The organism is Dyadobacter sp. HNCC25DJ186 (assembly GCF_056895235.1).
This window is the reverse complement of the sequence record NZ_JBXHAS010000001.1, coordinates 403,700-461,370: the sequence shown is the minus strand read 5'-3', so window position 1 is coordinate 461,370 and position 57,671 is coordinate 403,700. Positions and strand designations below refer to the sequence as shown.

The following is a 57,671-nucleotide window of genomic DNA, read 5'->3' as shown; positions in this document are numbered from 1 at the left end:
AAAGGACTTTCTGTTTTTAATCATAATCAAAACTACTACATTCGTAATTAAGAATGGCTTTAGGGGTGTCCCAATTTGGACTGAGAAATACCCTTTGAACCTGAAACAGTTCATACTGTCGTAGGAAAAAGCGTTTATACAGAATTTTATTTTCTGTTATCTCTTTTCGGGAATCCGCTGCCTGGCGCCAATTCGATTTGTTTATTATCAAATCCCGATAAGATGAATTCCAAAATAGCATCAAATTTGACAGAACTCAGAGCGATATCGCCTCTCGTTCATAACATCACCAATTTTGTCGTGATGAATTTTACTGCCAACGCACTTCTCGCCGTCGGTGCTTCGCCGGTTATGGCGCATGCGGTTGAAGAAGTTGAAGATATGGTTGGGATTGCAGGAGCTTTGGTCGTGAATATTGGAACACTTTCCCCGCTATGGGTGGAAGGAATGAAGAAGGCCATGATCGCTGCCAAAAAATCAGGAAAACCAATAATTCTGGATCCGGTTGGGGCAGGGGCGACACCTTACCGGAATTCCGTTTTATCTGAATTATTGAACCTGGCGTCACCTACGCTGATCCGTGGAAACGGATCGGAAATTCTCGCGCTGGCGGGCGCCAATGGTCAGACAAAAGGCGTTGACAGTACTTCAAGTTCAACGGACGGTCTGGAGGCTGCAAAGTCACTAAGTAAGAAATTCGGGTGTGTGGTAAGTGTATCCGGTGCCACGGATATTATCGTCAGCGGAGAAAAAGTTGTCTATGTAGAAAATGGTGTTCCTTTAATGACCAGGGTTACGGGCATGGGTTGTTCAGCCTCAGCTGTTGCCGGTGCTTTTTGTGCCATTCAGCCAGATGTTTTTGAAGCGGCAATTTCGGCGGCGGTGACCATGGGTGTTTGTGGTGAAAAAGCATTTGAGAAATCGCAGCTTCCAGGTTCGTTTCAGATTGCATTTTTGGATGCGCTGTCAGCTGTCACGGCTGAGGAATTGGATCGTTTGGCGGTTGTTAAGTGATTAATGAAATTTTTTCGCAAATGTTCTGTCACCCCTTCGGGGTTTTGGTTTTCATCAAAGGGACCTTTGCTATAATAATGTCATCCCTTCGGGATTTTTATCAGGTCGAAAATTTTGGAAGTCAGCGCATTAAATCAAAAACGGGAAATTCAAAATACATCGCATAAGTGCGGCCAAAGAAATTACTTAAAAATCCCGAAGGGATGAAATTATTATAGAAAACAGGATGACGGTTCTAGGCGAAACCCCGAAGGGGTGACAAAATTCATCCATATCAATCAAATTATTCTGACATTTTTAACAATCCCGAAGTTTGATATTATGAAAAAAAGATCAGGATGACGGTTAAAAATCGCAGATCCCAAGTTTGTTTTAAGTTCGCTTTCTTGATGGCTGGCAGCTATTACGATGCAGGAATTAAATCGTTTGGCGGTTGTTTAGTGATTAATGAAATTTTTTCGCAAAAGTTCTGTCACCCCTTCGGGGTTTTGGTTTTCATCAAATGGGCCTTTGCTATAATATTTTCATCCCTTCGGGATTTTTATCATGTCGAAAATTTTGGAAGTCAGCGAATTAAATCAAAAACGGGAAATTCAAAATACATCGCATAAGTGCGACCCAATAAATTACTTAAAAATCCCGAAGGGATGAAATTATTATAGAAAACAGGATGACGGTTCTAGGCGAAACCCCGAAGGGGTGACAAAATTCATCCATATCAATCGAATTATTCTGACATGTTTAACAATCCCGAAAGGAAGAAATTATTAAAGAAAGATCAGGATGACGGTTAAAAATCGCAGATCCCAAGTTTGTTTTAAGTTCGCTTTCTTGATAGCTGGCAGCTATTACGATGCAGGAATTAAATCGTTTGGCGGTTGTTTAGTGATTAATGAAATTTTTTCGCAAATGTTCTGTCACCCCTTCGGGGTTATGGTTTTCATCAAATGGGCCTTTGCTATAATATTTTCATCCCTTCGGGATTTTTATCAGGTCGAAAAATTTCGAATGTCATTGGGCTAGATGAAAAACGCGAATTTTTAAACGTAACCTTGATATGTGTCCAAACATATTTTTTAACAATCCCGAAGGGATGAAATTATTATAGCAAACCAGGACGACGATTCTTGACCAAACCCCGAAGGGGTGACATAACTTGATCCATATCGATGGAATATCTACCAACAAATATTCAAAAAGTTAAAAACAAAAAATGCAACTATACCTTGTAACGGATGAATCTGCCTGTCTGGGAAGAGATATTTTCTGGGTCGTTGAAGAAGCTGTAAAGGGTGGCGTCACGATTGTCCAGCTTCGTGAAAAATCTTTGGGAACAAGAGCATTTATCGACAGAGCCATGCGAATGAAGGAATTACTTGCGCCTTTCAACGTTCCTTTGATTATTAATGATCGTGTTGATGTAGCACTTGCCTCCGATGCCGATGGCGTTCATGTCGGGCAAAGTGACATGCCTTATACTAGACTTAAAAACCTGATGCCACCCGGAAAAATCATCGGACTTTCTGCGGAAAAAAGGGAAGATGTTTTCGAAGCGGAAAATATGGATCTGACCTATCTCGCAGTAAGTCCATTGTATGCAACAAATTCAAAATCAGATCATGCTGAGCCATGGGGTATGGAAGGTTTGAAATGGGTGAAAGCAAATAGCAAACATCCGCTCGTCGTGATTGGCGGGTTGAATGCAACAAATACGACCGAAGTTATAAAAAACGGTGCCGAAGGTATATCAGTGATTTCAGCTATTTGCAGTGCAGAATCACCCTTTCAGGCAGCGAAATATTTAAAGTCTTTAATCATCAGGTAAATGAAAAGATATCCAACCGTGTTAACCATCGCCGGATCCGATAGCGGTGGAGGTGCCGGAATTCAGGCAGATTTAAAAACAATTGCTGCTTTGGGCGCTTATGGTGCTTCAGCGATCACCGCGCTTACGGCGCAAAATACTTTGGGCGTGCGCGGGATTCATGCTGTTCCTCCTGCTTTCCTGAAAAGCCAGTTGGAAGCAGTTTTTGAAGATATAAAAGTGGACGCAGTGAAAATTGGCATGATCAATACCATCGAAGTTGCGCAGATCATCGCGGAAGTACTCGATCGTTTTCAACCAGAATTTGTCGTTTTTGATCCTGTAATGGTTTCCACTAGTGGAGCAAAATTGATTCAGGATGAGACGATAGCGGTGCTTTGGAAGGAATTATTTCCACGGGCTACGGTCATTACGCCAAATCTGGATGAAGCGCAGATTCTTGCAGGTCATAAAATCACAAACGTTGATGAAATGATTGAGGCATGTAAGGAAATGGTCAGCCGCGGTTGCCAGGGCGTACTGTTGAAAGGCGGACATTTGATTGCTCCCAAACTTTTCGATGTATTCCTGCAAAAAAATGGTGATTCACGGATTTTTGAAAGTGAATACATCGAAAGTAAAAATGTCCATGGAACAGGTTGTACACTTTCTTCCGCGATCGCTACCTATGCTGCGCTTGGCAATACGCTGTCTGATTCAATCCTGCTGGCAAAGCAATATGTCGCTGGTGCAATTGAAGCTGGGAAAAATATTACAACAGGTTCTGGTTCCGGGCCACTAAATCATTCTTTTTCGCCACAGGTTATGAAAGTCATTTCGATGTGATCGAATATCCTAATTACTGAATATATGAAATTTACAGACCATCTTTGGAACAGTGCTTTACCGGTATTTGATAAAATAATAACGCATCCTTTCAATCAGGAAATGATGTCGGGGACATTACCAGTTGAAAAATTCAAATTTTATATTTATCAGGATTCATTGTATCTGGCCGATTTTGCGAAGGCGTTGGCAACTGCGGGAACGAAGGCCAATACCAGTGATCAATTACTCCAGTTCTTGTTATTTGCCCAAAATGCGATAATCGTTGAGCGCGTACTCCACGAAAGTTATTTTCATGAATATGCTATTTCGTTTGATAGCGGAAAAGCGCCCGGATGTTTTGCCTACACGAATTATTTATTGGCTGCCAGTGCTTATGAATCATTCGAAGTGGCGGTGGCTGCTTTGCTGCCTTGCTTCTGGATTTATAAAAAAGTGGGTGACCATATTTTTGCAAATCAATCGACACCAAATCCGTATCAAAACTGGATTGATGCTTACGCGGGTGAAGAATTTGCAGTTTCTGTGGACAAAGCGCTGGATATTTGTAATATGCTTGCCGAGCAGGCTTCTGAAACAACCAGGCAAAAAATGACCGATGCATATATCACGGCATCCCGCCTGGAATTTATATTTTGGGACAGTGCATACCGGTTTGAATCGTGGGAAGTTTAAATGAGTAATTCGGGGAAATCATCCACGCAGTCAATTTCTAAATAAAACTGATAACAGTTTTGGAACGGTTGTTTTAATCAGGTCATTGAAAACTATTCATAACAGACTAAAATTGAAATAATCATGGAAAAGGATCTTGGCAATAATGAAGCTATAAAAAAACTGAAATCACTGGTTGAAGATATTCGTTTTTGTATGTACACAACTTATGAAAACGGGAAAATCGAGTCAAGGCCAATGACAACACTGGATGTTGACAGCGAAGGCAATGCCTGGTTTTTTACGAGTCGTCAAACTGAAATAGGAAGTGAAACAGACAATGGGGAATCGGTTACGCTGATTTATTCTCATCCTGGCGATAATACTTATTTGAGTGTTTCAGGCACCGCGTCCATTGTTCACGATGAAGCAAAAAAAGAAGAATTATGGAGCCCGCTTTCCAAAGCATGGTTTCCCGAAGGAAAAAATGATCCGAACTTGGTTGTATTGAAAGTGACCACAGATGAGGCGGCATATTGGGACAGCCCGTCGTCAAAAATGGTTGTTTTCTTTTCAATGGTAAAAGCAGCTGTTACGGGCCATCAAAGTGATCCGGGAGATCATGGGAAATTGAATCTTGCATAAGTCTTAAATTAGATACCAATTGTAAAATAATAAACGACCATCAATAGTCTCTCAAATACTATTGATGGTCGTTTACTTTTAAATATTTCCAAGACATAAAAAACGCTAATCGTAAATTTTACGATCAGCGTTTTTTATGTCTTGGATTCAGAATTATTCCTGACTAGCTTCCTCGTTTACGTAGGCCTCAGCCAAATCTGTCAGTTTATGATCTGTGGCTCCCTCTTCGTCCAATGTCGTTTGAAGAATTTTTGCAACTTCTTCATGGCCAAGTGTTCTCGCAATATTACGAAGTGTTCCGTATGATGCAATTTCATAATGCTCCACTTTCTGAGCAGCCATGATCAAGCCACAGTCGCGAACCATCGTTCCTTTTTCTGTACTTTCGATAATTTCTTCTCCTTCTTCAAGCAGACCTTCCATCGCAGCACATTTTTTAGCCTGCGCTTTTTCGCCAATCAACCCGAAAATTTCTTCCAGACGTGCAGTATGCTCCTCAGTTTCGGTTGTATGCATTTCAAAGGCAGCTTTCAATTCATCAGAAGTCGCCGCTTTCGCCATTTTAGGTAAAGCCTTCGCCAAATGTTTTTCAGCCCAATAAATATCCTTTAATCCGTCAACAAAAAGTTCAGTCAGTTTTTCCTGATCAGCTTCGTTAATCTTTTTTGTGGATTTGCTTTTCGCAGTTTTCATAATTGTAAGGATTTAATTACTAGTTAATTGTAAGTAGTTGAAGTGTTCAATAATACTGGGGATGTTTAAATATCTGTACCAGGAGCAGGATATTTCTGTGCGCTGAATTCGACGAATTTAATGAAGAGATATATCCCCAATTTTTCAAATATTTTACAAAAAGCGCAACAATGTGCTCACCATCTGACAGCAATTCGGAGGTCAAATAAAAAGGTTCTAATTCTTTTATATCCAAAAGGATTACTGCAAAAAAATGTGAAATGGCTACGATGAAAAGACAGTGGGATATAGGAATGAGTATCGATAAACAAAGGAATGCCACAGATTAACAAATCTCTGTGGCCTTCCAAATCTCAATTATACTATCATTCACTCATTCAAAATTCCATCATTTATTCTCAAACCAAATGGTCATTTCATTGGCGCCACGGTTTGCCCAGGCGTAGTAAGGAATGAGAGTAGCAGATTTATTTCCGCTGGATTTTAAAACGGTCAACCCGCCTAGAAAATCTTTCTGATATTCTGCGTTAAAATTCTGGTCGTCGCTTATTGCTATCGAAAGCGCTTTTCCATCGTTGTCTTTGCCTTCCGCACAGTATAAAACCGGACCGCGTTCGATTGCTACTTTACCATTATTATTCTTAATTTTTTCATTCGCAAGCACCTTCCTGACTGGCATATCCAACGCAACTGTGATTACATCGCCCGATTTCCACGTACGAGATAATTTTAAATATCCGTTTTCTACAGTTGCAGGTGTATTTTTTCCGTTTATAGTGACCTGAACCCCCTTGGTTTCCTTATTTTGATAAGTATACAAGTCACCAGGAATCGCCTGTGCAGATGCCCAGCCAGGAATCCTGATCGATAATGGAAACGCGGAAGTTTTGGAAGGCGTGACAGTAATTTTCACATTTCCATCCCATGGATAATTGGTCTTCTGGTTGATTTTGACAGAAGCATTGTCAAGTTTCAGCTCCGATTCGCTGTCCATAAATAAATTGACGAACAACTCGTTTGATTTTGTTGCATAAACATAACCAGGAAGGGAAGGCAAAAAGCGGGTAACGTTTGTAGGGCAACATGCGCAGCCAAACCACTCATGGCGCGTAGCACCTGTTCCTCTCCCAAAGTCATTTATTCCGTTGGAAGCCATTGGATTTACATAGAAAAACTGATTTCCTGAAACGGACATTCCACCTAAAAATCCGTTATAAAGAACGCGTTCAAAAACATCCATGTACTTGGATTCTCCGGTATAAAGGAACATTTTGTGGTTCCAGATCAGGTTAGCCACGGCAGCACAGGTTTCTGCATAGGCGTTATCATTAGGTAAAACATACGCAGCATCAAAAGCCTCGCCGTCCTCTCTGGCACCAACACCTCCCGTAACATATTGTTTTTTTGTAGTCGCGTCATCCCAGATTTTATGAACTGCATTACTATATGCCGGATTGTCTTCAATCGTCAACATATCCGTGATCGCAGCGTATAAATACTGGGCACGCACCGCATGACCTACCGCTTCACTCTGTTTTACTACAGGTTTCTGATCCTGGAAATAGGAGGGGCCGAGACGATGTTCGTCCAAAAATAAAGGTCGCTTGTCTGAACGCCCACGCATATCAACAAAGAAATGAGCGAGATCTAGATACTCTTTTTTGTTTGTTGTCCGGTATAATTTAAGTAAGGCTATTTCGATTTCTTCATGCCCCGGTACCACAATCATTTGTCCGGGTTTTGGACCAATCGTGCGTACCAAATGATCTGCATTTTTAGTCGCAACATCCAGTAATGACTTTTTTCCAGTCGCCTGGTAATGTGCAACGGCGGCTTCATAAAGATGCCCCACATTGTAGAGCTCATGACTGCCGTTTTCAAAAGAATATCGGGTTGGTCCGGCGATCCAGTCATACGAACCGGTTGTATCTTTGTTGATTGTCCGGATCGTGTACATGTATCCATCCGGCTCCTGCGCAGCTGCAAAAAGTGTGATCAGACTATCAAGGTATTTGTCCAGTTTTGGATCGTAATGGTTTTGTAAAGAATAGGCGGCACCCTCGACAACCTTAAAAACATCAGAATCGTCAAATCGTGTCCCTTGGAAAACACCTTTTTGTAATCCTCCTGCAACGGCAAAATTATCGATACGACCAGTTTCTTCGCATTGATGAAACACATGAGGCAGCATTACATTACGTCCCGTTTCCAGTCTTTCATGCCAGAAACCCTGGCTGAGTTTAACGTTTTTTAATGGTACCGATTGGATTGATTTAATTTGGGCAATACTAATTTGCGTTATAATCAGAAGAAAAATCAGCTGGCAATACTTTATCATTATTTATGGATTGAAATGAGAAGTTATTTCTAATAACGATAACAGGGCGTAAAAAATATGCCAGAGGGGCTTTCGGCAGTCGGCTTTCAGATCTGGATAATTCGCATCTTAACTTCTTACAGAAATTCTTATATTCAGTTCCGGATGGTCAACATTCTTAATGATCACAACCCATATTTTTCCATACGTCGATATAGGGCAGCGCGGCTCAGTCCCAATTCCCTGGCAGCATCGGTAATATTTCCGTTGAAACGTTTCAGTGCCTGGACGATCATGTTTTTCTCCATATCTTCCAGATCAAAACCTGTGGCAGTTGTTGGCTGTCCTCCTGAACTTTTCAGGAAAAGATCATCGGGTTGTAAAGTTTTCTCCTGGGATAAAATCACAGCTCTTTCAATCGCGTGCTGCAACTCGCGAATATTTCCGGGCCAGTTATACTGCTGCATCTTTTTAATCAATGCGCTGCTGATATCTGTAACCGGGCGGTTGTATTTTTTTCGGAATTGTTTGAGATAAAATTCAGCAAGCGGCGCGATATCTTCCGGACGATCACGAAGCGGAGGCAGATCAAGCTCAATGGTATTGATCCGGTAAAATAAATCCTGGCGAAAGCTTTTGTCGCCCACCATACTTTCGATATTCATATTGGTAGCACAGATAAGCCTTACATCCAGCGGAATTGACTTGTTGGAGCCTACACGCGTAACTTTTCTTTCCTGTAAAACGGTTAGTAATTTGGCCTGAAGCGAAAGTGTCAGGTTTCCGATTTCATCAAGAAATATGGTCCCTCCTTTGGCCTCCTCGAAACGGCCTGCGCGATCTTCTTTTGCGTCGGTAAACGCACCTTTTACATGTCCGAACAGCTCGCTTTCAAAAAGTGAATCACTCAATGCTCCCAGATCCACAACGACAAACGGTTTTTCTGAACGAAGAGAATGTTGATGTAAATAACGGGCCAATTGTGTTTTTCCCGTACCGTTTTCACCTAGAATCAAAACATTGGCATCCGTTGCAGCAACACGTTCAGAAGTTTTTAAAACATGCTGCATCGCTTCACTTTGCCCAATAATAGCATCTGATGATGATTTTTCTTTTTTGCTTTCCGTTTTTTCTTCTGTTGTGGAAGCTGACTTTTCACCCTTTTTCTCCTTCAAAACATCCTCGATTGTCGCGACAAGTTTGTCATTTTCCCATGGTTTTAGAACAAAATCAGTAGCTCCGGATTTTATCGCGCGAATGGCCATTTCAATATCGCCATAAGCGGTGATCATGATGACTTTGATATTTGGGCTAATATCCAGAATTCTGTCCAGCCAGTGAAAACCTTCACGGCCACTATTCACATCCCGCGTGAAATTCATGTCCAGAAGAATCAAATCATACGTATTGTTGGTTACCAGAAAAGGAAGTTTTTGCGGATTTTTTTCAATGTCAACAAGTTTTGCGTGCCGTTTTAAAAGAAGTTTTGCTGCACTTAGAACGTCAACATCGTCGTCAATGATCAGTATTTTGGCTTCGGAGAGGAGCATAGGAGTAGGCTTTGGCTAAATAAATTATGGCTAATGTTTTTGCAGCAGCGCCGCGACGAAAATTAAATGATTAAGCAATATTGCCTATTTTTTGTGTAAATTTTAAGTTTGGAATGCAGGAATTACAATCTTTTCGGGTTAATAAAGGAGAAGGATATGCAATGAGCGGTCGGCTTTCGACAATCGGCGGTCATATTGTGAATTTCTGAAATGACGCAAATTGGCTCGCGATCCTCATTAATACCTGTTTTTCTGCTTGTCCGAAGCCGAACAAAAGTGTCCGATAACGAACAGGTACGCGTATATATCTAGATTGATTTTTGTTGATTATCAATTAGTTGTATTGTTTTGATAGTCCTGGCATAAGGATTGGATATAAAAGGGAAAAGACAAATTCAAGATAAAAAATAGCCTGACAATATAATGGAAGTTAAAACACCAGTTTCCGGAAGTAATGGATCTAATTTCACAGGAGGTTCTACGATGGACAGACAGAAACCGAAGAAATTCTGGAACAGCCGCCGTATTGGCATCATTGCAGGCAGCGTTTTGTTGGTTAGTTTTTTGGTATACCAATTTTTCTTCGCTGATACGAGAAGTAAGCTGAATGTTCAGCAGGATAAGCTTACCGTCTCTACTGTGAAACAGGGTGAATTTGATGAATTTATTGTTGTTACGGGGGTTGTACAACCATTAAAAACCATCCAGCTTGATGCCATCGAAGGTGGTTATGTGACGCAGAAACTGATCGAAGGCGGTAATATGGTGAAGCAGGGCGACGTACTTCTGAGACTTGAAAATCAGAGTTTAAAACTTAGCTTTCTTCAATCTGAAACAGAAGCGAGCCGACTGGTCAATGACCTTCAAAATACACGTCAGCGTTTGAGAGTGGAACGTTTTACGTTACAGAAAAGTCTTAGTGAGCTGGATTTCCAAATCGATCAGGCAAAAGATGCGCACGACCGTAACATTAAATTATACAAAGACAAGGTTATTCCTGACGCGGAATTTCTTAAAACAAAACGCGAACTGGAACGTCTGACCAAACAACGGGAAATTGAGATTGAATCTCAGAAATACCAGGAGGAAAATGCGAAAATGCAGATTACGCAACTGGAAGGGACACTTTCCAATACCAAGAAAAACGTGGATCTATGGAGACAAACCCTTGATAACCTGGTTGTAAAAGCACCGGTTTCAGGTATGCTTTCATCCATGAATGTGGAAGTGGGTTCGAATATTAATCAGGGCCAGAATATTGGCCAAATTGATGATCTGAACGGGTTCAAAATGCGTGTGAGCGTTGATGAACATTACATTTCCAGAATCTTCGCCGGATTGCAGGGAAGTATGGATTTCAATGGAAAAGCTTATAACCTGAAAATTATCAAAATATATCCGGAAGTATTGAGCGGGCGATTTGAAGTGGACATGGAGTTTGAAAAAGGCGGGGCTCCCGAACTGATCAAACGCGGACAGTCAGCACCGATAAGATTACAGCTTGGACAGCCGTCGAAAGCAACGTTACTGCCGGTCGGCGGATTCTTCTCTGAAACTGGTGGAAACTGGGTATATGTTGTAGGTTCTGATGGCAAACGTGCAGCGAAACGCAAAATCACACTGGGTCGTAAAAATCCTGAATATTTCGAAGTCCTTGAAGGATTGCAGCCAGGTGAAAAAGTAATCACGAGTTCGTATGAGAACTTTGGGGATAACGAGGTGCTGGAATTTTAGTGTAGCTGTTAGCGATTGGCTTTTAGGATGGATAATTGAAACCAGACGCCAGCTCAACCTAATTTTAAAAGATCTCAAAATACCAAACAGAAATCCATCAGATTCAAAAATTGTAACAAAATAAGTTAACAAGCCAACACGTAAGAAATACCCATAACCAAGCTAAAAGCCAAACGCTAATAGCCAACAGCTAAAAGAAATATGATCAAAATTGACAACTTACAGAAAGTTTTTTCTACGGAAGAAGTAGAAACCACCGCCTTAAACGGTATCGATCTGGAAATTAAGGACGGAGAATTCGTCGCTATTATGGGACCCTCCGGATGCGGGAAATCAACGCTTCTGAATATCCTTGGCTTGTTGGATAATCCAAGTGATGGATCGTATGAATTCTATGGCACCGAGGTTGGGAAAATGTCTGAACGCCAGCGTGCTCAGATTCGTAAGGGAAACATCGGTTTTGTGTTCCAGAGTTTTAACCTCATCGATGAACTTACGGTTTATGAAAATGTTGAGCTTCCTCTGTTATATCTGAAAACACCTCCCGCGGAACGGAAAGAAAAGGTTGAAGCTTCCCTTACCCGTATGAATATGATGCACCGCCGCAACCACTTTCCGCAGCAGCTTTCCGGTGGACAACAGCAACGTACAGCCATAGCACGTGCGGTAGTTGCCACGCCAAAAACAATACTTGCGGATGAGCCAACAGGTAACCTTGACTCAAAAAATGGTGAAGAGGTGATGGCTTTGCTAAGTCAGTTAAATGCGGCTGGGACCACAATCATCATGGTAACCCACTCGCCCTATGACGCTGGTTTTGCACACCGTATCGTCAATCTATTTGATGGTAAGGTAGTTACAGAAAAAATTCACGTTTAGTTAAATAAGAAAATTTACATCGTTTTCTCCTGCGTAAGTATCTTGGTTGTTTTAATTTTCTTAAATAGTAAACACAATTTATAAATATCAGCTGGTAAAAATTTTGATCTGAAAATGGATTTTCATCTCTCGGATCAAAATTTTCACTTGAATTGTTTGACGTCCAATCGTTGAAAGCCATCCTACTGACATGATCAAGAACTACCTCAAAATCGCCTGGAGAAACCTTTGGAAACATAAGGTTTATTCACTGTTGAATATTCTCGGTCTGGCGACCGGGATAACGGCTTGTATCATCATCATGCTTTTTGTTTTTTATGAAAAAAGCTTTGATACCATGCACAGCAAGAATATTTACCGGTTGGATGAGGTTCAGAAATATGAAGGGATGGTTGCCCCGCAGAATGTGGCTTTATCCATGTACCCCATGGGGCCGACGCTTAAAAATGATTATCCGGAAATCCTGAATTATGCCCGGATAAGCACAATGGGTAAGGTTAAGTTGTGGTATAACGATAAAAGACAGATTTTGAATTCGGGCTATTATGTTGATTCTACATTTTTGCAGATGTTTGATTTTCATTTGTTACAAGGAGACAAGAATCTGGTATTACAGAAGCCGAACAGCGTTGTGCTAACCGAAGAAAATGCGCTCAAAATTTTTGGAAAGGAGGAGGCAATTGGTAAAAACGTTACGGTTTACGGTGGCGATACCACAACATTTGTGGTTACAGGTGTGCTCGCAAATGTTCCCAAAACCTCACATTTACAGTTTGATGGCTTGTTTTCTTTAAGCACTTTTGCCAAACCGGATCTGATGAATAACTGGGGAGGAAACTGGATGGTGACTTACCTCGAATTATCAAAGGATGCTAACGTGGCTGCGCTTGAAAAACGTTTCCCCGACTTCCTGAAAAGAAATATGAAAGAAGGCGGCTGGAAGTTTTATGAATTGTTTCTGCAACCGCTGAGGGAGGTTCATTCCAATTCAACCAACATCACCCACGACTATCAGAATTACCAGAAATTTGATCAGAATTACACCTATGTGTTTTCAGTTATCGCTTTCATTGTTCTACTGATTGCTTGTATCAATTTTATGAATCTTTCCACAGCGCGCTCTGCTGGAAGAGCGAAGGAGATTGGTATCAGAAAAGCAAGCGGATCCGGACGCTTTCAGCTGGGTTTGCAGTTTCTGGGCGAATCTGTTATGTTGTGTTTTTTTGCATTGCTCGTTGCTATTCCTTTCGTGTATTTATTGCTGCCTTATATTAATGAACTAAGTCAGCGGAAACTGGAATTCTCAATTTTTAGTCAGCCATCATTGTTGCTCTCTTTGCTGGGCGGCGCAATTGTTGTCGGTATCATTTCCGGGCTTTATCCTGCAGCTTATCTTTCTTCATTTAATGCCTCTACTGTTTTAAAAGGGACTATGCAGACGGCTGGGAAGAAATTATCATTCCGAAATATATTGGTTGTCGGTCAGTTTGCAGGTGCCATATTTCTGATGATCGCAACCGTTTTGACGGTCCGCCAGCTCAATTATATGCAGAAGGCGAACATTGGATTCGACCGTGAGCAGGTTGTCACGATTCCGCTAGGTATGCAGGGCAATAAAAACTATCAGGCGTTAAAGGAGGCTTTGTTGTCAAAATCCAATATCGTTGCAGTGACCGCTTCGAGGCAAAAACTGGGAAATAATATGCACCAGACCGGCGTGAGATTTCACGGAGATGGTCCGGTCCGGGAAATGGCTACATCCCAGGTGGTTGTTGACAAAGACTATCTGACCTTATATAAAATTCCTTTGGTGGCTGGTCGTAACTTTGCTAAAGAAGGTGATTCGGATAATGGGAAAGCATACATCGTGAATGAAACGATGGCCCAAGAGTTGTTGAAGGAAACGCCGGGTAAATCGCTTGATTATTTAATAGGTAAAAATTTCGGTTTTGGCGGAATGGATTCTGCTGGTGTGCTGATAGGCGTTGCCAAAGATTTTAACTTTAATTCGCTTCATCACAAAATAGAAACGCTTTGCATTTTAAATAATAATGACTGGGGATTTGGTGAAATGTCTGTGAAGGTAAACAGCAGCAAGGCTAAGGAGGCGATTGCAGATATCCAGTCAACCTGGAAAGAAATTGCGCCAAACGACGATTTTGAATATGAATTTCTGGATGATCATTTTGCAGAATTATATCGTGCGGACAACACGTTAAGCGAAATTGTAGGCATACTGGCCATGCTTGCGATCCTGATTTCCTGTTTAGGATTATTTGGTCTTGCATCCTTTTCTGTGGAGCAGCGTGTGAAAGAAATTGGTGTCCGTAAAGTGTTAGGCGCTAGTGTTGTTCAAATTGTTAACCTGATCTCTCAGGACTTTCTGCGATTGGTCATAATCGCTTTTGTCATCGCTGCTCCGTTGGCATGGTTCGGAATGAGTAAATGGCTGGAAGATTACGCATACCGGGTCGATATTTCCTGGTGGGTTTTCGCACTCGCCGGCGTTCTTGCCGTTGCTATCGCACTCATGACGGTCAGTTTCCAATCTATAAAAGCTGCTTTGAAAAATCCGGTGAAGTCGTTGCGAAGCGAGTAGGTTGTAGCGGTTGGGATCTATAGTAATATTTTATGCCTTTTCCCTGTTTAAAACTGTCAGTTACCGCTCCTGTGAAGAGTTTAAAGACTGCGGAAGCTTTTTAGTAAAATTTCATATTTTAAGTTCTTTAAAATTATTATTATTTTTGAGAAAACGCTGAGGTAAAATGGAATTAGATAGAATCACATTTGATCCTAATGTCATGGGGGGGAAGCCGTGCATCAGAGGTATGAGAGTAACTGTCGGAACAATAGTTGGTTTGGTTGCGGCGGGTAAGAGTTTCGATGAATTACTTGTTATATATCCTTATCTGGAAAAAGGAGATATTCAACAGGCACTTTCTTATGCTGCCTGGCGCTCAGAGGAAATAGAGGTTCCATTTCTTGCTGCGTGAGGATTCTGATTGATATGAATCTTTCTCCTTTCTGGACAAAGTTCTTTCTCGAAAATGATATTGAAGCAATTCACTGGTCAAATGTTGGTAAAGCAAATGATCCTGACAACATTATTTTCGAATACGCCAAAGTCAATAACTATGTTGTTTTCACAAATGACCTGGATTTTGGATCCATACTCGCTGCCACCAACGCGAATGCACCAAGTGTTTTCCAGGTTCGAAGTCAAAACCTGCTGCCTGAATATATTGGTGAAACTGTAATATCCTGCCTAATGGAGTACTTACAGTATTTAGAACAGGGGAGTTTGGTTACCTTCTATGAACAAAAATCGAAGGTTAGGATTTTACCGTTAAAATAGATTTTTTTAAAGTACGCAAATGAACAAGGTGTCCGATTTCGGACACCTTGTTTTTGTTTTAAATGAATTAATAGTTTGATTATTAGTATGTTATACTGAATGATTGAATGTGGTATAATAATTTAATATTTGCATTGGACAATTCCCGGTTATGTGAAATCACAACAGCACGCGCGTTGTCGTCAATCCTATGAAAGGCTGTAATCATGTTCAAAAACTACATTAAAATTGCTTTTCGTTCACTTTGGAAAAACCGGCTGTTTACCGGGATAAATCTTCTTGGTCTTTCTCTTGGCTTGGCAAGCGCGGTAGTCCTGATTTTATTCATCCAAAGAGGATTAACTTTCGACACATTCCATCAGGACAGCGACCAGATTTATTTTATCCAGACAGAAGATAAAGACAGCCGATATAACCAGACTGTTTATCCGATTTTAGAACAGCTGCTGAAGACTTATCCAGAAATTGAAAACGGGACACATGTTCAGGGGTGGGGGAATGCCTGGATTAACTATAAAGGCAAGGATATTCAGGGAAGTACAAAATATGTCGACAATACTTTTTTTGATATTTTTTCTTTTAAGCTTAAATATGGTAATGCCGCAACTGCGTTAAAAAACAGGCAATCCATTCTTATCAACAATGATATCGCCGTATCGCTTTTTGGTGATACGAACCCGGTCGGAAAAATTGTCTCTATAAATGATACCCTGAATTTTACTGTAACGGGAGTTTTGCAAAATTTGCCTGATAATTCTACCATCCAGTTTGAAGTATTAATGCCTATTTCAAATCTGGAATCAGACAAGAATTTTCAGCAAAACGCAGACTGGTATAACACCTTCGCAACCGTTTATATTAAACTTGGTAACGGAGCATCTGTCAGTAAGCTCGAAGAAAAATTCCCCGAATTTGTTAAAACGCATTTCGCTGAGGGCGGGAAGGCTCGAAAAATTCGTATTACTCCGATAAAAGATTTTATCCATTTTCAGAACCCCTTTTTCAAAAATATGATCTTTGGAGCAATGACCATCGCTGGTTTTATTTTGCTCATTATTAGTATTAATCTTATCAATTTAAATACAGCAATCGCTTTTACAAGGGCAAAGGAAGTCGCAGTTAGAAAAGTAACAGGTTCAAATCTACGGCAAATCTTAACCCAGTTCTGGTTTGAATCCGGGATTGTTCTGGTTTCGGCTTTAATACTTTCGATATTTTTTGCAGTTTCTTATCTAATCCCTCAGTTCAACGAGTATCGCCAGGGGCGTATGCAGCTGATGTTGAATTGGGAGCAGGATAAAGTTACGATGCTGACCCTACTGCTTATCATTGGAATTATAGCTTTTATAGCGGGTACTTATCCTGCCCTGTATCTGAATAAACTTGATATCCGAGACACGATAAAAGGAAAAATTACAAAGAACACACAGTCAAGAAGCTGGACGCGGGAGAGTTTGATTGTAATCCAGTTTATACTTACCATTATTCTTATTCTAGGTGCAGTAAGCGTTCGAATGCAAATTGGTTTCATGAGGGAAGCAAATGTCGGTTTTGATAAAGAAAATATCGTCGTCGTTCAGTCGGATTTGCAATATAAGGATGAGAATGCAGCGATAGGACAGTTTACGGGAATTCTTGATGATTTGAAACGAAATCCTCATATAAAAAGTATAGCCACTTCCGGTGTTGTTCCGACAAAATACTGGAATAATTACAACGTCTATTTTTCCGAATCTGAGCCTGATAAAGAAATTAGGCTCAAGCAGGCTGGAACAAGCTCGTCCTATACTAAAACCTACAATATCAGGATGTTGGAAGGCCGGGATTTTTCTGAGGAACTGGATGGAAACGGAGAAAACAATCCGGTCGTTATCAATGAATCTGCGATGAAAGCACTTGGTTGGAAATCAGCAGTTGGAAAGCGTCTCCGGCCAAAAAGCAATCAAAAAGTATATACCATCGTGGGCGTGATGAAGGATTTTCATTATCAGGAATTAAAAGAACGGATCGAACCGCTGATTCACTGGTATGAAGGGAAAGCAGCCTTGAACAGTTACCTGACAATTAAATTTGATGATAGCAAAAATGCGGCGACGGTACTTGCATCGCTGGAATCGAAAATGAAAAAGATCCCGGCTAAAAAGCCGTTCAAGTTTTTCTATTTATCTGATGAGGTTAGCAGGCAGTATAATGATCTGGATGGTATCTGGAAAATGGTAAATTTCGTAACCATTCTTTCTATTGTCATAGCGCTTGCCGGTATTTTTGGACTTATCACCCTGGCTGCCAATCAACGCATCAAGGAAGTTGGAATTCGTAAAGTTCTCGGTGCAAATGTTCAGGAAATCGCCATAATGTTGTCGCGCGATTTTATCGTCCTTGTTACAATTTCGATCGCGATCGGACTTCCGCTTGCTTACAGTTTTGTTAAAAGTTTTCTTCAACGTTATCAGTATCACGTCGAGTTGAAATGGTACGTGTTCGCTCTGGTTGGTTTTTTTGCACTGTTTCTCACTATACTAACTGTCGGATTCCAAAGCATCAAAGCAGCGTTGATGGATCCGGTAAAATCTTTAAAATCTGAATAACCAATTTAGTCATGAAAAAATATATATTTCTCTTTCTTGCCGTTACTAACTCTGTCGCATTCGGACAGTCAAAAACAGTTTGTCGAAATGTTACCACCGACGGGAACGCGCTTTCTATTCACATGAGCGGCAATATTGATGGTGAGGAATTCGATTTTGATCACACTTTTGATATTTCTTCCCTGGATAAAATTGCCAGGCTGGTTTTTAAGGATAAAATTTTAGATTCACTAGACGTCTTCGTTGCCGAAATACCGGAAAAACCTACGGTCCCCAAAGTTTCCAAAACAGCTAAGCCTCCTAAAGCGCCTAAATCTGAGGTGGTTGTCAACATGGAGGAAACTGCGACTTCTAATAATTCAATTAAAAATCTTTCGTCAGCTACACAAAAATCTTTTTCGAAAGAGGTTAGATATAATGCTGAATGTGGCGAATTATTTCTGCGGTATAAGTACGAAAAGGAAGGTGAAGAGTATGAATACGAGCGCACGATTAATGCCAAAAATAAATCGGAAAGTGAGCGTTTGCATATCGTTGAAGAAACAGAAAGAGAATTGGGATTGACCACAATACAATAACAGGATTTAGCCATGATACGTAATTATTTCAAAATTGCCTTTCGAAATATCTGGAAGAGCAAAGGTTATGCGGCAATCAACATTGTTGGTCTTTCCGTGGCCTTTTGTATCAGTATATTTCTGTTTATGACAGTTTATTTTCAACTGTCTTTCGATAATTTTCATGAAGATGGGGAGAGAATTTTTCAAACTTATCTGTTTTCGAACGAACCGGGAAAACCGGAACGTTCGGGATCAATGCCGATACCATTTACCCCGGCTTTAAAAGCGGAGTATCCGGAAATTGAAGCAGCAACGAGATTCATGAACGGAAGCAGTTTGATTGAATACAACGGAAAATATTTCGATAAACAGGTTCAGCTTGTTGACGCAGATTTTTTTAAGATTTTCTCTTTTCCATTATTAGAAGGCAATCGGAATTCGGCGCTGAACGGGTTGAGCGATATTGTCATTAGTAAAAATATGGCAAAGGCTGTTTTTGGTTCGGAAAATCCTGTGGGTAAACAACTTTTGCTTGGCGGAGATGAAAATAAAAAGCCTTATCTGGTAACAGGTGTTCTTGAAGATTTTCCGGACAATTCTACGCTTCGGTTTGACGCTTTTATCCGTATTGAAAATCATGGAGGTTATTACCGGGAAAAAAAACAGTGGGACGCCATGTCACATCGGGCTTTTATTAAGCTCAAACCTAACACGGATCAGCTCGTTTTTGAAAATCGGCTGAAATCTTTCGCAATTAAATATTTTGCAGATAATATCAATAAGTTGAAAAAGAAAGGTGCAGAAGCAGATAGTCGCGGCGATCTTTTTGCTATCCGGTTGCAAAAGCTTGAAAATCTTCATTTTGATAAGGATATTTCCGGTGGCAGCGGTTCGTCCGTTGCAGTTGTATATGCATTGTCAGGAATTGCGTTCTTTATTCTTCTGATTGCGAGTATTAATTTTATAAATCTTACCGTCGCCAGGTCATTTACGCGTTCCCGCGAGGTGGGTGTTCGCAAATCTCTCGGAGCGCTAAAAAATCAGCTTTTTGTTCAAATTTGGGGGGAGGCCGCGATGATCTGTTTTGGAGGTTTTGTGGTTGGGATGTTATTGGCATATCTGCTCCTGCCAAAATTTAATGCGACTTTCCAAGGCAAACTTTCGATGGAATACATTTTCCAGCCTGACAGGTTGGTCATTATCGTTACTCTTTTTTTATTGGTAACCTTAATTGCCGGGGGATATCCCGCATGGCAAATGTCAAAATTTAATGCCGTTGAAGTTCTTAAAGGGAAAATTACCCTGACGCGTCCAGGGATATTAAGGAATTCACTTATAGTAACTCAATTTACCTTATCAAGTTTATTGATCTGCTGTACGATCATAGCCATTCAGCAGGTGGATCACCTCCGTGCTCAACCGTTAGGATTTACAAAAGAGCAGGTCATTAGTATTCCGGTTGGTAATAAAGTAAATGGCCAGCAGGTTTTAAAACGCATGCGCAATTTGCTTAATGGAGATCCTAATGTCGTTTCTCTTTCCGGAAGCACTGTCAATCTGGGCGTTGGAAAAGACAGGAGCACTTCGCGTAGTGTTCTTGGATTTACTTATAAAGATCAGGAAATTTCATCGGACTGGCTGCATATCGACTACGATTATCTGAAAACGTTGGGAATTAAATTATTGGATGGCCGCGAGTTTGATCCTGCTTATCAAACAGATTCGGTCAATCGTGTGATCATCACGCAAAGCATGGCGAAAATGATCGGAGAGAAGGATCCGGTTGGGAAATTTTTCGAAACAGATACGGCAGGAGCAAAGTACCAGATTATAGGTTTGGTGCCGGATTTTAACCTTTATTCGTCCAAAAACGACAAAAAACCAGTGACCATGTATCTCTCAGATAATGAACCGATCAGTTATATTTTCGTCCGCGTTACACCGGCAAGTCTGGTTGGTGCCATGGACAAAATTTCGGGTGTCTGGAAGGAAGTGGCGCCTCAGTCGGAATTTAAGGGTACTTTTTTAGATGAAAACACAGATGCCTGGTATAAAGACGAGGAGAAATTTTCTCAAATGTTTAGTCTCGCATCAGGTATTGCGGTTTTACTTTCCTGTCTTGGTTTGTTTGCGGTTGCCTTAATGGTAATTGAGCAGCGGACAAAAGAAATTGGCGTACGCAAAGTGCTTGGCGCAAGTATTACCAACATCGTTTACACGCTCTCTCAGGATTTTGTCAAAATGGTTATTTTGTCGATCGCCATCGCAACGCCGCTGGCATGGTATGCCATGCAGAAATGGCTGGATAATTATTCCTATCGAATAGAAATAAGTGTATGGATTTTCATAATTGTTGGTCTGGCAGCAGTATTTATTGCGTTGCTGACGGTAGGTTTCCAAAGTCTAAAAGCGGCGTTAATGAACCCGGTGAAATCTTTAAAATCGGAATAAACCAGATCTCGTGCCATGTTTAAAAACTATATCAGAATCGCGCTGAGGAATCTTTGGAATCACAAAGTTTATTCCTTTATTAACATTTTCGGGCTTGCCATAGGCATGGCTGTATCGATGCTGATCCTGGTGTTTGTGGTACATGAATATAGTTTTGACAAGTTTCACGAGAAAGGCAATCGGATCTACCGGATTCTTGCCAGGATAGATATGGATGACCGGCAGATGCAAACGATCAATTTCAATGCAAAACTGGCGCCATACTTAAAGGAATCTTCACCGCAAATAGAAAACTATATAAGGTTAAAAACAGCATATAATAAGGTTACCATCAAAAATCCTGATAAACCGGAAAATCTATTTTTTGAACAGCATTTCATTTTTGCAGACGATACTTTTTTCAAGGTTTTTTCATTCAAACTGAAAGAACAAAGTGGGCGTGATTATTTGATAAAACCTTACACGATGGTCATATCCGAGCGGGCCGCATTGAAATATTTTGGAGCTGAAAATCCGATTGGAAAAACTTTATTATATGAAGGGAAACATTTGTTTGAAATTACCGGAGTCGCCTATAATCCGCCATCAAATTCTACGATAAATTTCGATTTTGTTGCTTCTGTCAATACAATACCTCAAATGGACGAGAATCAAAAATCCATGTGGGAGGAGGCCGGAGCCTTTAATATCTACCTGTTACTGAATTCTGAAAAATCGGTTTCACTGGTTGAAAAGAATATTGTAGCGGCCGGAAACAGAACGGGTGCATTTGACGAGCAGTCTGCTTATATCCTGGAGAAATTTTCAAACATACATCTTCAAAACGATTTTACGAATACGGGTAACGTACGTTTGATCAATATCTTTGCAGGTATTGCGGCGCTGATTCTTTGTCTGGCACTTTTTAATTATATGAATCTGACCACAGCGCGTTCCACCCTTAGAGCCAAAGAGGTTGGTGTTCGGAAAGTCGCAGGAGCGGGCAGGAGCAGTCTTGTTAAACAATTTTACACCGAATCAATTCTGGTTTGTTGCCTGGCTTTTTTACTGTCCTTTCTTTTAGTAGAAATGTTGCGACAGCCATTTTACGATTTACTGGATCTGAGAATCGATGCATCCTTCCTCGTTTCGCCAGTTTTTGTTTTGATACTGGCGGGTGTACTTATATTATGTGCATTTATTTCAGGAAGTTATCCCGCATTGGTTTTGTCCGGGTTTTCGCCGGTTACAGTTTTGAAAGGAAGGTTCGCGAGTCAGCAAAAAGGAGGTTCACTACGAAAATTCTTTATGGTTTTCCAGTTTTCAGTAACGATCGCGTTGATCGTTTGCAGCTTCATTGTTCAGCATCAATTAAGCTTTATGCAAAACAAAAAACTGGGGTTTAATAAAGATCAAATACTTGGAATAACGTTAGGCGGGTCAGTCGGGGGAAAATACTTTTCTTTCAAAAACGAGATAGGGGCTCTAGCAGGCGTTGAGGAAGTGGCCCTTTCCAATACCGGTTTATTCAAAGGGTATAATATGTTTTTTGAGAAAAATGTGGATACCAAAAAAGATATCAGTGTTGTTTATTCAGAAGTTGACCCCAATTTTATCAAGACTTTTGGTCTTGCATGGAAAGTAAAACCGGAAGGAGTTTCTTGGAAAAATGGACAATCGGTGATATTAAACGAAGTCGCGGTAAGTGAGCTCGGGTTAAAGGGTAATCCTGTTGGGCAGAAAGTCTTCAACCGGAATATTGCCGGCATTCTTCGAAACTTTCACTTTACAAATGTGCAGGAAAATGTCAGATCCACTGGGCTTGTTATCATTAGTGATACCACAAATCTTCTGGCAGAACCTCAGTCGTCGGCAGTTTTGTTTACCAAAATGGATACAAGAACGAACATCAAAGAAAAGATTGAATCCATAGAAAAAATTTACAAAAAATACGCTGCCGATAAGCCTTTCGAATATTATTTCCTTGATGACGCTTTTAATGAGACATTTAAAACGGAAATCAGAATGTCCCGGATGTTTACGGTTTTCACGTCTTTCGCTATTTTTATTGCCTGCATGGGTCTCTTCGGACTTGTCACATTTACGGCCGAAACACGAACCAAAGAAATCGGCATTAGAAAAGTTTTGGGCGCCAGTGTCGCCAGCGTTGTCGCTCTGATATCAAAAGATTTTTTCAAATTGGTATTCATTTCCATCGTCATAGCAACACCGGTGGCCTGGTATGCAATGGACAGTTGGTTACAGGATTTTGCATACAGGATCAATATTCCGTGGTGGGCATTTGTGTCAGCGGGAGTCTTGATTTTGATCATCACTTTTCTGACGGTCGGGTTTCAGTCGGTCAGGGCTGCGATGATGAATCCTGTTGAGTCACTTAAATCAGACTAGAAACAATTTAAACATTCAATCATATGAGCCATATAGCTATACCGATCCCAACCATTCCAGGAAGACATGAGATCGAAATCGAAGTGACGGTTAATGGATTAAAGGAACAACTTCATTATCGGGTCGAGCTGTTTTACTGGGACAATTGCTCTAATCCAGCGGGCCATCGTGCCGATTGTATCAGCGAAATGCTTGCGCACCAGGATCCTGAATGGGCAGTATATTACATCGGGGCGCCAAATGACGAGTACGTCCCAATCACTTTTGTTAAAAAAGAAAGTAGAAGATTTTTGCAGCATAACAGAGCGATTGCGTAAAGGGTTGTCATTTTTGGTCAGGAGGTTGTCAGGGGTAGTCATTTGTAGTCAGGAATTGTCATTTGTTGTCAGGGAGTGGTCGGGGGTTGTTGGTGTGGGCCACAACTTTTGACCATTTTCTTGTTTTTAATGACCTGCTTTTTTACAACTTTTAATTTTTTGCCTTGTGTTTCACACCTATGCCCAAAGGTAATTTCTGATTGACAAAACAATTTCCTGATATTTAATATTACTATTTGAAAGATAATTCCTGATCAAAATTTGAAAATTATTTTTTTTGCATCATTGTTGCATTTGTTCTCGGTTGAATTATATTTGCATCATTGTTGCATTTAAAATAATCGCTATGAAAAGGAATTTATTCAAAACGCTATTAGCCATTCTTATTATTTCTGCTTTTGCTTCCTGTGAAAAAGACGAGGAAGAGGTCGTTGATCCGGTTGAGGAAACTGAATACAAGTTTGTTCGTATTCTTGTCAATGATGAAACGACCAAAGAACTTTCGTTGGTCGATCCGGTGAAACTAACCGTTGAATCCTTTCAGGCCCAATATCCGAAAGCTGCCTTGTATCCAACGCAGGCAGGACGTTTTGGGGCTGTGGTAAGCACTGCCAACAATCTTGTCCAATTATTTGATACAGGTTTCGAAGGGCATGGAGATCATGTGGACATGAAAGGAACTCCGAAGTTTGGCGCTTTGATCGGCGATGGTAATAAGCCAACGCATTTTAAAAGTAAGGGTGACGAAATCATTACGTTCAACGACGGAGACGGAACTTTGAGTATCGCCAAAGAGGCTGATTTCCATGTCAGTGGAGCGAAAATGAAAACGGTCAATGCAGGTAATATTGCCCATCATGGGGCGATGACGAAGTTTGACAATGGTACTTATGCAATCACGGTGAAAGACGGATCAGTAGCAGGGTCTCTGCCAGAACGTGTGAAAATTATTGATGAGTCAGGAAAGACACTTTTCGAATCGACTGTACAGACCAAAGGTATTCATGGAAATGCGAGTGATGGAAAAGTTTCCCTTTTTGGATCTTCCAGCGGCATTTTGGTCGTAGAATCAACAGGAAAACAGCATTTGATTGCACATCCTGCCAGTTTCGGGACGGCGTGGTTCGGATCTGTTATTGAAGCAAAAGGTGCCGGCAAATTTATCGGATATACCGCAGCCATGGGAGCATACCTGATAGATCCAACCACGGATAAGATTACGCCTATCATCGAAAGCACGGATTTAATTCAGGCAAAAGTAGACTATGCCGGCAATAAGCTGATCGCACTTTTACACAGTGGAGAGGTAAGGGTTTATGATCTGAAAACAAATGCCGTGCTGAAAAGCGGAAACATTATTCCAGCGACCTTCAAGGATGAAACGCAAAAGCCGCAGATTGAAGCGACTTCAAAGTATTTGTATGTGACACAGCCAAAAAGTGGTGAGTTATTAAAAATAGACATCAATGACTTTGCGAGGATCGACAGAATCAAAGTCTCAGCTACTCCTTACCGCCTGACAATCCTGGGTATCGAATCCAGCGAAGCTCATTGATTTGATACGGTTAAAATAGTTTTGATCCCTGGTTGTAAATTTTATGATCAGGGATTTTGCGTTAAAACCACCAGCTTTCATAGTTTTTAACTGGCTTCCATTTGCTTTTTGGTTCAAAGTGATTCCATATTATTTCAGACACTTTTCTGATTAATAAATAACCCTCATTACTTCTTTCCCAACGCTGATCCTGCTGATTTTTTGTTGTGATGCAAAATACATAATCGCCATGCGGCGCGTGTACCATCACGACCTCAGATTTGGCCTGGTTAACAGCACCGCTTTTTGCACCGGTTTTTATGTTGGACGGGATTTGAGAAAGTGCCTCGCCATCCCAGAATTGCATTCCAAGATATCGGTACATCCGTTCACTGGCATCCGCGCTGATCGCTCTGCCTTCCCGGATCATCACCATCAGTTCCGCCATTTCCCGGGGCGTCGTTTGTCCCCATCCATAAGTTGCCTGGCCTATCTTGCGGCCTGGAGTGCGCGAATTTACACGTGTGTGTTTAAATCCATTATTTTCCATCCATTGATTAATGGCTGCTCCGCCTCCTGCCAACGCCTGGAGCCACAAACTTCCGGTATTATCGCTTAGGGAAATCATGAGATGGACCACTTTCGGCATCGGGATTTTGGTACTGTCTTTCAGTGAACCAACAATACCGTCATCGTATTTTAAGGAATCCCGATAGATTAGTGTCTGATCGAATTTTAGTTCTCCTTTATTTATTTTATCAAACAATCCGATCATAATCGGGATTTTAACCATACTCGCTGTGGGAAATATGGAATCCGGATTGACAGATGCTGTTTTATTGGTTTTTAGATTCCGGACATATATGCCAGCGGTACCTTTGAAACCAGCCATCGCCTTTTCCAGCTTGGTCGCAAGCTGGCTGTCGGTTTTTTGAGATGAGTTTGAGAAAGGCTGAGCATAAATATCTGTTTTAAGGCAAAAGAGTGTGATGATGATGAAAAGTCGCTTCATAAGATCTGGTCAGATTGTCTAGATGTTAATTTTTTAAATACCAGTAAGCTAATGAATTAAAAAATACCTTTCAACTGTGGGCAAGTTTGTACAACGTTTAGAGATGGTGGTTGTACGGTTAAATTTTACACAATTAAGTGGGAAATAATTACCCATAATTCAACACTTTTTTTTGAGGAACGTAATTTTTATGTGTGTTATACTGCAAAAAAGCTGCCTTACTTTCCACAGAAATTGTTAACAATACCAAAAGATGACAAGGAAATTTACTTATACTGAAAAAGAACTAATTTATTCTTTAAAGAGTAATAGCAAAGATGCGTTCGAGTATTTGTACGACCACTATTCGCCTGCTCTGTATGGTATTATATTGAAGATTGTCAAAGACGAAGAAAAGGCAGCCGATGTCATGCAGGATTCTTTTTTGAAGATTTGGAAGAACATCAATGCGTACAATGTTGACAAAGGCACTTTGTTTACATGGCTGTTGAATATAGCCCGGAATACGGCCATAGACCGTTTACGCCTGGATGTAAAACTTTCAAAAGGTGTAAACTGGGAGCACGTGCAGGAGGTTGATCTAACAAATGCAGTCATTTTTAATCCGATTCCCGCTACGATTGATATACGTGCTATTGTGGAAAGACTGCTGCCCGAAAAGAGTATCCTGATCGATCTGGTTTATTTTCAGGGTTATACACATGAAGAAGTTTCAGCAAAACTTATGCTTCCGCTGGGAACAGTTAAATCCCGGATTCGTAAAGCACTCACAGAATTGCGGGAGATCTTTGGTGTTAAGGATCTTGTCTTAGGCGCGGCCTGAGCACTGCTTATTACAATCTAGTTTTTAAAGCCAATAATGTAGAATTAGCTGGGTGAAATGTGAGATTTTAGTTGAGTATTACCCTCCATATCTGTAAACTTTGCCTCGTCTTCTCCAATATCAGCGGTCGGCAAATGTCTCTGGACATAGATCTTTAAAATGTATTAGTTTCTCTTTAATTATTCTGGTTATCTCCTTAGTCACGGGGAGATATCACTTCTCCTTCTCGTAAATTATCCTGAATCTGGACTTATTTTGATTTTTTAAGATCCCAATCATCATGTCGTGATGAAGTTTTTTTTACCAAAAAACTGTAAAACGAGTAAAATCAACTGCACCTGCACTAATTATTCCTGGTAGTATCCTACATACAATGACTTCTACAAGTATATGAGAATATTTGGATGATAATTTGGTTTCTTCTGCACAGTTCCAAACGTACCTATCTTGAAGTAATTTAATTTTTTTAAGAACTATCAAATTACCATTAATAAACGCTTTGTTATTGGTTTCTAAAACCAGAAGTTTTAGGCAAGCAATCTGGTGAAGACCTTTAATATCACCGCTTACGTATAGTGCTTTAAGTTTTTCGGAATCTTCCCGAATTTTTTTAGGCTTCCAAAGTAATGAAGTTTTATTCAATGGCATTATAGAAAAGGGGTTTTTGCATTATTCCGACAATTTAATTTGAGTCCGGTTGCGTCCCTGAACATTTAGATTATTCGGCCAGGTAAGCTCCAAGTTTCGCCCCATATAAAAAAATACCCTTCGAATGTATATAAATGTTTTTCTATGCCGAATCTAAACTATAACGTTTTGGGTTTCTTTAAATAGTTATATTTTATAATGTTGGCCTGGATGGGGCCGTCAGCGATGGGAATTTAGATTTCTACACTTTTGCACTGTTGTATAGCCATTTTAAGTGTATTTTGTTCGTAGATGTATTTAAATTATTGGTGTAGAACTACTTTATTATCTTAGGTAGATTTTCTTTTTTTATTTACTAAATATTGATTTAATTATATAATTGTGTTGATTTTTATATAGAAATGTTTTTACATTTGCATCTGTAATTATCTCATTTTCATCGTGAGAAAAGTTTGAAAGACGCTCGTCAGAATTTTAGAATAACATCATTGTCTGTAAGAAACCCTTTTCAAACCGAAGTTTTTCGAATAGGTTTGATCCAATGAACGAGCTAAAACATGGATGCCTTTATAGAACTTTTTTGATGGCGTAGCATGATACAATTATTATTACATTTTAATTATTTTAACTAATTCCTTATTGTTTAAAACTATACAACTACATGAAATCCTTTAAAAATTTTGCTGCCTTGTGCATGGCATTGCTATGCGCTTCGGTGAACCCTGTTTTAGCCTTCAATATTGCTAACATCGATAAGTCAACTGAAGACATTTCTTCAGTAGGCTCCATGCCCACAACTACAAGACCAAAAGCTGACTGTTCAACTTGTAATACAAATGTGCTTATCAACCCCAGTTTTGAAGATAATGATCATTTTAATGGCTGGACGAAATCTTCTGGTTGGGGTATTGACGGCACCTACGCGGTTTGCGGAGATGATGCCGCTGTTTTACAGAACAATGGTTCTATCTATCAGGACGTTCAGGTAGTTCCCAATACAGAGGTGAGCTTTTCCATATGGGGTGGATATCACAAGGCGAAATCTCAAACTTTTAAATTATCATTTCTTGATGCTGATAAGAAGGTAATCACAAGTACTATCCAGTCGAAAGTCGTAGATTGGGATGTTGATACAGCTCCATCTAATGTACCAATTTTGAAAAAATATTCTTTTACCGGAACTGCACCGGCAAATGCAGTTTTTGTACGCGCAGAGGCAACTGCTGCTGAAGGCGACTGGTTTAAAGTGGATGGAGCTTGTATGACCCTCAAAGCACCTGCAGTGGAGTGTTCTTGTGATGGAAATGTTTTGAAGAATCCTAGTTTCGAGGATGGGACCACGAGTTCATGGACTAAGTCTGGAACATGGAATGCTAACAATTTTTATGATATATGCGGAGATAAAGCACAAGTTCTAACCGGAGCGGGCAACATCTATCAGGAAGTGGCTGTTGTCCCGGGTGCATTTGTTAACTTCTCAATGTTTGGCGGATATCACAAAGAACGGGGGCAGAAATTTAAACTTTCCTTTTATAATGGAAGTACTTTGTTGGCCTCAACCAGCGTTGATGTTGACTGGGACGTGGATATTGTGCCATCTGGCCAGCCAATTCTTAAAAAATATACACTCAATGGAACTGCTCCGGCCAACACCAAGACTGTAAGAGTGGAGGCGATTTCGGCAAGTGGTGACTATTTCAAAATAGACGGAGCGTGTTTAACCGTGACTGTCCCTGTTTGCGAAACATGCAACGACAATAAATTGACTGACCCAAGTTTCGAAGCTGGAACAGGCGAATGGACGAAAACTGGCGGCACTTTTGAAACTGCTTATGAATATGTAGTTTGTGGTTCGAAATCTGGAAAAGTGACTGGTAAATCAACGCTTTCGTTAGAAAAATCAGCTGATCCGGCTGCAACTGTAACTTTCTCTATCTATGCCGGCGTGAGTGCAGTGAACGGACAAAAACTTAGACTGAGATTTTTGAATATTGATCGGGGAGAGATTTCAACCAAGGAGACTCCGGTTACAAAAATTTACTCTGCTGCGGCAGTTGGCCTTCAGAAGTTTACCGTTTCTGAAAGAGCTCCTCAAAATACCAGGTTCGTTTCAGTTGAACTTGTTTCAAATGGTGAAACGCTCATCTTTGACCTGGGATGTCTTTCCATTACAAGTGGAACGCCATTGCCTGTTACCCTTACCGAATTCGCTGTTAAAAAAGAAGGAAATTCAGCTTCTTTGGTATGGGCAACGACAATGGAAACCAATTCGAAAGAATTTGAAGTGCAGCATAGCCTAAATGGGAAACAGTGGGAAATATTAGGTGTTGTAGTTGCGCAGGGAGAAAGCAATATTATTAAATCTTATAGCTTCTCACATGCGGCTCCTGCAAACGGAAATAATTTATATCGTTTACGAATGATCGATCAGGATTTGACTTTTGCATATAGTCGTATCGTTAATGAGAATTTTGTGACGGAAGAATCTGCCGTACTTTATCCGAATCCGAGTTCAAACTTTATGAAACTAAAAACAGGAGTTGAGAAAATCGCGAGCATTCAGATCTATGACGTAAAAGGCATGAAAGTAAAGGATTTTTCTCCGAGTGGAAGCGATATTGATATCAGCAGCCTGGCTCAGGGAACTTACATCGTGACTTTTAAACAAAAAAGCGGCCTGGTTACAAAGCAAAGAATTCAGGTAGTAAGATAAGTAATAGCGTTATTAGTTTTAAATTCCTTCATCTGTTCTGTACAGGTGAAGGATTTTTTTATTACTGTAAAAAGAAATGTAGCTCCATGGGCAGATCGGATACTTCCAATATTAAATTTTTCATAAGATTACCAGATTGTTACCTTTTTGGAAATTATTCAGTTTAGTTTTACGTTGATAACTTCCTGTATGAATTGTAATTAGTGTGAGTTTTGAAAGAAGTTGATTTTGATAATTTAGATATACTGTCTGACCAGACCGCCATTTTCAATGTGAAAATGGATACAATTACGGCTAGTGATTTCGGGACAGATTTTAGGTGGGGAACGGCAACGGCGGCATTTCAAATTGAAGGCGCTGTGGATGAGGATGGGCGCGGACCGTCTATCTGGGATAATTTTACCAAACAAAAGGGCAAAATTAAAGACGGCCATCATGCCGAGATTGCATGTGATTTCTATAACCGATACGAGTGTGACCTTGAACTTGTGAAGGAGCTGGGTTTTAAAGAATTCAGGTTTTCGCTTTCCTGGTCCAGAATTTTGCCAGCCGGGACGGGTGATGTCAATCAGAAAGGAATAGACTTTTACAATCGCGTAATTGATAAGTGCCTTGATCTGGGAATTGAGCCGTGGATTACTTTATATCATTGGGATTTGCCGCAGGCTCTGGAAGATCGAGGGGGTTGGAGAAATCGTGGGATTATCGATTGGTTCTCGGAATATGTGACCATTTGTGCGACGAATTTTGGTGACAGAGTAAAAAACTGGATTGTTTTAAATGAGCCAACAGCAGTCGCAGGTCTGGGATATACCACCGGAATGCATGCTCCTGGAAAAAAAGGTATATTCAATTTTTTACCGGTTGTACATCATTTAGCTTTATGCAATGCCGAAGGCGGCCGGATAATCCGGAATCTGGTACAAAATGCATACATAGGCACTGCGCTTTCCTGTTCTCATGTACAGGCATTCACAGACAAACCTAAGGATGTACGGGCAGCGCAACGGGCGGATGCCATCATGAATCGCCTCTTTCTCGAACCGGCCTTGGGGCTTGGCTATCCGACTGACGTTTTCCCGTTTTTAAACAATATCAAAAGATTTATTAAGCCGGGTGATGAAGAAAAACTGGCTTTCGATTTTGATTTTATAGGTCTTCAAAATTATTTCAGGATCATTGTAAAACACTCCTATTTCGCACCGGTTTTATGGCTGGAAGAAATTCCTGCAAAAAAGAGAAATGTTCCTTTGACAGTTATGGGCTGGGAAGTCGCTCCGGACGGGATGTATGATATTCTTAAACAGTTCAGTAATTATTCGGGCGTCAGAGAGATTATTGTTTCGGAAAATGGAGCGGCATTTGAAGATAAATTACAAGACGGAAAGGTGATGGATGAAAGGAGAATACGTTTTTTTGAAGATTATTTGAAGAACATTCTGAAAGCAAAAAACGAGGGTGTGAAAGTTGCGGGATACCTCGCGTGGTCTCTGCTGGATAATTTTGAATGGGCAGAAGGGTATCATCCAAGATTTGGATTGGTATATGTTAACTACGAAACCCAGGAAAGAGTTGTTAAGGAATCTGGAAAATGGTTTGCGTCATTTTTTAAAAACTAGATTTTGTAATTTTTGAAAAATTAAAAGGTTGGTTTCCAACCTTTTTTCGTTTGGATGCGTCTTTTCTGAAATTAACTTTCCATTTATGAAAAAGATTATCATGTGCTTTTTCTTGCTGGCTTTTGGGAGTTGTAATGAAAAAGACGAGCTTCCGGGAGCTGACTGCGTCGGCGAAAAAAAGGATATTGCCTGTTACCAGATATATATGCCTGTTTGTGGTTGCGATGGTCAGACTTATGGGAACGATTGCCATGCTATTGCTGCCGGCGTTAAAAAATATACGGCTGGCGCCTGCAACTAGAATAAACTCTAAACTGCGAAGATTATGAAAATCGGTATCATTTTATTTGGACTATTGGCCTGGATCAGCTGTAATGATGAAAAAGTTGTTCAGAAAGAGGTAGAAATTATTGAAAGTGACGGTCAGTGGATCAATATGCTTGCAACAGATGGTTGCGCATGGCATTTTGAGATTCCATCAGGAGATTCAACGCTTTATTATTTGCCGAGTGAAAACGGACTTAAAGAGGTTGAAAAGGTGCTGGGCAAGATCGAAAGCAGTTATTCATTTACGAAAGTTCATATTCGTTACAGCCTGACAGGAAGGAAGCGTGAGGTACAATGTGGATGGGGTGCAACGAATTTTTACAATGAGATAGAAGTATACGAGATTAAGAAAAATTGAAAGTAAGGGTTATTGATAATCCAAAAAAAGTGTCCGCTGATGGGCACTTTTTTTGTTTTTAGGTTAACGTAAATATCTGTTAATGAACTATTTGATTAATTAGAATCGTTTTCCGGATAATCAGAATAGGGCAGTTTGAAAAAAAGATTTAACCTTCACGCAACTTCTGTTTATAAAAAAACATCCTGTGTCAAACGAAACTTATTAGATCATGAAAAAGACACAATTACTCCCCCTTTTATTTGCATTATTTATCGCTTTTACGTCCTGCGCGCAAAACTCAGACGAAAAACCATACGTCAGCAAGAATTTCACAGCGGCTGTTTCGAACCTTGTGGTAGAAACTTCCGGTGGATCTATTGAAGTGGCCGGGACACAGGCTAGCGGCGTGAAAGTTGAAATGTATGTGCGTCCAAACAATTGGAATGGGAAAGTAAATCTGAGCAAAGATGAAATAGAAGACAAACTGGAAGATTTCGATATTTTTATCGGTACCGAAGGAAATAGCGTAAAGGCAACGGCTCAGCGTAAAAATAAAACTGGCTGGGACAAAAACAGTGTTTCAATCTCGTTCAAAGTTTACACGCCACGCAGCATTTCCACAAATCTAAGAACAAGCGGAGGAAGTATCCGAATTTCTTCACTCACAGGAGACCAGAATTTCAGGACCAGTGGTGGAAGTCTAAAAGTTTCTGATCTGGTTGGGACGGTCAACGGACAAACTTCGGGTGGAAGCATTGATGTAGAAAAATGCAAGCAGGATATCACGCTACAAACCTCGGGCGGAAGTATCAAAGCCAGTGAATTGAACGGAAAAATTAATCTTCAGACCTCTGGCGGAAGTTTGAGTTTGAACGGTCTGGATGGGGATATTATGGCACATACAAGTGGTGGGAGTATCAAAGGCGACGGTATCAAAGGGGCGCTGGATGCCGGAACTTCGGGTGGATCGGTTCGGTTGGCGGGCCTTGCGGGAAGCGTGAAAGCGCATACCAGTGGCGGAAGCATGGAAGTTGAAATCACGCAGGTAGGTAAGTTTGTCGATCTTTCAACTTCGGCTGGAAGTCTGCGGGTTAATATGCCGATGGACAAAGGAATGGATCTTAATTTGAAAGGAAATAAGGTTACCGTAAGCCTGAAAAACTTTGACGGTCAGGTTGAAAAGGATCGGGTACAGGGAAAAATGAACGGTGGTGGAATACCTGTGAATCTGCATGCAAGCGGTGGATCTGTAAGTATCAATCAATAAAATATCTTCGTAATCCTCTTGATCGACAAGGCGTTCGTCCTTGAACAAAAGTGTTCGTTATCGGACACTTTTGTTGTTTTTTAGCTATATAATAACTTGATTATCAATAATATATTATTTTGGCATAAAATTTACCTTACCAATTTGTAAAAGCAACCTAAGGTGTTCCTGTGCAGAATTCCTTTACTCCTAAATCAGTTGGCTATGTTTAACAACTACTTCACAATTGCCTGGCGAAATCTCACGCGGAACAGCTTGTATGCATTTCTGAATGTTGCAGGTTTGTCAATCGGGCTGGCTTGTGCATTGATCGTTTTCTGGTTTATTCGCTTCCAGACTTCATTTGATCATGCTCACAAAAATATTGATCGTATTTATCAGATCACCACGGAATTTCTAACGGACGGGAAGAACTATTCCCGCGGGGTTCCGGCACCGATGTGGAAGGCGATGGAAGCCGAATTTCCGCAGTACACAGTGAGTATGTGTTTTGAAAAATACAATTCATTTCTTGCAGCTTTGGATAACAATGGGAAAGCAGTCAAAAAATTCAAACAGGAGGGGCCGTCACTGGCATTTGTCCAGCCGGAATATTTCTCAATTTTTGATGTTCAATGGCAGGTTGGTAATCCAAAAACTGCACTTTCAAAGCCAAATACCATAGTATTGAGCGAAAAAATGGCTCGAAAATATTTTGGGACCGAAAATCCTATTGGAAAAAGTATGAGGCTCGAAAACGAACTTAACCTGGAAGTGACCGGCATAATCGACAACGTTTCTGAAAATACTGATTTGCCGTATGAATTCTTTGTTTCGTTTCAAACACTTACAGCCAATCCAAAATTTGAGTACGGCGGCAGCGGATTGGATAATTGGAGCGGAGTAAATTCAAATACCTATTGTTATCTCTTATTACCGGAAAACGCAAAAGTAAAAGGTGTTGAAAAGCAAATGTCAGCACTGAACAAAAAATATCACGGTAAAGACTATCAATTTTATGCACATCCACTTATTGCTTTTTCAGAGATGCACCATTCCGAAAATTACAACGGAGCGATGCCGATGAAATGGATCTGGATTATGAGCATAATTGGGATTTTTTTGATTGTAACGGCTTGTTTTAATTTTATAAACATGGCTACGGCGCAGGCAATGCGACGTTCCAAAGAAGTCGGTGTCCGGAAAGCTGTGGGCGGTACCAGAAGCCAGGTTTTTATTCAGTTTATGACGGAAACAGCATTAATCACGTTTGCTGCACTGGTAATCGGTTTTGTGCTCGCCCTTCTCGTTGTGCCCAATATCAATAACTGGCTGGATCAGCCGGGAACTTGGCCGATAAATATCAACCTGGCCGACAGTTTGCTGTGGATTTTTCTAGTGTCGATTTTTGTCGGCGTGGTACTTTTGGCAGGATCATATCCGGGCGGGATTCTCGCAGGCTTTCGGCCGGTACTTGCGTTAAAGGGCAGCATATCCACCCGGGAGATTGGTGGGATTTCGTTGCGCCGTGGACTTATTGTACTTCAATTTGTTCTGATTCAGCTTTTAGTGATTTGTACGCTGGTTGTCAACAACCAGGTCGATTTTATGCTTTCCAAATCGGTGGGTTATGAAACAAAAGGAATCGCTGAGGTTGACATTCCTACACCGGCAAAAGTGGACCAAAACACATTTCGTCAGCGCCTGATGGAAATTCCAGGTATTTCAGACGCGTCGTTTTGTTTATTCCTTCCGACAACCAATTCAAACAATACCACCGATGTCAGGTTTGATACGCGTCAGAAAGACGAGGTGTGGGCCATCAATACTAAACTTGCAGACAATAATTATGTACAGACTTTCGGACTTCAATTTGTTGCCGGTGAAAACATTCCTAAAAGTGATACTATCCGCGGTTATTTGATTAATGAAAAAGCCGTTGAGCGGTTGGGTTTGAAAAATCCTGCTGATGCCATCGGCAAAAATCTTAGAATCGGGGATGTGACAGCGCCGGTTTATGGTGTGCTGAAAAACTGGAATAATACTTCTTTTAAAAGCGATATAAATCCAATCGCGATTTTCAGCTACAAGGATTATTATTACACCTGCGCTGTAAAATTAAACACTGCTAATCTTCACCAGACCATGAAAAGTGTAGAGAAATTATGGAATGAATACTTTCCTGATTACCTCTACGAGCAATCCTTTCTGGATGAAAACATTGCCAAAAATTATGCACTTGAAAACATGATGCTGAAACTGATCAGGATATTTTCTTTCATCGCAATTTTTATCGGCTGTCTGGGATTATACGGTTTGGTGAAATTTATGGCTTCTCAGAAAACGAAGGAAATTGGCGTTCGTAAGGTTCTTGGGGCCAGTGTTTTCAATATTATCGGACTCTTCGGAAAAGAAATTACATTATTGATCGGAGTGGCTTTTTTGATTGCTGCGCCAATTGGCTGGTATGTGATGCACGGCTGGCTGGAAGATTACGAATACCGCATTCCGATCGGTGCCGAAATTATGATTCTTGCCATCACCATTACATTTATTGTGGCAGCAATTACGGCTGGTTACGAATCAATAAAAGCAGCATTGGTAAATCCGGTCAAATCACTAAAATCTGAATAAACCCGTTCGCAGCGACCCGTCCGACGGCTTTTTCGCCGTCGGACGGGTAATAAAGAGAGTAACTCGCCGTCGGACGGGTAATCAAAGAGAAACCTAAACAAAAGCCCGAGCCCTCAATCCTTAAAATCAATTAGCCTGAAAAATCTCAAATAAAATGTTTAAAAATTATCTCAAAATAGCCTGGCGGAACCTGCTTTCGAGCAAGCTTTTTTCTGCGATTAACGTATTTGGCCTTTCCGTCGGAATGACGTGCTGCATGTTGCTTTTGCTGTATATCCTCAGCGAAACATCGTTCGATAAACATCAGGAACATGCCGATGATTTATACCTTCTGCGTAGTGAGAACGTCCAGTCCAACGGTGAAAAAATGGATAACCCAAGGGCTCCGGCGCCTTATGCACAGGCTGTAAAGGCAGAATTTCCGGAGGTAGTGCAGGTTACGCGGTTATGGCAAAACTTTCTTGAAAACAAAACCTTACTAAAAACATCCCAGCCGGGAAAACAGGAAAGGTCGTTTTATGAAACGAAAGGTATTCATGTAGATTCCACTTTTTTCGATGTTTTTACGTATAAATTTATAGAAGGCGATCCCAAAACTTCGCTGAACGATCCGCATTCAGTGGTTTTATCGGAAGAAGTTGCTCACAAATTATTTGGTGATGAGCCGGCTCTGAATAAAACGATCAGGATTGGTGGGAGATCAGGAAATAATGAAGATTTTAAAGTGACTGGCGTATACCATAATGAAGCGGCCCGTTCTCATATCGACGCCAATTATTTCGTTTCCATTCACTCAGGCTGGGTTGGTGATTATCTTAGACAGTCAGATATTGATTTTACGAACAATAATATGTTCTACACTTATCTACGACTTAAACCAGGAACCAGCGCAGAAAAATTCAGTGCAAAACTCCCTTCTTTCATCGAAAAATATGCCAGAAAAGATTTGAAAATTGCTGGTTTTGAGAAAAAGTTGTTTCTGTTGCCGGTAAAAGATATTCACCTTTTCAGCCTGATCGACCGAATTGTCGGGCCGACAACGAGTACCACTTACCTTTATGTGTTGGCATCGATCGCTTTGTTTACTTTGCTGATCGCCTGCATCAATTTTATGAATCTTGCAACGGCACGTTCCGCAAAACGCGCTGCGGAAGTCGGTATCCGTAAGGTTATGGGAGCCGGACGGGGCGGATTAATCGGTCAGTTCCTGGCGGAATCGATGGTTTTGACATTTCTGGCACTCATTCTTGCCATTGCTTCAGTAGCCATCCTGCTTCCGTTTTTTAACCAGCTATCTGACAAATCGCTGAATATTTCTGAATTGTTTAAACCAGAAATAGTGGCTGCTTTTGTTGCGCTCGCATTTGTAACCGGACTTTTGTCGGGTAGTTATCCTGCATTTTATTTATCAGTTTTTAATCCGCTGGATGTGATTAAAGGAAAATTCGTCAATTCCGTCTCCGCCACAACTCTGCGTCGCGGACTGGTCGTTTTTCAATTTGTTATTTCAATCGGTCTGGTTGTGGCGACAATGGTTATTCAGGGACAAATTAAGTTTATGAAAGATCAGCCGCTTGGTTTTGCTAAGGATCAGCAGATAGTAATTCCTCTACGCAGCGAAGAAGCCAGAAAAGCATACACTGCCTTGCGAAACGAAATTCTTCAAAACAACCAGATTTCTGCCGCTTCCGGGACATCTTACTATCCGGGAATTCTCAATCCAAGTGATATGTCGGTGTTTTTGCCCGGACAAAGCGTCAAGGATGACGGTTTGATAAAAACCAATGGCGTCGCTGCCGATTTTATGAAAACCATGGATTTCAAGCTGGCTGCGGGAAGAATGTTTTCTGCTGATTTTCCCGCAGATACCAATCTTAAAATCGTCGTGAATGAAGCCACACTTCGGAAATTTGGTATTCCATTGGATAAATCGGTTGGCCAAAAGTTGAATTTTAATATGAATGAAAATACGATCGGGTCATTGGAAATCATCGGTGTTGTCAAGGATTTTCATTTTGAAGACTTGCACAAGGTCATTCAGCCCTATGCGTTTTTCCTGAACGCAGATAATTTCAATTACATGGTTGCACATGTCAGTACCAAAGATGTGGACAACGTTTTGCCATTCATGGGAGCAAAATGGAAAGAGCTGGTTCCGGACGAGCCATTTTCTTATAGTTTTTTGAATGATGATTTTCAAAGTAATTATGCAGCCGACGCGCGAACTTCGCGGATCGTAAATTCTTTCACCATCATTTCCATTCTAATTTCTTGCCTCGGATTGTTCGGTCTGGCTGCTTTTGCTGCCCAGCAACGAATTAAGGAGATTGGCGTGCGGAAAGTTTTGGGCGCTTCTGTTACGAGTATTGTCGCCCTGCTTTCCGGCGATTTTATGAAACTGGTGCTTATTTCGTTAGTTATCGCAACGCCGCTGACCTGGTATGTGATGTCAAAATGGTTGCAGGATTTCGCTTATAGCATTACCATCGAATGGTGGATGTTCGTTCTTGCCGGTGTTCTTGCCATAGCCATCGCCCTATTGACCGTGAGTTCGCAAGCGATAAAAGCCGCGATGACTAATCCGGTAAAATCCTTGAAATCAGAATAAAAATGTGTTTTCCCCGACTTAACCTAACAGATCATGATCAGGAATTATTTAAAAATTGCTTTCCGGAATTTGTTTCGGAACAAGGTATACAGCTTGGTCAACATTGCCGGTCTGGCAATGGGCATCGCGGCGTTTTTGCTAATTCTTGAATATGTGAGTTTTGAAAAAAGTGTAAATCACTTCCATAAGAATCTGCCGGAAATGTACCGGCTGATCAATCTGGATAATAAGGGAAATACCTGGGCGGAAGTGGAACCTGCCTGGGCAACAAAGGCGAAGCAGAATTTTAGTGAGATTAAGGATTATTGCCGCTTTGCAGATGATATAGCCAAAGGGATCGTTAAAACAGAAGGTAACAAAGCAGAATCTTTCCGGGAAAATAACATTGGATATGCTGATGGGAATTTCTTCGACTTTTTCAGTTTTCCGGTTTTAAAAGGGGATAAAAAATCACTGAACCAACCTAAAATCGTATTTATAACAGATAAAATAGCTGATAAATATTTTGGCAAAACAGATCCGATTGGCAAAGTACTGACACTTTCCAACCAGTTTGGTACTTTATCCTATTCGGTTGAAGGTGTTTACGAATCGCCTGAAAATTCGGATATTAATCTGGATATGGTATTTTCGTTGAAAACGCTGGAAAATCCGGCAAATCTGAATGGAAATGACTGGGCGAATTTGAATAACGATGACAATCAGTATATTAACACTTTTTTCTTATTAGATAAAGGAGCAGATTACAAGTCGCTGGAACAAAAACTTTCCAGATTCAGGGAGGAAAACCAGACAGATAAAGACGGCATTCAATTCCGTTTGCAGCCAGCCGCCAATATTCATTTAGCTGAAAATTTAAGTGATACCTATCAAACCTCAGGTAATGTCAAGTATGTCTACACCCTTGGCGCGATTGCAGTTTTGATTTTATTGATTGCATGGTTTAATTATATCAATCTATCAACAGCAAATTCGCTGATACGTGCCAGTGAAGTGGGTGTAAGAAAGGTAATAGGAGCCACGCCGAGGAATCTTATTGGTCAATTTTTAGGGGAATCCGCTTTGGTGAATTTTTTAAGTTTCACCGTTGCTATTCTGCTTGTCTATATACTTCAACCGTTTTTCAATCAATTGATTGGAAAAAATCTTTCACTTGAAGTGCTGGGATATTCGCCGGTCTGGATTATTGGTTTGGGCGTTTTTCTGATCGGAATGCTGGCGTCGGGAGTTTACACGGCTTATGCTCTATCCAATTTTAATCCGGTGAAGGTCCTGAAAGGGAAATTGACAAAAACGTCACAAGGAGCTTTTTTAAGGAAATCGCTTGTCGTTTCTCAATTCAGTATTTCCATTGCTTTGATGCTGGTCACCATCGTGATTTACAGTCAGCTGAAATATATGCAGAATGAAAACCTTGGGGTGAAAACCAGTCAGCTGCTCGTGATCCGCGGACCGGAAATTGGGAAAGATAGTACATTTAAGGTTCGTAAAGCTGCGTTTTGGAATGAGATCGGTTCGCAAAGTTTTGTAAAAGATTATGCGCTCTCAGGAAGTGTGCCTGGCAGTTTTTACAATTTCAACACATCCGGATTTACTCAGCCTGGCTCCAAAGCCGGTGATGAACTGGCTTCATATGCATTCACAATCATCGGCGACCGTTATCTGAATGTTTATGATCTGAAACTCAAAGCTGGAAGAAATTTTACGCCGGCGGAAACCAACATAGAATGGAATAAAAATTCAAAAGTGATCATGAATGAAAAAGCCATTCAGCAGCTTGGATTTGAGTCGGCGGATGATGCTTTGAAAACCAAAATAAAATGGGATGAGCGTTATCTTGAAATCATTGGTGTCGTGAAAGATTACCATCATACAGGCCTGCAAAGAGCGATTGATCCAATCATTTTTTACCCTCAAAATAGCAGCCAGTATATTACAATCAGTCTGACTGCGTATAATATGCAGGAAAAAATTGCCAGGCTTGAAAAGATTTATAAAAACTATTTTACAGAAAATCCGTTCGAATATTTTTTCGTTGACGAAAACTTCAATAAACAATATACTTCCGAAAAACAGTACAGCCAGATTTTTACAACTGCATCGGTCTGGGCACTTGTAATCGCCTGTCTTGGATTGTTTGGACTGGCTACATTTACTGTTGAAAATCGTAATAAGGAGATTGGTATCAGGAAAGTGCTTGGTGCTTCCGTTGCCAGTATTATCGCCTTGTTATCAAAAGATTTTCTGCTGCTGATTATCATCGCAATTTTGGTTGCAAGTCCGGTTACTTACTATTTTATGAAAATCTGGTTAAGCGATTTTGCTTACCGTATTGATATTTCCTGGTGGATTTTCGCTGTCGCAGGAGGCATATCCATCTTGATTGCTTTATTTACCATTGTCTTCCAAGGGATCAAAGCGGCACTTGCGAATCCTGTTAAATCTTTAAAATCCGATTAAAAACCGTCTATGAAAAATTTCATTTTGATTAAACAGTTATCACTTCTCATTTTTTTACATACGGGATTTCCGCTTCAAGCGCAAACCATTTTGAAGCCTGACCTGGCGAAAATGTTTAAGTCCGGGTCTATAAAAACCTTTAACCGGACAGCATCTTTAACAGAATCCGGAGAAAGGAAAAATGTCATTCATCTGGATGAAAAGCCGGATGCCGGTATCGCCTGGCTCGACGGAATTGTCTTTTCAGAAGGAACAATCGAATTTGATTTGAAAGGCAGAAATGTAATGCAGAAAAGTTTTGTCGGTTTTGCTTTTCACGGAACTGATGATACGAGGTATGACGCTGTTTATTTCCGGCCATTTAATTTCAGATCGACTGACTTAGAGCGGAAAAATCATTCAGTGCAATACATTTCATTACCGGAAAATGACTGGCCAAAACTAAGAAAAGAATATCCGAATAAGTATGAAAAACCGGTAAATCCTGTACCGGAACCTGATGAGTGGTTTCATGTGAAAATGGTGATTGAAGAAAAAGAAGTGAAAGTTTTTGTCGAACATTCCGACGAGCCAAGTTTGGTTGTCCGGCAGTTGAGTAACCAGGGAAATGGAAAAATTGGATTTTGGGTTGGACACGAAGCAAGCGGAGATTTTGCCAATCTTAAAATCAGTAATAAATAAAAATGTCCGGGAAACCTTAAATGCATTAGAAAGTCATGCTGAAAAATTATTTTAAAATTGCATATCGAAACTTGCAGCGCAGCAAGGCTTATACCTTCATAAATGTATGCGGATTGGCGTTGGGGATAACCTGCGCTATTCTGATTTTTATGCTTGTTCGATATCATTTAAGTTTTGATAATTTTCACACAAAAAGCGACAGAATTTACCGGCTGATCACCGAATTCCATGAGGAAACAATTGTTCAGGAAAATGGCGTCCCGTCTCCGCTGGGGAAAGCGTTTCGTAACGACTTTGCTTTTTCAGAAAAAACAGCTCGGGTAGTTACCTATGATCACCAGCTTATTTCATTGCCAAATTCAAAAGATCATTTGAAATTTGAAGAGAAAGAGGGGTTGGCCTATGCCGAGCCTGAATTTTTTGAAATCATGAATTTTCCTCTTTTGGAAGGAGATAAAAAAACTGTTTTGGCGAATCCGAATTCAGCGATTCTAACAGAAAAACTTGCGATTAAATATTTCGGAAAATCAAACGCCATCGGCCAGACGATCAGGGTCAACAATGGTACTAATTATAAGGTTACCGGAATTTTAAAAGATTTTCCAGTTACGACAGATCGTCTTCAGGAAATGTACCTTTCGTATGAAAACCTTAAAGATGAAAATGCCTGGCTCGCCGGAGATAGTTGGGGAGGGGTTTACTCCGGCTCACAATGTTTTGTCTTATTAAAAGAAGGGATCACGAAAGATATTGTCGAAAAAGCGCTTCCGGCGATTTCCAAAAAATATTACAGTCCCAAAGATGCAGTTACTTTTCAGTTTAAACTGCAACCATTATCAGACATTCATTTTAATTCGGAGCTGGGAGGTTATATGGAAAAGAAAAATCTTTGGGCGCTGGCGTTCATTGGTATTTTCTTAATTGTGACCGCCTGCGTCAACTTCATTAATCTTGCAACTGCCCAAGCACTGAGCAGATCAAAGGAAATCGGGGTGAGAAAGGTTTTAGGTAGCAGAAAATCGCAGCTGTTCTGGCAATTTATTGCCGAAACAGCGCTGATAACAGGCTTTGCTGTTGGCATCGCCCTGATCCTGTGTTACGCGATTCTGCCTTACGTCAATACGCTATTTGAGTCGCAGCTGGCCATTTCTATCCTATCGGACATTTATTTGTTAGTATTTTTGACAGGTCTGACTTTAATCGTTACATTTTGTTCTGGTTCATATCCAGGTTTGATCCTGGCAGGTTTTCAGCCAATAGCAGCTTTGAAAGGAAAGCTTTCACAAAAAAATGTGGGAGGTTTTACACTGCGAAGCGGGCTGGTGGTGGCGCAGTTCGCCATATCACAAATCCTGATCATTGGGACAATAGTCATCGCAAATCAGATCCGTTTTTCTCAAAAAACGGATCTTGGTTTTAAGAAAGATGCGATTATTATGTTGCCTGTTCCTGATAATAGCATTTCAAAAATGAGTACTTTAAGGGCAAGGATTTCACAGCTTCCTGGTGTGGAAAACACCACGTTCTGTTTAGCGGCTCCGGCATCAGAGTCAGAAAATAGCACTAAAGTAAAGTTCGACTCTCGGCAGGAGGAAGAATTGTTTTCAATCAATCTAAAATATGCTGATGACCAATATGTTCCGACTTTTGGACTGAAAATAATTGCCGGCCGCAACATTGTTCCGTCGGATACTGTCCGGGAATTTCTGGTGAATGAGATGATGGTCAAAAAGCTCAAACTAAAATCATCAGAAGATATCATCGGTAAAAAGCTGAGTGTGGATGGCGGAAGACGTTTTGTGACAATTGTTGGTGTGGTCAAAGACTTTCATAACAGCTCGTTCCGTCAGAGCATTGTGCCTGTTTGTATTGTTTCGCGCCATCAGGATTATCAGAATTTTGCGGTGAACATTAATGCGCAAAGTATGATTCCGACACTGGAATCCATTGAGAAGCTTTGGAGCGAGACCTACCCGGAATATGTTTATAAATCCGAATTTCTTGATGACCGGATTGCTAAATTTTATCAGTTGGATAATCTTATGCTGCAATTGATCCAGGCCTTTGCCGCTATCTCGATTTTTATTGGCTGCCTGGGATTATATGGTTTAGTATCGTTCATGGCCACACAAAAGACGAAAGAAATTGGTGTAAGAAAAGTCCTGGGAGCGAGCATCGGAAACATTATCTGGATATTCGGAAAGGAATTCGTGCGGTTATTATTGATTGCTTTCGTTATTGCTTCCCCCTTAGCCTGGTGGGTGATGCGTGGCTGGTTGCACGAGTTCCAGTACAAAGCCGAGTTCGGAGTTGGGATTTTTCTGGCTGCTTTTGCAGTGACGCTTTTTATTGCAGTGGTAACTGTCGGTTATAGGTCCGTATCTGCTGCTTTGAGAAATCCTGTTAAGTCGTTAAATAATTAAGAGCGATTCAGTTTGTGACTTAGTTTATTTTTTTGATCAAAATTCTGTGAGAATATTTCCTTCCATTTCTGGCTGGCGTAAAGAGAAAAACGTATAAATGCGTTGATAGTAAGGCAAAGTTGTCTGACGTATCCACATTTTTATTATCCATATGTTTAGGTAAGCCAAATTCTCCTTCTATTCGAAACCGAACACCAAACGTTCAAAATCGCACAGTTTTCGTTTTTTATTTCTCTTAATAATCTTATAGTCAGATATTTACATCCTGGCATTGATTTTTTAGGTTTAGAAGTCCATTAGATTTCATTTACGAATCATACTGGATAGGTTGCTAGGTAATTCAATCGTGGTCCTGATCATTATCGGGACCACGATTTCCACCAAAGACAACCTATAATCTATTAGCCATGAAAATAAAATTACCTTCGTTTAACGGTCCAATAATTAGTAAACCGTCTGAAATCAAAACTGGCGCAAGCCAGAAACAAAAAAGGCAGAAACGGAAAAGAATTCCGGCTTCTGCCTTTTTTAAATTACCAGCTAAATTTTAATTAGCCGGATCTGCCGGCGTGTTGGTGTTATTCTGGCGTTCATTCGTTGGATAAGGATACCAGTCTCGGTTTCGTTCCGATGCCGGACGACCGAATCGGCGGCTATCTTCCAGTTTTAAACCGGACATGAATAGCTCAATTCCCCGGTTTTTATATATTTCGGTAAGAACCGAAGTTGCGTCTCTCGCGCCGGAGTATGCAGGCAATGCCGCTCCAATTCCCCAGACGTCCGTCGTTTTTGTGCGTACCTTGTCAAGCTCAGTGACGGCAGCGTCGATTGATCCTTGTCTGGCCAATATTTCGGCTTTGATCAATGTGATCTCACCCGGAAGATAAACCGGGATTTGAGCCGTGTTGGAAGTGAAAAAGCCGGTTCCGAGATTCCTTGTCGGAGCGGCGGTTTGCGTGTAGAAGTTAACACGTTTGTCTGCTGCTTCCGGTTTCAGCGCATCGGGCATTCCCAAAGCCGTATTTACAGGTTCAGTAACATTCCTGTTGCCAAATGAACTGAAGAAAATCGGATTCTGGCTCACATCATCGAAGTTAAATGCCGACTTTTTAGTCAGATCAACTTTGTTGGCCGCGGCAAGTGCCTTATCATATTCACCAAGCATCAGGCTGTAACGAGCAATTAAAGCCTGAATTGTATTGGGCATATCAATGCTGTTGACAACGCGGGTTGTAAAATCCGCAGATGGCGCGGTTGCGGCAATGGTCGTTGCTGCAGTCTCCAAGGTTGCTACGGCTTCTTTTAAAACCTCTTCACGTGTGTTAAAGGTGATGTTGGTTGCAGTTCCGATAGGTGCCTGTTGCCAGAATTCACCTAGCGCACCCAAAGACAATGCACGAAAAATAGAGGCATAAGCTGTCAATCCGCTTCTCAAAGCAGGATCGGCGGCAACCTCAATATTTTTAAGAATAATGTCAGCATTTGATTTTGTCAAATGGCTTTGCGCCCACAAGTTTGAAATGATCGCATTGTTTCCCTGCACATTTCCCGATCCTTTTCCCAACAGGTCCAAGTCGGTATTTCCGGCATTCAGCACCAAAAGTTCTTTTGTTGTAAGTCCGTTTGCCGAAATCATGGTATAGGTTACGCCGGCAGCGCCGACCGAGTAGCGGTACTGTAATCCGTTAGCTAACGAAATTAATCCGTAAACATCCGTTACTACCTGCGTTTCGCTGGCTGAACTTGGATTAAGAAATTCCTTTTGTTCGCAGGAAGAAACCGTAAGCATCCCGGCTGCAAGCATTGAATATATAAGTGATTTTTTCATATCGAAAATTGAATAGAGTGGGATTAGAAACTAGCCGATATTTTGACCTGATAAGTACGAGGAATTGGTACGTTACCAAAGTCCACTCCACGTAATAAATCGCTGTTGCCGCCCGCATTTGTTTCAGGATCAAAGCCGTCGTAATTATCCCACGAAATCAGGTTACGGCCGGAAAGTGCAACGTTGATATTACGCACATTTTTGATCACATTCGGCAGTGTGTAAGAAAGGCTGATTTCACGAAGTTTTACAAAAGAAGCGTCATCGATTCTCCATTCCTCGGTATTGTAAATTGAATAAACGTAACCGCGCTGCAATTCCCCTGTTAATTCTCTTTCAGCATAATCCCCGATACCAACGCCCTGGCGTGTCCGGCGATCCGCATTGAAAACGTCAACACCCTGAACCGCATCCAGCAAAAAGCGGAATCCGAAGCGTTTGTAAGTCAGATTACTCACAAATGAACCCGTCCATTTTGGGTTAGGATTTCCAATCACTTTTCTAACGGTTGTATTGGTTGAGAATTGTCCGTCATTATTTTTGGGCGACGCAGTATAGGCAAGCGGATCGGTCGTTGACTGTACACCTTTTTGAGATTGCGGCAAGCCTTGTGCTGTCAAAAATTGCGATCCGTCTTCATTGCGTGCGAAGAAAGTTCCGTAAAATACGCTGGCAGCCTGCCCTTGAACAAGGTAGGATGGAGCGCCGGTTACAGAGTTCAACGCCACAAGCGGACTTCCCAGTTGTGTGATTTTATTGCGGTTCTGGCTGTAAATTACACTGACATCCCAGGTAAGATCTTTTGTCTGAATTGGCGTATATCCAAGGCTCACTTCGTAACCTTTGTTCTCCATTTCTCCCACATTATTGATAATGCTCGTTCCACCAGACGACGGAGCCAAAACGCGGTTCACAACCAGATCCGTGATTTTTTGCGTATAAGCGGTAAGTCCCAGCGACAATTTATTTTTCAGGAAAGTAAAATCAATACCTCCTTCATTTTCTGTCATAAATTCCGGTCTTACACGTTCGTTGGCCAGCGTTGAACTTGGTAAAATGGTGTTCTGTCCAAGAAACGGAACAGAATTAAATTGCCAGAAACGGTCGTAAGTACCGATACCAGTCATGTTACCCGATTTACCCCATGAGTAGCGAAGTTTCGCGGAGTTAATCACTTTCCCGATACCCTTTTCTTCCCAGAAACCTAAGTCAGAAGGGATAAAACTTGCACTGAATTTAGGATAAACCTGATTGGCTTCCGAAGAAGAAAACTTGGAAGAACGATCGCTTCTGACCGCTCCGGTAATGAACGCTAGGTTTTTATAGCCAAAAGTTGCCTGTCCGAAAACCCCAAACAAATCCCACTGATCAAGTCCGTAGGTAGCTTTCACGGTCGTACTCGCGGCCCCGTTCACTGTTTCAAATGAAGGAGCAAGATTCTGTCCGTTGGAAGCTGAAATGTCTGTTTTGCTGTTTTGATAACTGGTCCCTGCCGCCACACTTAATTTGAAATCCGGCGAAAGTTCACGCTCGTAGGAAATGTTGATATCGTTGTTGTATAAAAACGTATTTGCATTCACATTCGCAGCAAACCCTTTTGGATAACGTTCAGCCGGTAGCCCTGATGAGGTTCCATACGGATACGGAGGAATCAGGTTTTTTCCCAACTGGGAAAATACATCAATACCAAAAACCCAGTCAATATTAAGGCCTTTCAGTGGCGTCAGATTTAGTTGTATATCATTTACAGTCCTGTTAACCGCCTGCGTAAATTTCATTTCTTCGATCGTGGTCAGCGGATTGACACGCGTCGGTTCCACGCCTAACAGATTTCCCTGTGCATCCCGTTTTGTGATATCGTAAATATTGTTGGTGATATTAATCGAGTTGATAGGGCTGTAAAAGACGTTTCCGTTCGGCTTTTCATTTGAAAAACTATTGTTGTAAGTAACCCCGGCAGAAAGTTTTGCCCAGCTCGCCAACCTTTGTTCCAAACGAACACGAAGTCCATAACGCTGAAAATCCGTTCCTTCGACAATACCCTGATTTTTCATATAGGAAAGCGAAGCATAATATTGTGTTTTCTCATTTCCTCCGCTGATCGAGAGCGCGTTATCTGTGCCGTAACCAGTCCTGAAAATCTCATCCTGATAATCATAACGATTTACATCAACAAGGTTTGTAGCCAGATTTGCCGTCACACCATCACGCGTAACCGGCGTAGTGGTTACACCCGGATTGGCTGAAATCTGAGCCGCGCTTAAACCTGTAATCGTGCCTAGTCGAAGAGCAGCAAATCCGAATTGTTTGCCGTAGGTGCTGATTTTTAATCTTTTACGAAGTTCATTTACATTTACGCTTGTGGAGAAATTGATCTGTGGTGCTCCGCTTTTTCCGCGTTTCGTGGTAATCAAAACAACACCATTGGATGCTCTGGAACCGTATTGAGCCGCAGCAGCAGCTCCGTTGATAATATTCATCGATTCAATATCGGCTGGGTTGATATCTGACATCCGGTTACTTCCAACCACTGCTGAACCCACCTGATCAGATAGGGCATACTGCGAAACATTGATAGAAGCGTTACTTAAAATGACCCCGTCAATAACATACAACGGATCAGAATTTCCCTGTAAAGACTTGATACCGCGTAAACGAATGGTCATCCCGCCGGATGGATCTCCGGAATTTTGTGTGATCTGTGCACCCGGTACTTTACCTTGTAGCGCAGAAAATAAATTGGCAGATCCGGAGTTAGCCAACTCTTTCGAGCTGATCGAATTGATGGCGTTACCAAGTTGTCGCCGGGTTGTTTTAATGGTTGAACCAGTTACTACGACTTCATCCAGCTGCGCGATTGTTTCTTTAACAGTGACATCAACAACTAACGAAGTCTGATTTCCAAGCGTTACAGTCTGACTTACCGGAGCATAACCTATGGATGAAAAATCCAGCGAATAATTTCCAGGTTTCAAATCAGAATTCAGAGAGTAGGTGCCTTCAACATCTGTAACCGTTCCGATTACTGTTCCTTTAATCAAAACAGATACCCCAGGTACACCCTGGCCACTTCCGTCGGAAACCTTTCCCTTGATAGCGTAAGATTGCGCAAAAGCTTCCAGGGAAATTATCAATACCACTGCCATGGCGGATATGCACCGCAGGAAGTGTATAGGCAAATAAATCTTTTTTCTCATAAGTGACTTTTTTTAGAGGATGACAGAAAAGCTCATAAACACGCAATGATTCCGACAAATATCTGCATACTGTTTTCAAATATCAATAGCATATATAGATTTTAACAATAATATTTTCTTAAAACACCGTAGATAATTTTTAAAATATACTTTTGTTTAAAATTTTAGACTGTAATAACTGATTATTGTAGAATTTATTCTGAAAATACCTATGATTCAATCTTTGACCTCCATGATGAAGAAAGAGCGCCAAATGCTTATTATGAAGGAGATAAACCTGCATAACCGTGCACTTTCTTCCGATTTAAGTGTCTCTTTGAATGTTTCTGAGGATACGATCCGCAGGGATTTAAACGAGCTGGCAGATGCCGGGAAACTTGTAAAAGTTCACGGGGGGGCATTGTCCAAGTCGTATCAGTTTAACTATCCGACTGTTGAGGCCTATGCTTCTTCTGCCAAGCAGGTCATTGCTCAAAAAGCATCTCAATTGATCAAAAACGATATGTTTGTAGTCATTGGTGGTGGAACAACCGTCAGCGAACTGATCCGGCATATTCCTCTGGATACTACTGCTACTTTTTTTACAGTCAGTTTGTTAACGGCTTTGCAGCTTTGTGATCATTCAAAAGCGACGGTTATTTTCATCGGCGGAACCATCGCAAAAACTTCACAAATTAGTTCAGGAGGAGAGGTTATCAGTCGTTTTGCCGATATTCATGCGGATTTATGCGTTTTAGGTGCAAACGGCATCAATTTCAATGAAGGAATTACGGATTCGGATATGGAAACGGTGCAGGTGAAACGCGCGATGATGAAAGCTTCTAAACAGACGGCGATATTAACCATTTCCGAAAAACTGGATTCAGTTCAGCGATTAAGAGTTTGCGACCTTGATGAAATAAATTATCTGATCACAGAGTTGGAGGCTGATAGCGGAGCGTTGAAAGCTTACAAGCGCGAAAGGCTGACAATTATTTAAAATTTCGTCGATATCATATTTATTGAATAATAGATATTGTCGCCCCGATGGGGCTGGTCTGTTCTGAGGTTACTCAAATTTCTACAATACTTTCATCCCTTCGGGATTGTTTCCTGGGAAATGTCGGATCGTAAATAATTCGTAGGTATGTTCTACAACAACCACATCATCTTCGGGATTATTCTGGTTTTAACCACGATCAAAAAAAACTAACGGGATGATAGTATTATAGAAAACACGATAAATTGATCAGACCGAAAATCTCTTCGGGATTGTTCCGGTTGAAACCTCCATCACAAAAATCCCGACGGGATGATAGTATTATAGCAAACACGATTAATTGATCAGACCGAAAATCTCTTCGGGATTGTTCCGGTTGAAACCTCCATCACAAAAATCCCGACGGGATGATAGTATTATAGCAAACACGATAAATTGATCAGACCGAAAACCTCTTCGGAATTGTTCCGGTTGAAACCTCCATCACAAAAATCCCAACGGGATGATAGTATTATAGCAAACACGAATAATTAATCAGACCGAAAATCTCTTCGGGATTGTTCCGGTTGAAACCTCCATCACAAAAATCCCAACGGGATGATAGTATTATAGCAAACACGAATAAGTGATCTGACCAAAACCCTGAAAGGGTGATATAATACTGTCGTTGAATTTAAATCAAAGAATAACTAATCAAGGCAACGCGAATGCCACATAACTATCGCCTTTCCTGGTGCCTAATTTTGTTCCGCCACAGGCAACAACCACGAACTGTTTCCCATTAACTTCATACGTGCTTGGCGTTGCGAATCCAGCAGCTGGCAACTCTGTTTGCCATAAAAGCTTGCCCGTTTTCTTGTCAAAAGCGCGGAACATTCCATCTTTTGTAGCAGCTATAAATAATATTCCGCCAGCGGTAACAACCGGTCCGCCATAATTTTCCGTACCTGTGGGAGCTATTCCCTTCGCCGTTAATTCTTTAAATTCTCCCAACGTTTTTTGCCAGACATGTTTTCCGGTGTTAAGATCAATGGCTGTCAACGTACCCCATGGAGGACTAATTGCCGGATATCCTTTGCTATCCAGAAATTTATTATAACCATTGAATTTGTAAGGCACCACCGGTGCTTTTTTCCCTTTTGTACTGGTGGTAACTTCCACTTTTTCATCTCCAAAAAGAAAATTCACCAGCGCCTGTTTTTCTTCTCCGGTTATGCTCGTGAAACCAGGCATCATACCCTTTCCACTCGTTATCAATTTAGAAACAAAATCGCGGTCACGGCGCTGCCCGATATCGACAAGAGACGGATAACCACTTTTTGGATTTCCCTTTCTTTCCGCTCCATGGCATACAACGCAATTTAAAGTATAAACGCGTTGACCGGGACTCAAATGAGAAAGTTCATCTTCCTTTGGTGTAGGGCTCAGACTGGCAATCCATGGCATTTCATTTGCGTTGACGTACATTATTCCGTCCGGATCGACAGCAGCGCCTCCCCATTCCGCGCCTCCGTCAAAACCGGGAAGCAGCAGGGTTGGCGTTTCTCCAAATGGTTGATAAAGTCCTTTTTTTGCTTTGCGAAGTATCGTTAATAAGGAATCCCGGTTTTCTGCGTGCGGATTTATATCGGCATCGGTCACCGTTTGTCGGGCATACGGTGCTGGCAAAGTAGGCACTGGCTGCGTTGGCCAGGCCATTTCTCCCGGTACATCACTTTTGGGAACAGGAATTTCTTTAATTGGATAAACAGGAATACCCGTCACCCGGTCAAACACATAAACGTACCCAAGCTTGGTTATCTGCGCAACGGCATCGATGATCTTGTCGCCTTTTTTTAACGTAACAAGATTTGGCGGTGCGGGAATATCGCGGTCCCAAATGTCATGGTGAACAAACTGGAAATGCCAGATCCGCTTACCTGTTTTTGCATTTAATGCTACCAGGCTATTCGCAAATAGATTTTTCCCCACCCGGTTTCCTCCATAAAAATCAAAGCCAGCAGAACCGGTCGGGACATAAATGATGCCCCGTTTCTTGTCGACAGCCATTCCAGCCCAATTGTTCGCGGCGCCTACTTCGGTATTTTTGTAAACATCTTTTGGCCAGGTATTGTATCCAAATTCTCCCGGGTGAGGGATCGTATGAAATGCCCAGGCAAGCTCGCCAGTGATCACGTTAAATGCCTGAACATTTCCCGGTGCTGCATCAGGCCCTTCCGAAAGCCGGAGCGGCATCACGATCAGATCGCCATACAAAGCTCCGGGGGTATTGGAAATCACAAATTTATCCTGCGCTGTTGGTCCCAATCCTTTTTTCAAACTGACGCGGCCTTCTTCTCCAAAAGACTTGATAGGTTGCCCGGTTAGTGCGTCAAGTGCATACAGCCATGCGTCATAAGCGAACATAATTCTGGATTCGTTTCCACCGCTCCAATAGGTAACGCCGCGATTTGTGTTCAATCCGCCACCTTTTCCAGCTTTAAATCTCCATTTTTCTTTTCCTGTTGCGGCATCCAGGGCAAAAACCTGGTTTGTGGCCGTTACGCCATACAATATTCCTTTGACAATAATCGGGTTGCACTGCACCTGGCCAGAATCCAGGGAGTGGAATTCCCAGGCTTTCGTCAGTTGCGCAACATTCGTAGTGTTGATCTGATTCAGCGTTGAATAATGATTTCTGTCAGGTCCGCCTAGATATTCAGGCCATTCGACATCGGAAGCTTTTTTAATATTTGTGTTCGTAAGTTTTGCGGAAATAGAAAATGCGGCAAGTAAAGCAATGGCAGGAATAAGTATTTTTTTCATTGAAGAGCTCAGGTGATATGTCGGAAGTGAAGTTAACTGAAATGTCTTGAATATGGTAAAATTCAAATATTTAATTGGTTTATAAATAATGCAGGTACGAAATTCTACTTCAATATTTTTTTTACAATTTGATAATGTAAATCGATAAAATTTAATAAAAATACCTAATTAAGCTCATCCTCAATTCATAGTTGAATCTGTATTTTGTCGGTTACAGAAAACTGTAAAACCCGGTTAAAACAGATCAGATCATTGAAATGAAAAGAAGAGATTTTTTTAGAAATTCCTCCCTCACGGTTGTAGCAGGTTCGTTGTTTTCACCATTTGGTGTTTTTGCCGGAACCGAAGAGTCGAACATTATCAGAAAGAGCGGCACAACGGCCAAAAATATTATTTTCATGGTCAGCGACGGTATGAGCACCGGCACCTTGAATATGGCCAGCCTTTTGTTACAAAGAAAAGAAGGTCGTCAGAGTCACTGGATGCAAATGTATCTTGATAATAAAGCAAAACGGGCTTTGATGGATACCGCTTCTGCAAATTCTTTTGTTACGGATTCAGCGGCATCTAGTTCTGCCTGGGGCGGGGGCGTTCGTGTTAACAATGGCTCGTTGAACGCAAACCCGGACGGAAGTTTTAACAAACCTATCTTACAAAAATTCAAAGAAGCTGGTAAATCAGTTGGATGCGTAACTTCTGTTCCGATCACGCACGCTACACCTGCCGGCTTTTGTATCAATAACAAATCACGTGGGGATCAGAATGATATAGCGCTGCAGTATCTGCCGTTGAAATTCGACGTGATGATGGGTGGGGGACAAGATTATTTTGATCCTGCAAAGCGGAAAGACAAAGACGATGTTTATAAAAAGTTTGACGAAGCAGGTTATGTGACTGTAAAAAATAAGAAGGAGTTATTCAATCTTTCTGCTTCGGAAACGAAACCTTTGTTAGGTGTTTTTGCCGGTAATGCGTTGCCTTTTGCGGTTGATCACCAGAGTGATGCAACGCTACTGGAACAAGTTCCGACTTTGGCGGAAATGACGAAACATGCGATTGATAAATTAAAGAAAAATAAAAAAGGCTTCGTGATGCAGGTTGAAGGCGGAAAGGTGGACTGGGCTGCGCATTCCAATGATTCTGCGGGTCTGTTATATGATCAGATCGCTTTCGACGATGCCATTAAAGTGGCCATGGACTTTGCCGATCAGGATAAAGAAACGCTTGTAATTATTACGACGGATCATGGTAATGCCAATCCAGGATTGTTTTCCGGATCGATGACCGAGAAAAATTTCGATTATATGCATCATTTTAAACACAGCAACGACTGGGTTTTGAACGGGATAAACAGAAATTCTACGGTTAATCAGGTCATTGAAAGACTAGAGGAGGCGCAGGGATATGCGATCAAAAAAGCCGAAGCAGAAAGTTTGTTGAAACATTATACGGTTTTGAATGAAGAAGGTCTTTACAATCCTAAAAAACTTCCGTTCAAAGAACTGGGTCAGATTCAGACAGCCTATACTTCGATTGGCTGGGCTGGTATGGACCACTCCGGAGATTATGTTGAGCTGGCAATGTTCGGTCCGGGAAGTGAGTGGTTGAAACCGTTTGTGAAAAATACCGATCTGCATAATTTTATGCTGGAAGTATCAGAGGTTAAACAAAGGATCTGAAGAACGCTTAATAAGAAATGACTGACCGTTCGAAACCGTACACTTTTGTACGATTTCGGACGGTTTTTTATTTGGAATATTGTGTAACCTGTTGATTCACAGAAATAAATATTTCTGGCAAGGCTTTTTGAAAACTAAATAAACAAAAGAGGTTTAGAAACACAGTTCAAATATCTTTATTCTTGTGAATCAAAAATCTCAAACCAAAATTCATAATGATCAAATTAGAAAAAATATCAAAGCACTATCCGGCTGGTTTCGGCAAAACATACGTTTTGCGCCATATTGATCTTAATATCAAGGAGGGTGAATTCGTCTCCATCATGGGGCCATCAGGATCCGGGAAATCAACTTTGTTACACATTCTGGGATTGCTGGAAGAACCGTCAGAAGGAGAATATTTATTTCTTGATGAACCGGTTCAAAAACTGACTGAGAAGAAACGTACAGAATTGCACAGACATCATATCGGATTTGTGTTTCAGGCCTATCACCTGATCGACGAGCTGACTGTTTATGAAAACATCGAAACGCCCTTGCTTTACAAAGGTGTTTCGGGTTCTGAGCGGAAAAGCCGCGTTGCCGAATTGCTTGACCGATTTAATATGGTGGCAAAAAAAGATCTGTTCCCACATCAGCTTTCTGGCGGACAGCAGCAGTTGGTAGGAGTTGCACGCGCCATCGTTCACAATCCAAAAGTCATTTTCGCAGATGAACCAACCGGGAATCTCCACTCGGAACAAGCTGTCGAGATCATGGAATTATTTCAAAAACTCAATCAGGAGGATAAAGTAACCATTGTTCAGGTAACGCATTCGGAAGCCAACGCGACATATGGAAACCGTGTGGTGCGGCTGAAAGATGGCTGGCTCGCATAAGATAAGTCACCATCCTCTATCAATTATCTATTAGTCATGAAAAAAATATTATTATTCCTTTGTCTGCTTCCCGGATTATTGCAGGCGCAAAAAGTGCTGACACTGGCTGAATGTGTCGAACTTTTGTCGAAAAACAATTTGACAAACCGGGCTGGAAACCTTCAGGCAGAGGCGGCCCAGGCACAATTAAGACAAACCAAGTCTCAGATCTTCCCGCAAATAAATCTGGGAGCGAATCATAGTTTGAATTTGGGCCGGAGTATTGACCAGTATACCAATGCGTATATTGATGAGCTTTATAACTATAATTCAATCGGATTGGGTTTTCAAATGCCAATTTTTCAGGGATTTAAAATTCAGAATCAAATTCGTCAAAATCAGCTTTTGAAAGAATCTGCGATGGAAAATCGTACGGCTGTTTTGAATGCGCAAACAATTCTGCTCTTGCAGGGTTATGTAAATGTGCTGGCTACAAGGGCGTTATATGAATCATTTGTTCAGCAAGTTGAGTCGTCTTTGCAACAGGTCGACCGTGTCGAAAAGCAGCTGAATGCCGGTGTGGCTGCGCAAAGCACATTATTTGAAATAAAGGCGCAACTCGCCAACGACAGATTTGATATGGTGACGGCTTTGAATAATTACAAAACGGCGCGTCTGGCATTGTTTCAGAGAATGAATATTGAGCCGGATGATTCGGTTGACTTTGCAGCATTGGATCCGATGGAAATGCCTGCCGATTCGAAAAATGCAGAAGCGGTTTATCAGGATGCTTTGAAACAATTTCCGGAAATAAAGGCTGCGGAATTGAGCCGGAAAAGTTTTACCTACCTGGTGAAATCAATTAAAGCTGACAATTTTCCATCACTTACTTTGGGTGCCAATATCGGCGCATTCTATGCTTCTACAAACCGTAACCTTGATTATTTCAATCAGCTGAATGCGACAAGAAATGGTTCTTTAAGTCTTGGTTTGAATATTCCGATTATGGGCCGATGGGTTACCCGGCCGCGTGTCGAACTTGCCAAGGTTCAGGAACGTCAGGCGCAGAACCAGTTTGATATTGCCAAACAAATGTTGCGTCAATCTGTTGAGTTAGCCGTTTTGGATGTAAATAGTACAGCAGACCGTTTTGCCGCAGCGCAGGGACAATCGGAATCTTTGACTGCAAGTTTTGCGGTTGTTGAAAGTAAATTAAATGCCGGCACCGCCAATATTTTTGAATATGCACTCGCCAAAGCAAATCTTGGAAAAGCCCAGGCGAATGCGATCCAGGCGAGATACGAATACATGATGAAACAACGGTTATTGCAATTTTACCGCCAGGGCACCTGGATAGGAATTTATTAAACAGAAGAAAATTATCAGCTGGGATTGTGTGAATTAATCCTCTTTAAGAAAGTTAGTTAGGTGAATTTTGGTACGGTAGTATTTAGAGGCGACAT

Annotated in this window: 39 protein-coding genes and 1 riboswitch; of the genes, 31 read left to right on the top strand and 8 right to left on the bottom strand. The window is 41.1% G+C overall.

The features are described from left to right. The first annotated feature begins 51 nt into the window (after window positions 1–51). A riboswitch (TPP riboswitch) is annotated at window positions 52–144 on the top strand. A 78-nt stretch (window positions 145–222) separates the two neighbouring features. The 5 genes from thiM to AC1XUO_RS01920 all read left to right on the top strand — a co-directional run bounded on the left by thiM (window position 223) and on the right by AC1XUO_RS01920 (window position 4,963). After that, window positions 223–1,014, top strand: coding sequence for a hydroxyethylthiazole kinase (gene thiM, locus AC1XUO_RS01940; protein ID WP_483328068.1), 792 nt, complete (start codon window positions 223–225; stop codon window positions 1,012–1,014). 1,213 nt (window positions 1,015–2,227) lie between these two features. After that, entirely contained in the window at window positions 2,228–2,839 is a 612-nt protein-coding gene (gene thiE / locus AC1XUO_RS01935) for a thiamine phosphate synthase (RefSeq protein ID WP_483328067.1), read from the top strand. After that, window positions 2,840–3,664 carry a bifunctional hydroxymethylpyrimidine kinase/phosphomethylpyrimidine kinase gene (gene thiD / locus AC1XUO_RS01930; RefSeq protein ID WP_483328066.1) on the top strand — a complete coding sequence of 275 codons (825 nt, stop codon included), beginning with the start codon at window positions 2,840–2,842 and terminating at the stop codon, window positions 3,662–3,664. 24 nt (window positions 3,665–3,688) lie between these two features. Continuing rightward, window positions 3,689–4,339: a thiaminase II gene (gene tenA / locus AC1XUO_RS01925; RefSeq protein ID WP_483328065.1), complete on the top strand. Its 651-nt coding sequence runs from the start codon at window positions 3,689–3,691 to the stop codon at window positions 4,337–4,339. A gap of 123 nt (window positions 4,340–4,462) precedes the next feature. Then, window positions 4,463–4,963: a pyridoxamine 5'-phosphate oxidase family protein gene (locus AC1XUO_RS01920; protein WP_483328064.1), complete on the top strand. Its 501-nt coding sequence runs from the start codon at window positions 4,463–4,465 to the stop codon at window positions 4,961–4,963. A gap of 153 nt (window positions 4,964–5,116) precedes the next feature. Here the strand turns inward: AC1XUO_RS01920 and AC1XUO_RS01915 are convergent, their stop codons facing one another. From AC1XUO_RS01915 to AC1XUO_RS01905, 3 genes are all read right to left on the bottom strand, one after another. Then, window positions 5,117–5,656 (bottom strand): YciE/YciF ferroxidase family protein, encoded by a 540-nt coding sequence (locus tag AC1XUO_RS01915; RefSeq protein WP_483328063.1) that lies wholly within the window; start codon window positions 5,654–5,656, stop codon window positions 5,117–5,119. 388 nt (window positions 5,657–6,044) lie between these two features. Next, window positions 6,045–7,994: a glycoside hydrolase family 127 protein gene (locus AC1XUO_RS01910; protein ID WP_483328062.1), complete on the bottom strand. Its 1,950-nt coding sequence runs from the start codon at window positions 7,992–7,994 to the stop codon at window positions 6,045–6,047. 164 nt (window positions 7,995–8,158) lie between these two features. Continuing rightward, window positions 8,159–9,523: a sigma-54-dependent transcriptional regulator gene (locus AC1XUO_RS01905; RefSeq protein WP_483328061.1), complete on the bottom strand. Its 1,365-nt coding sequence runs from the start codon at window positions 9,521–9,523 to the stop codon at window positions 8,159–8,161. A 483-nt stretch (window positions 9,524–10,006) separates the two neighbouring features. Between AC1XUO_RS01905 and AC1XUO_RS01900 the strand changes: the two genes are divergently transcribed. The 11 genes from AC1XUO_RS01900 to AC1XUO_RS01850 all read left to right on the top strand — a co-directional run bounded on the left by AC1XUO_RS01900 (window position 10,007) and on the right by AC1XUO_RS01850 (window position 25,350). Then, window positions 10,007–11,257, top strand: coding sequence for an efflux RND transporter periplasmic adaptor subunit (locus AC1XUO_RS01900; RefSeq protein ID WP_483328655.1), 1,251 nt, complete (start codon window positions 10,007–10,009; stop codon window positions 11,255–11,257). A 201-nt stretch (window positions 11,258–11,458) separates the two neighbouring features. Continuing rightward, window positions 11,459–12,136, top strand: coding sequence for an ABC transporter ATP-binding protein (locus AC1XUO_RS01895; RefSeq protein WP_235148871.1), 678 nt, complete (start codon window positions 11,459–11,461; stop codon window positions 12,134–12,136). A gap of 190 nt (window positions 12,137–12,326) precedes the next feature. After that, on the top strand, window positions 12,327–14,735 hold the full coding sequence (locus AC1XUO_RS01890; protein ID WP_483328060.1) for an ABC transporter permease: 2,409 nt from the start codon (window positions 12,327–12,329) through the stop codon (window positions 14,733–14,735). Window positions 14,736–14,901: 166 nt separating this feature from the next. After that, entirely contained in the window at window positions 14,902–15,129 is a 228-nt protein-coding gene (locus tag AC1XUO_RS01885; RefSeq protein ID WP_483328059.1) for a DUF433 domain-containing protein, read from the top strand. Then, the gene (locus AC1XUO_RS01880) at window positions 15,126–15,491 is read left to right on the top strand and encodes a DUF5615 family PIN-like protein (RefSeq protein WP_483328058.1); all 366 of its coding nucleotides are present in this window, start codon (window positions 15,126–15,128) and stop codon (window positions 15,489–15,491) included. The genes AC1XUO_RS01885 and AC1XUO_RS01880 overlap by 4 nt, the downstream gene beginning before the upstream one ends. A 206-nt stretch (window positions 15,492–15,697) precedes the next feature. Beyond that, window positions 15,698–18,079 (top strand): ABC transporter permease, encoded by a 2,382-nt coding sequence (locus AC1XUO_RS01875; protein WP_483328057.1) that lies wholly within the window; start codon window positions 15,698–15,700, stop codon window positions 18,077–18,079. An 11-nt stretch (window positions 18,080–18,090) separates the two neighbouring features. Next, a complete protein-coding gene (locus tag AC1XUO_RS01870; RefSeq protein ID WP_483328056.1) occupies window positions 18,091–18,657 on the top strand; it encodes a hypothetical protein in 567 nt (188 codons plus the stop codon). A gap of 12 nt (window positions 18,658–18,669) precedes the next feature. After that, the gene (locus tag AC1XUO_RS01865; protein ID WP_483328055.1) at window positions 18,670–21,090 is read left to right on the top strand and encodes an ABC transporter permease; all 2,421 of its coding nucleotides are present in this window, start codon (window positions 18,670–18,672) and stop codon (window positions 21,088–21,090) included. Window positions 21,091–21,105: 15 nt separating this feature from the next. Continuing rightward, window positions 21,106–23,478, top strand: coding sequence for an ABC transporter permease (locus AC1XUO_RS01860; protein WP_483328054.1), 2,373 nt, complete (start codon window positions 21,106–21,108; stop codon window positions 23,476–23,478). A 23-nt stretch (window positions 23,479–23,501) separates the two neighbouring features. Then, window positions 23,502–23,795 (top strand): hypothetical protein, encoded by a 294-nt coding sequence (locus AC1XUO_RS01855; protein ID WP_483328053.1) that lies wholly within the window; start codon window positions 23,502–23,504, stop codon window positions 23,793–23,795. A gap of 346 nt (window positions 23,796–24,141) precedes the next feature. Further along, complete coding sequence (locus AC1XUO_RS01850; protein ID WP_483328052.1) at window positions 24,142–25,350, top strand: YncE family protein; 1,209 nt, start codon at window positions 24,142–24,144, stop codon at window positions 25,348–25,350. 61 nt (window positions 25,351–25,411) lie between these two features. On the opposite strand, the gene AC1XUO_RS01845 is transcribed toward AC1XUO_RS01850, so the two are convergent. Continuing rightward, window positions 25,412–26,341 carry a serine hydrolase gene (locus AC1XUO_RS01845; RefSeq protein WP_483328051.1) on the bottom strand — a complete coding sequence of 310 codons (930 nt, stop codon included), beginning with the start codon at window positions 26,339–26,341 and terminating at the stop codon, window positions 25,412–25,414. Between the two features lie 253 nt (window positions 26,342–26,594). Here AC1XUO_RS01845 and AC1XUO_RS01840 point away from each other — a divergent pair, with 253 nt between their 5' ends. Then, the gene (locus AC1XUO_RS01840) at window positions 26,595–27,164 is read left to right on the top strand and encodes an RNA polymerase sigma factor (protein ID WP_483328050.1); all 570 of its coding nucleotides are present in this window, start codon (window positions 26,595–26,597) and stop codon (window positions 27,162–27,164) included. A 300-nt stretch (window positions 27,165–27,464) separates the two neighbouring features. Here the strand turns inward: AC1XUO_RS01840 and AC1XUO_RS01835 are convergent, their stop codons facing one another. Continuing rightward, entirely contained in the window at window positions 27,465–27,812 is a 348-nt protein-coding gene (locus tag AC1XUO_RS01835; protein WP_483328049.1) for a hypothetical protein, read from the bottom strand. Window positions 27,813–28,473: 661 nt separating this feature from the next. Here AC1XUO_RS01835 and AC1XUO_RS01830 point away from each other — a divergent pair. The 10 genes from AC1XUO_RS01830 to AC1XUO_RS01785 all read left to right on the top strand — a co-directional run bounded on the left by AC1XUO_RS01830 (window position 28,474) and on the right by AC1XUO_RS01785 (window position 44,863). After that, window positions 28,474–30,525 carry a T9SS type A sorting domain-containing protein gene (locus AC1XUO_RS01830; RefSeq protein ID WP_483328048.1) on the top strand — a complete coding sequence of 684 codons (2,052 nt, stop codon included), beginning with the start codon at window positions 28,474–28,476 and terminating at the stop codon, window positions 30,523–30,525. Between the two features lie 278 nt (window positions 30,526–30,803). Further along, window positions 30,804–32,144, top strand: coding sequence for a GH1 family beta-glucosidase (locus AC1XUO_RS01825; RefSeq protein WP_483328654.1), 1,341 nt, complete (start codon window positions 30,804–30,806; stop codon window positions 32,142–32,144). A gap of 85 nt (window positions 32,145–32,229) precedes the next feature. Continuing rightward, window positions 32,230–32,445 carry a Kazal-type serine protease inhibitor family protein gene (locus tag AC1XUO_RS01820; RefSeq protein ID WP_483328047.1) on the top strand — a complete coding sequence of 72 codons (216 nt, stop codon included), beginning with the start codon at window positions 32,230–32,232 and terminating at the stop codon, window positions 32,443–32,445. Window positions 32,446–32,469: 24 nt separating this feature from the next. Next, window positions 32,470–32,829, top strand: coding sequence for a hypothetical protein (locus tag AC1XUO_RS01815; protein WP_483328046.1), 360 nt, complete (start codon window positions 32,470–32,472; stop codon window positions 32,827–32,829). A gap of 211 nt (window positions 32,830–33,040) precedes the next feature. Then, the gene (locus AC1XUO_RS01810; RefSeq protein ID WP_483328045.1) at window positions 33,041–34,078 is read left to right on the top strand and encodes a DUF4097 family beta strand repeat-containing protein; all 1,038 of its coding nucleotides are present in this window, start codon (window positions 33,041–33,043) and stop codon (window positions 34,076–34,078) included. Between the two features lie 204 nt (window positions 34,079–34,282). Then, window positions 34,283–36,691: an ABC transporter permease gene (locus AC1XUO_RS01805; RefSeq protein ID WP_483328044.1), complete on the top strand. Its 2,409-nt coding sequence runs from the start codon at window positions 34,283–34,285 to the stop codon at window positions 36,689–36,691. Between the two features lie 154 nt (window positions 36,692–36,845). Next, window positions 36,846–39,299, top strand: coding sequence for an ABC transporter permease (locus tag AC1XUO_RS01800; protein WP_483328043.1), 2,454 nt, complete (start codon window positions 36,846–36,848; stop codon window positions 39,297–39,299). 33 nt (window positions 39,300–39,332) lie between these two features. Continuing rightward, the gene (locus AC1XUO_RS01795; RefSeq protein ID WP_483328042.1) at window positions 39,333–41,759 is read left to right on the top strand and encodes an ABC transporter permease; all 2,427 of its coding nucleotides are present in this window, start codon (window positions 39,333–39,335) and stop codon (window positions 41,757–41,759) included. A gap of 9 nt (window positions 41,760–41,768) precedes the next feature. Then, window positions 41,769–42,440 (top strand): hypothetical protein, encoded by a 672-nt coding sequence (locus AC1XUO_RS01790; protein ID WP_483328041.1) that lies wholly within the window; start codon window positions 41,769–41,771, stop codon window positions 42,438–42,440. 35 nt (window positions 42,441–42,475) lie between these two features. Further along, on the top strand, window positions 42,476–44,863 hold the full coding sequence (locus tag AC1XUO_RS01785; RefSeq protein ID WP_483328040.1) for an ABC transporter permease: 2,388 nt from the start codon (window positions 42,476–42,478) through the stop codon (window positions 44,861–44,863). Between the two features lie 547 nt (window positions 44,864–45,410). On the opposite strand, the gene AC1XUO_RS01780 is transcribed toward AC1XUO_RS01785, so the two are convergent. Next, a complete protein-coding gene (locus AC1XUO_RS01780; protein ID WP_483328039.1) occupies window positions 45,411–46,691 on the bottom strand; it encodes a RagB/SusD family nutrient uptake outer membrane protein in 1,281 nt (426 codons plus the stop codon). Window positions 46,692–46,714: 23 nt separating this feature from the next. After that, the gene (locus tag AC1XUO_RS01775; protein ID WP_483328038.1) at window positions 46,715–49,888 is read right to left on the bottom strand and encodes a SusC/RagA family TonB-linked outer membrane protein; all 3,174 of its coding nucleotides are present in this window, start codon (window positions 49,886–49,888) and stop codon (window positions 46,715–46,717) included. Window positions 49,889–50,099: 211 nt separating this feature from the next. On the opposite strand from AC1XUO_RS01775, the gene AC1XUO_RS01770 reads away from it, so the two are divergent. Beyond that, window positions 50,100–50,867: a DeoR/GlpR family DNA-binding transcription regulator gene (locus AC1XUO_RS01770; RefSeq protein ID WP_483328037.1), complete on the top strand. Its 768-nt coding sequence runs from the start codon at window positions 50,100–50,102 to the stop codon at window positions 50,865–50,867. Between the two features lie 693 nt (window positions 50,868–51,560). On the opposite strand, the gene AC1XUO_RS01765 is transcribed toward AC1XUO_RS01770, so the two are convergent. Next, window positions 51,561–53,672, bottom strand: a complete 2,112-nt coding sequence (locus AC1XUO_RS01765; RefSeq protein WP_483328036.1) for an outer membrane protein assembly factor BamB family protein — start codon at window positions 53,670–53,672, stop codon at window positions 51,561–51,563. 257 nt (window positions 53,673–53,929) lie between these two features. Here AC1XUO_RS01765 and AC1XUO_RS01760 point away from each other — a divergent pair, with 257 nt between their 5' ends. The 3 genes from AC1XUO_RS01760 (at window position 53,930) to AC1XUO_RS01750 (ending at window position 57,576) form a co-directional block, all read left to right on the top strand. Next, a complete protein-coding gene (locus AC1XUO_RS01760; RefSeq protein ID WP_483328035.1) occupies window positions 53,930–55,351 on the top strand; it encodes an alkaline phosphatase in 1,422 nt (473 codons plus the stop codon). A gap of 215 nt (window positions 55,352–55,566) precedes the next feature. After that, window positions 55,567–56,229, top strand: a complete 663-nt coding sequence (locus AC1XUO_RS01755; protein ID WP_235148899.1) for an ABC transporter ATP-binding protein — start codon at window positions 55,567–55,569, stop codon at window positions 56,227–56,229. 36 nt (window positions 56,230–56,265) lie between these two features. Next, on the top strand, window positions 56,266–57,576 hold the full coding sequence (locus AC1XUO_RS01750; RefSeq protein ID WP_483328034.1) for a TolC family protein: 1,311 nt from the start codon (window positions 56,266–56,268) through the stop codon (window positions 57,574–57,576). Window positions 57,577–57,671: the final 95 nt, after the last annotated feature.

Excerpts from the sequence above, each read along its gene's own strand:
- AC1XUO_RS01875 (WP_483328057.1), top strand. The coding sequence starts at position 15,698 with ATGTTCAAAAACTACATTAAAATTGCTTTTCGTTCACTTTGGAAAAAC.
- AC1XUO_RS01805 (WP_483328044.1), top strand. The coding sequence starts at position 34,283 with ATGTTTAACAACTACTTCACAATTGCCTGGCGAAATCTCACGCGGAAC.
- AC1XUO_RS01850 (WP_483328052.1), top strand. The coding sequence starts at position 24,142 with ATGAAAAGGAATTTATTCAAAACGCTATTAGCCATTCTTATTATTTCT.
- AC1XUO_RS01800 (WP_483328043.1), top strand. The coding sequence starts at position 36,846 with ATGTTTAAAAATTATCTCAAAATAGCCTGGCGGAACCTGCTTTCGAGC.
- AC1XUO_RS01895 (WP_235148871.1), top strand. The coding sequence starts at position 11,459 with ATGATCAAAATTGACAACTTACAGAAAGTTTTTTCTACGGAAGAAGTA.
- AC1XUO_RS01870 (WP_483328056.1), top strand. The coding sequence starts at position 18,091 with ATGAAAAAATATATATTTCTCTTTCTTGCCGTTACTAACTCTGTCGCA.
- AC1XUO_RS01915 (WP_483328063.1), bottom strand. The coding sequence starts at position 5,656 with ATGAAAACTGCGAAAAGCAAATCCACAAAAAAGATTAACGAAGCTGAT.
- AC1XUO_RS01815 (WP_483328046.1), top strand. The coding sequence starts at position 32,470 with ATGAAAATCGGTATCATTTTATTTGGACTATTGGCCTGGATCAGCTGT.
- AC1XUO_RS01810 (WP_483328045.1), top strand. The coding sequence starts at position 33,041 with ATGAAAAAGACACAATTACTCCCCCTTTTATTTGCATTATTTATCGCT.
- AC1XUO_RS01845 (WP_483328051.1), bottom strand. The coding sequence starts at position 26,341 with ATGAAGCGACTTTTCATCATCATCACACTCTTTTGCCTTAAAACAGAT.
- AC1XUO_RS01795 (WP_483328042.1), top strand. The coding sequence starts at position 39,333 with ATGATCAGGAATTATTTAAAAATTGCTTTCCGGAATTTGTTTCGGAAC.
- AC1XUO_RS01755 (WP_235148899.1), top strand. The coding sequence starts at position 55,567 with ATGATCAAATTAGAAAAAATATCAAAGCACTATCCGGCTGGTTTCGGC.
- AC1XUO_RS01785 (WP_483328040.1), top strand. The coding sequence starts at position 42,476 with ATGCTGAAAAATTATTTTAAAATTGCATATCGAAACTTGCAGCGCAGC.
- AC1XUO_RS01890 (WP_483328060.1), top strand. The coding sequence starts at position 12,327 with ATGATCAAGAACTACCTCAAAATCGCCTGGAGAAACCTTTGGAAACAT.
- thiD (WP_483328066.1), top strand. The coding sequence starts at position 2,840 with ATGAAAAGATATCCAACCGTGTTAACCATCGCCGGATCCGATAGCGGT.
- thiM (WP_483328068.1), top strand. The coding sequence starts at position 223 with ATGAATTCCAAAATAGCATCAAATTTGACAGAACTCAGAGCGATATCG.
- AC1XUO_RS01885 (WP_483328059.1), top strand. The coding sequence starts at position 14,902 with ATGGAATTAGATAGAATCACATTTGATCCTAATGTCATGGGGGGGAAG.
- AC1XUO_RS01765 (WP_483328036.1), bottom strand. The coding sequence starts at position 53,672 with ATGAAAAAAATACTTATTCCTGCCATTGCTTTACTTGCCGCATTTTCT.
- AC1XUO_RS01835 (WP_483328049.1), bottom strand. The coding sequence starts at position 27,812 with ATGCCATTGAATAAAACTTCATTACTTTGGAAGCCTAAAAAAATTCGG.
- AC1XUO_RS01900 (WP_483328655.1), top strand. The coding sequence starts at position 10,007 with ATGGACAGACAGAAACCGAAGAAATTCTGGAACAGCCGCCGTATTGGC.
- AC1XUO_RS01840 (WP_483328050.1), top strand. The coding sequence starts at position 26,595 with ATGACAAGGAAATTTACTTATACTGAAAAAGAACTAATTTATTCTTTA.
- AC1XUO_RS01820 (WP_483328047.1), top strand. The coding sequence starts at position 32,230 with ATGAAAAAGATTATCATGTGCTTTTTCTTGCTGGCTTTTGGGAGTTGT.
- AC1XUO_RS01750 (WP_483328034.1), top strand. The coding sequence starts at position 56,266 with ATGAAAAAAATATTATTATTCCTTTGTCTGCTTCCCGGATTATTGCAG.
- AC1XUO_RS01905 (WP_483328061.1), bottom strand. The coding sequence starts at position 9,523 with ATGCTCCTCTCCGAAGCCAAAATACTGATCATTGACGACGATGTTGAC.
- AC1XUO_RS01825 (WP_483328654.1), top strand. The coding sequence starts at position 30,804 with ATGGATACAATTACGGCTAGTGATTTCGGGACAGATTTTAGGTGGGGA.
- AC1XUO_RS01775 (WP_483328038.1), bottom strand. The coding sequence starts at position 49,888 with ATGAGAAAAAAGATTTATTTGCCTATACACTTCCTGCGGTGCATATCC.
- AC1XUO_RS01780 (WP_483328039.1), bottom strand. The coding sequence starts at position 46,691 with ATGAAAAAATCACTTATATATTCAATGCTTGCAGCCGGGATGCTTACG.
- AC1XUO_RS01760 (WP_483328035.1), top strand. The coding sequence starts at position 53,930 with ATGAAAAGAAGAGATTTTTTTAGAAATTCCTCCCTCACGGTTGTAGCA.
- AC1XUO_RS01910 (WP_483328062.1), bottom strand. The coding sequence starts at position 7,994 with ATGATAAAGTATTGCCAGCTGATTTTTCTTCTGATTATAACGCAAATT.
- AC1XUO_RS01865 (WP_483328055.1), top strand. The coding sequence starts at position 18,670 with ATGATACGTAATTATTTCAAAATTGCCTTTCGAAATATCTGGAAGAGC.
- AC1XUO_RS01830 (WP_483328048.1), top strand. The coding sequence starts at position 28,474 with ATGAAATCCTTTAAAAATTTTGCTGCCTTGTGCATGGCATTGCTATGC.
- AC1XUO_RS01790 (WP_483328041.1), top strand. The coding sequence starts at position 41,769 with ATGAAAAATTTCATTTTGATTAAACAGTTATCACTTCTCATTTTTTTA.
- AC1XUO_RS01920 (WP_483328064.1), top strand. The coding sequence starts at position 4,463 with ATGGAAAAGGATCTTGGCAATAATGAAGCTATAAAAAAACTGAAATCA.
- thiE (WP_483328067.1), top strand. The coding sequence starts at position 2,228 with ATGCAACTATACCTTGTAACGGATGAATCTGCCTGTCTGGGAAGAGAT.
- AC1XUO_RS01860 (WP_483328054.1), top strand. The coding sequence starts at position 21,106 with ATGTTTAAAAACTATATCAGAATCGCGCTGAGGAATCTTTGGAATCAC.
- tenA (WP_483328065.1), top strand. The coding sequence starts at position 3,689 with ATGAAATTTACAGACCATCTTTGGAACAGTGCTTTACCGGTATTTGAT.
- AC1XUO_RS01855 (WP_483328053.1), top strand. The coding sequence starts at position 23,502 with ATGAGCCATATAGCTATACCGATCCCAACCATTCCAGGAAGACATGAG.
- AC1XUO_RS01770 (WP_483328037.1), top strand. The coding sequence starts at position 50,100 with ATGATTCAATCTTTGACCTCCATGATGAAGAAAGAGCGCCAAATGCTT.